Raw genomic sequence first — 56,590 nt, 5'->3', positions numbered from 1 at the left:
TCATACATCCTGTCACCGACGAATGCACCTATTTCAAGAAAATCAGAACCTGTGTCGGTCAGGTAATCGATCCTTTCCCTGGCAGTAAGTTTGCCTTTCTGGTGTTGTGCTTCGATTTTTTTCTTGCCCCCGCCGAGCTTTACCTGCTCGTATTTCTGGTTCAGGATTTCGATAAGGTGTGGTAGGCTTTCCTGGCTGGTCATGATGATGAAGAATGGTGTGAGTAATTGAAATGGGCTTATTTCAAATGTAAAAAGTCGTTTACCGGTAAGCAAACGACTTTCATATTTATTTGAAAAATGTCAGACCCTATTTGACCGTAGTGGCGGTGTCGAGCGGCGATTCGGAAGGCCCTTTGTCCTTTTTGCCAAAAACAGAAACGTGGACGTAACGCTTCGGCTGCTCACGGAAGTTGGTAAGCAGCTTGTTCATGCTGATCATCGTACGGTTGAGGTTGTTGTATAATGTCTCGTCCTTGATAAGTTTCCCGGCGGTCCCTTTGCCGGATTCAACGCTTGCGAGCAATGTATGCAGCTCTTCAATGGTTTTTCGAGCACTTGTTACTGTCTCGCCCAGGCGCAATGCATTCAGGGAATCAGCGAGGCTGCCGGTTTTGGCAAGCAATGGTTTCAGTTCCTTTTCAGTTTCTACGAGCGAGGTTGTAAGTTTATTCAGGTTTGAAGTCATGGCCAGCAGGTTTGCGCGGTTTTCGGCCAGGAGGCCTTGCAGGCTGGTACCCGTCTGGTTATAGTTTTTCAAGACCTGGTTGAGGATCAAACCGGTTTCCTGGAAGCCTCCTACTACCAGGTCGAGGTTTTTAATGAGTGAATCGGCGTGCGAAACGAGGGGCAATGCTTTTTCCTGCAAAACAGCGGAAATACCGGATTCTTTTTTCGCTATCAGGGTATCGCCGTCTTTCATCGGTGCGCCCGTACCCATCGCGAGGTGGATCACCTTGCCGCCGAGCAAGCCGCCATCGGCGAGTACCGCGCCTGTTCCCTGAGGGACTACAATGCCTTTTTGCACGTCAATGGTTACGAGCAAATGGTTTCCGCGGTTTTGGAGCAACTTGATTTCCTGCACGCGGCCGACATTCAAACCATTGAGCAAAACCGGGTTCGAGGCCGTCAGACCGTCGATATTGTCGTAAACAATATGGTATTTATATGTTCTGGAAAAAACGTCGGAGCCTTTGAGGATGTGAAAGCCGAAATACAACATGACAATGGCTAAAAGTGCCATAAATCCGACTTTTGCTTCTCTTGATATTTTCATGGACTAATTGTTTTTCCTGCATGCAGCAGAGGCAGGCTAAGCGGTGTTAACACCAAAGTATCAAAAATTGTTTTGACAAATCAAAGCAATATGTGACCGTTGAGTTAGCGGTCCATATCTTTTTTATATGCCATAAATGCCGAGTGAATACATTTGGCCACTTCCTCCTGTCCGGCTTCGGAGCTCAGGTATTCTTCTTCGTCGGGGGACGACAGGAAGCCTGTTTCGATGAGCACGCTCGGCATCGCGCAACGCCAGAGAACGAGGAATCCCGCTTGTTTTACGCCCCGACTGTCGCGCTCCGAGATGGATTGAAATTTCTTTTCTATCAGATCGGCCAGGCGTAAGCTGCTGGAAATAAATGCGCTTTGGTAGTTGGCGAGCATGATGTGCGCCAAGGGCGAATCGGGGTCGAAGCCTTTGTATTTCTGCTTATAGTTGGTCTCTTGCAAGATTACCGAGTTCTCGCGTTTCGCTACTTCGAGGTTACCTTCGGTTTTGTGCAAACCCATCACGAAGGTTTCCGTGCCTCTCACGCTCCTGGAACGCGGCGTCGCATTGCAATGGATGGAAATAAAAAGGTCGGCATTGTTGCGGTTGGCGAAGGCGGAACGTTCACCGAGTTCGATGAAAACGTCGGTAGAGCGTGTGTAGAGCACTTTTACATCCGGCGTTTCCTCTTTGATCTTCTTACCAAGCTCCAAGGCAACAGCCAGTGCTACGTCTTTCTCCTTCGTATATTTGCCCCTGGTACCCGGATCTTTGCCGCCGTGGCCGGCGTCGATTACGACTGTATTAACCTTGCTCCCCGATTTCACAGTAACCGGTTCTTGCTGGAAAACAAAGGCGACGCTCGCCAGCAAAAAACTTGCTACAATTACTAATTTAAGAAGTTTTAACATTATTTTTTAGTTGCGACCTTACGGGAAAGGGGTTTCTCTGCTAATTTTGAAATTCGTTATGCAAAAATACGCTAATTGTTAGAACTGAAAAGAAAGGCGATTATTATATCGTCGGTAGTTGCGGCGTTTCTCCTGTTCAGCACTGTGGCATGTGTGCAGCAACGCTCCAAGGGTTCCGGGAAAAATCAGGGTAAGCTTAAAAGTTCGACTTCTGCAAAGCAATCAGCGGATTCCCTTCTTACAGTGCAAAAGCAAGCAGGTGCGGATACTTCCCGCGTCGGCAAATCAGGTGCGTCCGTGCCGAGAGGTGGTGTAAATGCAGATAGTACCCTCGTTAACAGTGCATTGGCCGATTCTACGGCCGCTGATTCTCTTAAAAATCCCGATGATCTCGAAAATGCAGTCCTATATACGTCCGAGGACTCGACGATCATGGATGCGGTTTTGAAGCAGGTGCATTTGTACGGAAATGCGGAAGTGACGTACGGTACCATCAATCTGAAAGCAAACTACATCCGTCTCAACTGGGTCACAAATGAGGTCTATGCCATTGGCACTTATGACTCAACGGCCAAGAAAATGGCCGGTGAACCGATTTTTCAGGACGGCCCGGAGACTTATAATACGAAAGAAATCCGCTACAACTTCAAGTCTAAAAAGGCGCTGATCCAGGGCATCGTGACTCAGGAAGGCGATGGTAATATCCGGGGTGAAAAGGTAAAAAAGGATACGGAGGGCAATTTCTATATCCGGCATTCCATTTATACGACCTGTAACCTCACGCACCCCCATTATTACATCAATGCGCCGAAGATCAAAATGGTGAACAAGAAGCAGGTGATTTCCGGGCCTTTCAACCTGGTTATCAGCGACGTACCATTGCCGATCGCATTGCCTTTCGGTTTTTTCCCTTTTCCAAAAAAGAAAGAGAACGGTACGAGCGGCATCATCATCCCTACTTATGGCGAGGAGCCAAACGGACGGGGTTTCTACCTGCGCGACGGCGGTTATTATTTTGCCATCAGCGAGTATGTGAATGCGATCCTGACGGGTCAGATCTACTCCAATGGGAGCTGGGGACTTGGTGTTACATCAACATATATCAAACGCTACCAGTATTCGGGGAACCTGTCGTTGCGCTTCAATAAAAACAAATCCAGCGATGAACTCGACAAGTTGTTCAAGCGCGGTAATACCAACGATTTCAGCATCGTATGGTCGCATGCGCCCAAGGCGAGAGGAAATTCGACGTTTTCTGCGAACGTGAATGTCAGCAGTAACACGTATAACCAGCAGCAGGAAGCCAATGTAAATAAATATACATCTAACGTTGCGAGTTCTTCGGTACAATACAACCGCACATTCGGACAGTACATGCGTGCTGCGGGATCGTTGCGCGTGAACCAGAACTTCGGGCAGGTTGATCCGAAGCAGAACGGGAAGCGTGTAGGTGGTAAGACCAACGTTTCGACTGATTTCAGCTTCGGCGTGAACCAGATCGCCCCATTCGCATTGAAAGGCGGCCGCGGACGTTGGTATGAAAGCTTCCGTCTGGGCCTCGACTTTAATGGTAATTATGCCCTGGCCAATGCATTGACGGCGATTGACACATCATACAGCAGTCTCGGCTTTGTAATAGCCGACGCGAAGATCGATACCACCCGGCTCAACAAAACCAAAGTTGTGGCATTCAACCTGAGCAACCTGCCTGAAATGCTTAAAGATGCGCAGTTCACAGGCCGGTACAGCCTTCCAATCTCCCTGCCGAACTTCAAGGTGTTGCGTTTCGTGAATATCACGCCGAGTATGTCGCTGTCGGGTGAAGTGTTTACCAAACAATACCGCTATACCCAAACGGGCCGGGATTCGATTCGCATCGATACGCTGAGAAAGGTAGGGACGGAGTATTCGTATAATTTCGGCGCAGGAATGAACACGCGCTTTTATGGAACATTCTTCTTTGGGGGAAAGCGGCTGGAAGCGATCCGGCATACGGTAATTCCTTCGGTTTCATTTACTTATACACCTGATTTTACCGGCGATGCATTTGGTTTTTATGAAAGGATACAGGTAACAGATAAGAAGGGTAATGTGCGGGATCTTTCGCTGTCCAAGTTCCGCGGGGTAGGATCGGGCGTGGGCAACGGGCGGGCGTCGAGCGTTATTTCGTTCAGCTTGAACAACTCTTTTGAGATGAAACTCAAAAGCAAGAGCGATACCGCCGCACAACAGTTCGAGAAGGTTTCGCTGCTCGATAACCTGAGCTTAGGCGGAAGCTATAACCTGCTGGCCGATTCATTGAATTTGTCCAACATCACCATCAATGCCAACGCGCGAATCGGGCGGAATCTGAACCTGAACTTCAACATGAACCTCGATCCTTACGCTTATAAGGCTAATCCTAATATTATCGGAAACCAGATGGGGACGAAGATCAACAAGTATGCGATTACGCAAGGTCAGGGCATTGCCAATTTGCAAAGCCTTGGCTTTACGTTGGGGACGAGCTTCTCTCCGAAAAGCAGCACTTCCAACGCCAAGACCCCGCAGACAACCAATCCGAACGATCCCAATGCGGCTGCCAAGCAGGAGGCCAAGGAGTTTATCGCGCAAAACCCCGACTTGTACGTAGATTTCAATATCCCCTGGAATGTGTCCCTGAACTACAACTTTGGGCTTACGAAACCTGGCTTGTCGAAAGCGCAGATTATCCAGGCCATTCAGGCAACGGGTGATCTGAGTTTGTCCAAAAACCTGAAACTGACCCTCAGTACCGGCTTCGACTTCGTCGCATTCGAACCTACCATCACGCAGCTGGGCCTCATGCGCGACCTGCATTGCTGGGATATGAGCTTCAACTGGACACCGTTCGCAGGCAGCGCAGCGCGTGTGAGCAATTACAACTTCACATTGAAAGTGAAGTCGGCAATCCTGCAAGACCTGAAAGTGACACGCCGCCGGTCGTTCTACGACAGATCAGCTTATTAATCAGTGATTTGTGCTAAACAAAAATGGCCGTCCCACTGGAACGGCCACTGCAATGCTTGCGGATAATGCTTATTTCGAAGCAGGCTTGGCTGCCTTTGGAACCACTTCCCCGTTCAGGTAAAGGGTAATTGAACCACCCTCGGTGTTGCTGAAAACGGTTACAGGCTTGTTGAAAGAACCTGCCGCAGCAGCGTTGAAAGTAGCTTTTACTGAACCTGTTTTACCCGGAAGTACAGGATCTTTCGACCATACAGGTGTAGTACATCCACATGAAACGGTTACGTTAGAAAGAATTACGGGATCGGTACCAGTGTTGGTAAATACAAATTCGTGTGTTACAGGAGTGCCTTGTGGTACTTTACCGAATTTGTGTGTTTCTTCTTTGAATTTCAGAACACCTTTCTGTGCAAAACTTACGGTGGTCAGCCCGAGGATTAAAACCAGCGCTGAAAAGAATACTTTCATAGTTGTAACTATACTTTAAGTGGTGAAAAACTTACGGTTAAACAAGATTAACGCTTAAAAAGTTAAATATAATAATCATTAACCAATATTAACAATGGTCTAAAAGTAGGCGTTCCGATGCCGGGGTTATTATTTTCCTGCATAATTTTGGCTTGCATTCAAAAAAACGTAATTTAACTTACGGATTAAAACCCGTGATTTTTGCTTATGCTTCAAAATGATAGTTTGACCGGTTCCAGTGTTTTGAGTAAGGAAGATATTATCGGTGATTACCGCTTGGCATGCGAAAGTCGTCAGGTAAGTTTGCTGGGGAGGAAGGATACAATGGGCGGCCGTTCTAAATTCGGAATTTTTGGAGATGGTAAAGAAGTAGCGCAGATTGCACTTTCCAAAGTTTTTCAACCAGGAGATTATCGTTCCGGATATTATCGGGATCAGACCATCGAAGCGGCTGTCGGGAACCTTTCCTGGCAGCAATTTTTTGCCCAAATGTACGCCCACGCCGATCTCGAACATGAGCCAAATACTGGTGGCCGGTCTATGAACGGCCATTTCTCGACGCGTTGGCTGGACGAAAATGGCGAATGGCTTGATCAGACCAAATTGTACAATTCCGTTTGTGATATTTCCTCCACCGCCGGTCAGATCCCGCGCGCATTGGGGCTCGGATATGCTTCCAAATTATACCGCGAGAATCCCGACCTGCATGATATGACCACGTTTTCCCACGAGGGAAACGAGGTAGTATTTGCGACCATCGGTGATGCTTCCACCTCTCAGGGAATGTTTTGGGAAGCGATGAATGCGGCTGGTGTTTTGCAGGTACCCCTCATCGTTTCAGTGTGGGACGATGGCTATGGAATTTCGGTTCCTATTGAATATCAAACCACAAAAGGCAGTATTTCCAAGGCCCTGGCGGGATTGCAGCGTAATGAGGACGGCGACGGTATCGAAATCATGACCGTGAATGGCTGGGATTATCCAGCCTTGGTTGAAACGTATCAACGGGCCGCCAAGATCAGCCGTGAAAAACATGTACCGGTGCTGGTGCACGTTACTGAGCTGACTCAACCTCAGGGGCATTCCACTTCGGGCTCGCATGAGCGCTACAAGTCGAAGCAACGGTTGCTTTGGGAGCGCGAGCATGATTGTAATGTGCATTTCCGCGATTGGATCTTAAAGAACGGGTATGCGTCCGACGACGAGCTTGAAGAAATCGAGCGGGAATCGAAGGAAAGAGCCCTTAACGAACGTAATGCGGCCTGGCAGGCTTTCCGGAAAGAGCTCGATGCAGAATACCATGAAACAATCCAGCTTTTGCAGGCAGTGGCCGGCGCGAGTGCTTTTTCGGGAGAAATAAATAATGCGATCCTCGAATTGCAGAAGACCTATTTGCCGGTTCGCAGGGATATGATCGCGGCTGTGCGTAAGGTTTTGAGGATTATTGGAAGAGAAGAAAATGCTCAAAAACATACTTTACAGCAGTTTTTGCGAGATAACTTAAAGGCTAATAAGGAGCGTTTCAATACCCATTTGTACAGCGAAACGGTGTATTCGCCGATGCTGGTAGAGCCGGTCAGTCCCGTATTTTCGGACAATAGCCCGCTGGTCGACGGTCGCGAAGTAATACGGACCTATTTCGATGCGCTTTTTGAAAAAGACCCGCGCGTAGTGGCGCTAGGCGAAGACATTGGTTTTATCGGCGACGTGAACCAGGGTTTTGCCGGCTTGCAGGAGAAATATGGCGAAGTCCGCATAACCGACACCGGTATCCGCGAAACGACAATCATCGGACAGGGCATAGGAATGGCCATGCGCGGCTTACGGCCGATCGTGGAAATCCAGTATTTTGACTACATCTATTATGCATTGGCCACGCTTACCGACGACCTGGCGTCGCTCCGGTACAGGACAGCCGGCGGCCAGCGGGCCCCGCTGATCATCCGTACACGCGGACATCGTCTCGAAGGTATCTGGCATTCGGGCTCGCCGATGGGCACAATGCTCAGCAGTTTGCGTGGCTTGCACGTGATAGTTCCACGGAACTTCACCCAGGCAGCAGGTTTTTATAATACATTAATGAAAGGCGATGATCCTGCATTGATCGTAGAACCGCTGAATTCGTACCGTCAGAAAGAAATTTTGCCTGATAATGTGGGTGAATATTACATTCCACTGGGGCAGCCTGAAATTTTAAGAGAAGGAAATGACCTCACTATTGTTACTTATGGCTCAATGTGTCGTATAGTAATGGAGGCCGCTTCTCAATTGCAGCATTCAGGAATTGAAGTCGAAGTCATCGACGTGCAGACGCTCCTGCCCTTCGATGTCGACAACAGGATAGTGGAGTCCATTAAAAAGACGAACCGGGTTATTTTCGCCGACGAGGATTTGCCCGGAAGTGCATCGGGTTTTATGATGCAGCAGGTTTTGGAAAAACAGCAGGCTTACCGCTGGCTCGATTCGGCTCCGGTAACCATTGCTGCAAAAGATCACCGCCCACCTTATGGCTCCGACGGCGATTATTTCTCGAAGCCTAATATGGACGACATTTTTGAAACTGTTTACAACATCATGCGAGAAGCAGCCCCAGATAAATATCCGGAGCTCTTTAACGCATGATCTAATGTACCGTTCAAAAGGAAAAAGAATTTTAGACATTTTACTGGCGGCAATGGGGTTGATTACCTCGTTGCCGTTTTTTATTGTTCTGCCGCCGCTGTTGTGGATGCACTTCGGAGGTAATCCGTTCTTTGTACAAGAGAGGCCGGGACTCAATGAGCGGCTTTTTATGATCTTGAAATTCAGGACAATGCATGAAGGCTGCCAGCGAATTTCCTGGTTCGGGATATTGCTGCGAAAGTCTTCGCTCGACGAATTGCCGCAATTCTGGAACGTGCTGCGTGGCGAAATGAGCATTGTAGGACCGCGCCCCTTGTTGGCAGAATACCTGCCTTTGTATAATGCCCGGCAGCATTTGCGGCATAATGTAAGGCCAGGAATGACCGGCCTGGCACAGATTAATGGTCGGAACAGGCTTGGCTGGGAGGAAAAGTTCGAACATGATCTGCACTATGTGAATAACCTTTCGCTGACACTTGATCTGCGAATCATGGTCGTGACAATTGCGAACTTGCTGTTGCCTGGTAAATCTGCTGGTCCCGGTGTTGATGCTCAGCCGTTTAGAGGAAATGGAATATGCTGATATACGGAGCAGGCGGGCATGCGAAAGTGGTAGCGAGCATCCTTTCGGCATGCGAAGAGCAGGTTGTTGGCCTGTTTGACGACGATTGGCAAAACGTAACATGGCCCGGTCAATGCATTTTACACGGTTACGACCCATTGATCATGCCCATTGAAAAGCTGATTATCGCTATCGGTGGGAACCAGGTGCGCAGGCAAGTCGCAGAGAAGGTCGTCCATTCATTCGGGTTAGCGATTCACCCTACGGCACTTGTCGATCGTTCCGTACGCGTTGGCACAGGCGTTGTAATTGTCCATAATACAGTCGTGCAGGCGGGTGGTCGCATTGGCGATCATGTGATCATCAATACCGCCGCTATCGTCGATCGTGAATGCATTCTTGGCAATTTCGCACACATAGGCCCGGGCGCTACAATATGCGGCGGCGTGCGGGTAGGCGATTGCTCGCTCGTGGGTGCAGGAAGCGTGGTACTTCCGGGCGTTAGTATCGGGAAGGAATGTATAATCGGTGCAGGTTCAGTGGTGACCCGCAACGTACCCGATTATGCGAAGGTGGCGGGAAACCCTGCCAGAAACATTTATTAAAACAAAACACACTATGAAGTACAAAATCTACCTGTCGCCCCCGCATATGAGCGGGCGTGAAATGAAATACATTCAGGAGGCTTTTGACAGCAACTGGGTAGCGCCCGTCGGGCCTAATATCGATGCTTTTGAGGAAGAGCTATGCCGCTATACGGGTAGCAGACATGCACTGGCAGTATCGTCGGGAACAGCGGCGTTGCACCTTGCCTTGTTGGCATTGGGAGTTCAAGAGGGCGATATTGTCCTTTGCCAGTCACTGACATTCGTGGCCACCGCCAATCCGATTGTGTACGTGGGCGCGAAGCCGGTTTTTATAGATAGCGAGCCGGTAACCTGGAATATGTGCCCCGATGCATTAGAAGAATCGATCAAGCACTATTTAAATGCAGGTAAAAAGCCCAAAGCAGTGATAATTGTGCATTTGTACGGCATGCCTGCTATGCTTGACGAGATTTTGTATTTATGTAGAAAACATGATATTCCTTTGATTGAAGATGCGGCGGAGGCTTTGGGTTCTGAATATCGAGGCCGGAAAGCGGGTACTCTCGGGGATATCGGGATTTTGTCATTCAATGGAAACAAAATCATCACCACTTCGGGTGGCGGTGCGATGTTATCGGACAACCCTCTATACATCGAAAGAGCGCGCTTTCTGGCTACACAGTCCCGCGAGCCGGTGAGGCACTATGAGCATCACGAAGTGGGATATAATTATCGAATGAGTAATGTATGCGCGGGGATCGGACGAGGGCAATTGGAGGTTATCGATGAAAGGGTTATGCAGCGGAGAGCTAATTTTCAGTTCTACCAAACTGCTTTGAGACGAATTCCAGGCATTAGTTTTCAGAAGGAGTTCGCCGCCATAGTTTCGAACCGGTGGATAACGGCCGTAATCATTGAAGGCCACGAGGCAGGTCCTTCTCAAATACAAAATGCACTTTTGGAGCAAGGCATCGAATCGCGTCCTATCTGGAAACCGATGCATTGCCAGGGGATGTACAAAACGCTACCCCGGTTCGGAGGTAGCGTTTCGGAGATGTTGTTTGAGCACGGGATTTGTCTGCCGTCAGGTTCAAATTTGAGTGAGCCAGAAATGTGCACTATTATTGCAAAATTACTCTCTGTTATAGAGCATCGGCGCTGACCATATACTGAGTCAGCGCCGACGTTACGACAAGCCATTTCGACTATTGGGTTCTTATGAGCCGCGTGCTGGATGTTTTCAAAGTTCCGTTAAACCTGTCGTCCAAGGCTTTCGCTTCAATGTCATAACTCAAAATCTTTCCACCATCAGATATCGTTTTCGAAATTGTCCTGATGCCGCTTTCGATATAACTTCCAGTGATAGTTTCGCCTTGGTTTTCAACTAGCGGTGGGCGATGACGAACAAACGACCATGCTAATTCATAGCGCTCAGGAATTTCTTTGTCCTTCTGGAGAAGTCCATTTGCAAAATACACCAGATCAACGACCGCAGTATACCGATAAATATACCCGCCTGGGGTTGGGGTAGGGCAAATAGCACAGCCAGGAATGGAATAACCTCTGATTTCCAGAGTTGCCTCTACATACCATTTCCAGAATAGATCACCCCCTATATCATTGCCCTGCTGTGTTTTCCTTTCAATGACAACACTCTCGTCCGATGTCCTGGCGTTCGGCGCAGTTGTACTTACTATCTTCACCTCACTTGCGGTAATTCCATTGGCTCCATATTCGGCTTTGGTCTTACTATTAAGTAGAGAGGCTATTGCCGATTGAGAAGTTCCGTCAATCTTTTTAATCTCTTTATAAGTAAACTGGTAGGTGCTTCCGCCAACGATAACGAGCCCGTCTTTATTTGTGATGCGAGCGTAGTTGGAGTTCACACTGTTCAAATGCAAATAGCCACCCTCTTCATCTTTAATGAGCGACCCTCCGGGACGAAGATCACTTTCAGATAGCGTCTTTTTTTCTATTTCCCCCTGGTACTCGGTGTAGCGTGAGAAGAACTTATTATCCTTGCTCCATCTATCATAATCTTTACTGTTTAGCGCGCCGATTTTTTCGGAAGCTGAAAGAAATGTTTCCATGTCGCTGAATATAGCGATCCCCTCTTTGATTTCCATCCCGACACTGCCCGAGGGATTTGTGGCAGGTTCATTAGTTGGCTTTTCGCACGATAATGCGAAAGCGCAAATAATACACAATAAGAGTTTTTTCATAAAAATAGCGTTATGTTTAGTAAACTATCGGTTACAAACATAACGCTATTTTTATGAAACTCAAATTAATTGTATTTTAAGAAATCAAAGTAGTTCTATGGAAGTATTTCGATTTCAAATTGAAGTGGTGAATACCTTGGAATTACGCCATCAGAACTTCCAAGGTCTTTGTAGCCCAGAGGAGACGGGAATATAACGATCGCCTTTTCAGTTTTTCTCATTTTGCGAATAGCCCTGTCGAATCCTGGAATGGTTCCGCTGGTTCCGGTTGTGTGATTAAAACTTCCCTCGCCAAACTTCTTGTCATCCAGGAATTTACCAACATATTTTACCGTCACCGATTTGCCGACACCCAGTGTGTCACCGGTTACGGTGTTGGTCCGAACGATGACGAGGCCGTCGCTGGTGCGCTCAGAAACAGGGAATTGTTTGATTTTAAGAAAATCATCTATCTGTTGTTTTTCTGTTCGCGTTTTAATGAATTCCAGTTCGAGCCTAACGACAGAATAGGCCGGAATATTTACACGATCAATATTACCGAATGCAAGATAGTATGGGAGCAGAAATGTCGCCTTCTCCCCTGTTTTCAGAAGAAAAATGGCGCGTTCAAGCCCTGGCACGCCTGTGGAATACCCCAGCACAGGAAAACTAACAGAAGAATCTTTTTCAATCGACAGGACTTTTGTGCCGTTAAGAAGGTAGCCGTTCAGTTTGACCGTAGCCGCGTCGCCTGTTTTGGCATATGAACCGGAAGGATTGGATTTCCGGATGATATAGTAGAGTCCGGTACTGTCTCTTGCCGCTGAGCTGCCCTGGCTGTCAGCCTTTATAAAAGCCTCAATTTCTGCTTCATTTTCCGTAATTTTCTCTTCGTCCTTGTTGTTGTCTTTCATACAAGACGCCAAGCCGATCATCGTTGCCAATAGTATACACCATACCAGATTAATACGCTTCATTTCTTTCCTTTCTAAGTAATTAATGGGGACTGTTTTAGTTTCAGGGTAGACGCTGTGAGATAGAGATTGGTTGTAATCACGAGTGAAAAACATCGATTTTTACATTTTTTTCAAAGTATTTGCAAAATGGTGACAGCGGGCACTGGAAGCATTGCGGGTTGCGCGCGGTACATACGTAGCGTCCGTGGAGGATCAGCCAGTGATGGGCTTTGTGGATCAGATGCTTTGGAATATGGCTTACGAGCTCCTTTTCCACAGCCAATGGTGTCTTTGCCGTAAGCGGCACCAGTCCTAGTCGGCGCGATACCCTAAAAACATGTGTATCGACCGCCATTGCCGGCATACTGAAAATCACAGAAGCAATCACATTGGCTGTTTTACGACCTACGCCGGGCATTTTTTGTAACTCTTCAACCGTCGACGGCACCTCTGAGTGGAACTGCTCCACCAGCATCCTTGCCATACCTACTAAATGCTTCGCCTTATTGTTGGGGTAGGAAATGGATCTGATATAGGTAAAGACTTCCTCCGCATTGGAAGCGGCAAGCGACTCAGGATCCGGAAAACGCTCGAAAAGCTTCGGTGTGACGATGTTCACGCGCTTGTCGGTACATTGCGCCGACAGGATCACAGCCACCAGCAGCTCGTACGGGTTGGAATAATGCAGCTCGGTTTCGGGCTCCGGGAAATTCTGGGTGAAATAGTCCAGGAAATGCTTATAACGTTCTTTTTTTAACATAATACTATCATGGTTCTGCGAAGGGTTGAGTATCCGACACAGAAATCTTGCAGAACCGGCAGCCGATGGCCTGATTACCGGTCCAAATCTTTAAAGTAATGACAACTTCCAGCCACCGGACCGATAGCTGGAAACAAAAAAACCTGCCGACTCGCCCTAGTAAAGGAGTGCAGCAGATCTTTTAGAAGAGAATTGTCGCGAATATCTGAAAACTTCTGAAATCACCTTTTCGGAAGGAGTCCGTGTGATTTTATTCATCTGATTCTGGATTTCCAGGGAATCGAGATAAAAGTTCATCAAGTTGTCGTCAAGTGCGAGCGCCTCAACAATCTGTTCATTTTCATTCTCAGTTGTTTCGGCATATAAATACCTTACAACATCATCGTAGGTAAAGGTTTTTGTCATACTGTGGGGCACGTTGGTTAAATTGCTTACGCAGGTTTATCAACGCGTAACGCATTCTCCCCAATGCCGTATTAATACTCACACCCGTGGCATCTGCAATTTCCTGAAAACTCATGTCCTCATAGTGGCGCATGATCAGGACTTGCTTCTGTACGTCAGGCAACCGCTGGATCATCTCCCGCAGCTGCTCATGTGTTTCCTGACGAATCTGGATCGACTCAACGGAATCTTCCGAAAAATCCAGCGTGTTGAAAACACTGCTCCCATCTTCGAACACTACATTGGGGTAGCGTTTATCGCGTCTGAAATAATCAATGGCGAGGTTGTGTGCGATTCGTATAATCCATGGAAGGAACTTCCCTTCGTCGTTATATCTCCCACCTTTTATCGTGTCAACAGCTTTAATAAATGTATCCTGTAATAGGTCTTCGGCTACATATTGGTCCTTGACAATCAAATAAATAGTGGTGTATATTCTCGACTTATGGCGCTGAACAAGCTTCTCGAAAGCCTTCTCATTGCCCCGGATATACAATGTTACCAACTCACTGTCGCTAACTTGGACTTTCTCCATTTTACTATTCGATTTAGTTAACGTAGAGCAGTTCGTCGATATTGTTTCTCCTTTCTGGTTTGGTGAAAAATTAGATGTGACTTTTCGGCATTTCGAATTATACGAATCAAAGAAATAGATTTGGAAAATCATTTGCAAATGTTTGACTTTCTTTTTGCAGAAAAATTATTTCCCGTTAACAGATGTTAACAAGTTGTGCATGTTTTAGATGCGTTGTATTCGTTGCTACCGGCACGTATTCATATTAGAATAAATAATAGTACTTAATACATAATATACGATACGCATGTCGAAGAAGATCGATTTTAGTGTGCAGATCCCTACTTTTTTCAGTCGCGCGTCGTAATTTCACTTTTCTTATAAAAATTGAATTTTTACCAGATATGAAATACAGGCATATCTTCTTCGATTTGGACCACACACTTTGGGATTTTGAAAGAAATTCGTCCGAATCCCTGGAAGAGATTTTCCACCAGCATCAGCTTGCCCGCTACGGGATCCCGTCATTAGAGGCATTTGTGTGTTCTTTTCTTAAAATCAATACAGCATTATGGGATGCGTTCGACAGGGGGCAGTTGCACCATAGCTATATACGTGAGAACCGGTTCAGGATGGTTTTCGAAGAATTGGGGGCCGAATGCCCACCCGAACATACGGAGATCGGAGAGCTATACCTCACTTCGCTGCCGACAAAGAAGCATCTGCTGGAAGGCGCGCTCGATCTATTGAATTACGTTTCCGCGGCAGGCTACGGAATGCACATTATCACCAACGGTTTTAATGAAATCCAGGCGAGGAAAATAGCCAGTTCAGAAATCGGCCACTTTTTCGATCACGTAGTAACATTTGAAACGGCCAGTGCCAAAAAGCCCGACCGCCGCATTTTTGAATTTGCATTGGAATTGGCGCAAACAACAGCGGAGGAAAGCCTGATGGTAGGTGATAACTGGGTCGCGGATATTCTTGGTGCAAAACAGGTGGGTATGGATACGGTGTACCTCAATCCGGCCGGGTTGCAGTTTGGCGAGAAACCAACCTATAATATCAGAAGACTGGAAGAGCTTTTGCTTGTGTTGTGATGATGGCGGTCTTTACGCAGGCTCGGCCTCATAATAGCGGATATGCTTTTCCTTTAAAAACTGCTTGATCACGTCGACATGCACGCATTGCCCGACGTTCAGGAACGGGTAATTGGAAACCCTTTTTCGATGCCCGTCGATGGTTACTTCGCGGTTGACCTGGTCGAACCCAAGATGCAGGTGCCGGGTGGAGCTCTGCATTCCGTAAATAACGCCGTTCTGATCAAAGAGCGGACCGCCGCTCTGGCCACGTAGTCCCGGTGTGCTCATTTCGATACCTACTATCTCACTGTTGTCGCCGATATGGCGGGTAATGATGCCGTCGATCGGGAAACTGGGTGTCTTAATCTTCCCTTCCGTGGTCCATTCAATATCCGCAGTATGCTTGTTGTACCGGTAATTGGTGAATTCGGGGAATGGATAGCCCAGCCGGCACAAGTAGCGGCCCTGCTTCACCATTCTGGAATCTTTGAGAAATCGGGCGTGGGACTGGTATTGCTTGGATTCGTACTGCCGGAACTGTACAATCGCGAGGTCCTGCGTAGGATGCAAATGGACCGTGAGGCCCTTATAGGCCGATACGCAATTAATAAAGTTGAAAAGTATGCGGATGGGGCTATCCGGCGCGATCTTGTATTTTGTTTCCAGCAAATTCCGCTGTGTGGCGAGGCCGGGATCTTTCTCGAATTTGCGAAGCTCCCCTTTGAATTTCAGGTAGTTTTCGTAAATGCTGTTGGCATACAGTATTTGCCTCGCAACATGCCTGCACGTAACCGCGAAGCCATCTTCATTAACAAAAAACAATGTAGCTGTACCGGGAACAATGTCGCTCCCTGCGTAATATCGGACGATAAAGTGAACCGGACGGGTAAACTGATCTATTTTTTCAATAGCATCAACAAACATAAAAACTGGCCGCAGCCATATCGAACTAAGGGTGGGTAAAGGGAACGAGTGCCTCTGTCTGGTCCCAGCTCAGGACCATATCGACGCCATTGGGGATTTTTTCAAAATAAATTTGGAACACTTCCTGAACCGAAGGACGGATCCGAATCGGCACTTCAACACTCATGACATTCTTGCCATCGTTGTATTCCGTGCCCCATTGCCCGGTTTCGGAGTTGAGGATAATTTTCCAGCTGCTCTGTCCGGGCACCGAAAAAAGGGAATAAGTACCGGCCTTAACCGGTTTGCCGCCCATTATTACATCTTCCTCTAATTCGAGAATCGTTGCCTCATTGGCGCCGGTGCGCCATACTTTTCCGTAGGGTAATAGTGCTTTGTCCTGCTCCCTGCCGAAAATCATGCGGCCTTTTTTACTTGGCTGGCCATAAGAGATTTTGAGTTTGACTCCATTCAGGGTGGTTTCTGCTATTGCCTCGGGACTGAATGACTTGGTGTATTTTCTAACTCCCCAAAAGCCTGCAAACGCAACGATGATCAAGGTAAAGACTATCAGTAGAATTCTTTTCATAAATCAGGGACAGAAGATTTTGTAGAAGGTGTAGCTCACCGAAAGACGGACGTAAAAGTAGGTGTCTTTTACGGAAGGATCGCCCTGTTGAAATTTGTCCGTGGATGTGGGATCGCCCCCGAGGTTGTCGAGATAATCCGTAAAGGTTTTCCGCGTGCCGTATTCCAGCCCGATGTTCCATGGGCGGCGGATCTGATATTTGATGCCCACGCCATAAGGCAGCACAAGCCCGGAGGTTTTGTAGGAACCTGTTTGAATGTTGGGGTTAAATTTGTTGAAACCGAGCCCACCAAATACGTAAGGGCTCCAATTGACTGCAAAACGGCGATCCTGGAAATTCAGGAAGTTATATTCTGCCACGGCACTTCCTTCGAATATCGTGGTTCGAAATGACATATTCCTGACCTGCTGGAAAGGGTCGTCGCTATGTTTGTCGTCGGCGCCAATGAGTCCTCCCGCAACTTCGGCACGAAGCGACAAGGCCTGGTTCGGATTGAAACGGAAAAAGAGGCTACCAGCTGGTTTGAAAAAGCGGAAACGAAAAGTCGGCGAAATATCTCCCCGGTAATTGAAACCGCCTACACCCGCACCGATCTCGATCCGCTGCGCGCGCGCCTGTGCGACGGCCAGAAAAAAACAAATACCTGCAAGCACCATGGCCGGCAAGTATTGTTTGTTCAAATGTTTGAAAACGTATTCCAACGGGGTAAGTCAATTATTTCAGTGGAGGACATTTAATCTGCGAGGGCAGCATGTAATGGATGCTGATCATACCAAACAGGTAAGCATCCTTTTGGGTTGGGCTATTGCCGCGCTCGGAGCCTGGGGAGCCAAATCCGGTGGTGGGCAGCACTTGCAGTGGATTGGCGCCGTCAGGTAAAGAACCTGGGTAGTTGACATTAATGAATTTTCCGACACCTTCCGTTCTATCGACGCCCTTTCGCACTGCGTACTGCTCGGCCGTGCGGTTTGCCATGTGTGCGGCCAACGGATCGTCTGCAAAGAGTGCAGGGTCGGCGTAATCACCGTGCGCGTCGTCGAGGTAATCCGTGAAAGTTTTACGGTATCCTAATTCCGCCGAAATGTCGAATTTGGAATTGATTTTATAACGGACACCAATACCCACCGGAATCGCGAACTGGACCAGTGAATACGGTTTGGCATAGCCTTCATTGCCTTGCCCTTCAGTTCCCAGCGGCTGCAATTTTACCCAGTCACCTTTCAGTGAATCGAGCGCTTTCGGGTTATGCGCAGTAAGCGCAACACCTGCAAACAGGTACCATCCCAATTGCGGACGACGGTCGTAGCTGCGGTTATCGGGCGTCAGTTTGTAAATGCCCTGAACAGAGAATTCTTTAAGGTCATTGCGGAAATGCAGGTTCCGTGCGTAGTAGATGCTGGTATTGTGTTTCGAATCACGGTTCATAATGTAATCGTCACCGGCGATTCTGGCGTAAATAAAGCTTGCACGTGCGGCAAGGCGTGGTGTAAAGTGGCGTGTATAGTTTCCGCCTACGCTCCAGCGGACCATTTTAAAGGTAGAGGACAACGGGCGGCGGTATGGCGCAAGGTCGCCGTAGTAGCTCGAAGTACCAATGCCAAAACCTGCCGTAGAATAGGGAACGAAGAAACCTCTGCTCTGCGCCTTTACCTCTTTGCCAGACAGTAATAGCCCCAAAACCAAGGTTAAAGCCAACGCTCCGGATACTCTTCTCAAGTCGAAATTTCTACGCATTTTCAGATCGATTTTTTTGCAAAAATAGAATAGTTGTTGGTTTTCTTCAGGATGCAACACCATTTCAACGATTTTAACAATGTTTTATTTGTGTGGATATGATTTTTTAGAAACGCGGCAAATCTTCCTTATCATTGTGTAGTCAAATAGCGCCACAGAAAATGATTTCGAGTAACCAGCTACGGTTTTCTTATTCCGCTCAGAAAAAATTCAGCTTCCCCGACATTCATTGCAATGATAAAGAAACGCTCCTGATTCTCGGTCAGTCGGGAAAGGGGAAGACTACATTGCTGCATCTGCTCGCACTACTACTTACACCCGAATCCGGCGATGTGGCCATCGCGGGCAAATCGGTCAGAAACCTGACGCCGCAGGAAATTACTGCTACCCGGGCCAAAAACATTGGCATAATCTACCAACGGCCGCATTTTGTGAGCTCGCTTTCCGTGATGGATAACATTCTGCTGTCCAACTACCTGGCCAATCAGCAGGAAGACCGGCAAAAAGCGCGGCATTTGGCCGAACAGCTGGGGTTTGCGGATCATTTGTCCAAAAAAACGAACCAGCTTAGCCAGGGCGAACAGCAGCGCGTAAGCATTGCGCGTTCGCTGATGAACAACCCCAATATAATCCTTGCCGATGAGCCTACGTCAAGCCTGGACGACGACAACTGCCAGCGTGTGATACAGCTTTTGAAGAAACAATCCGCGCAGATTGGCGCGAGTCTGGTGGTGGTTACCCACGACCAGCGCCTCAAAGACGAGTTTTCGAACCAGGTTTTTCTGTAAATTATATGAACCTCTTCAAGATCAGCATCGCCAATCTCAGGGAAAAGAAGCTGAACAGTTTTTTGAGTGCCTTGCTACTAACCCTCGGCATTGGCATGATCTCCCTGCTTTTGCTCCTCAATAAACAGCTCGACGAGCAGTTCAAGCGCAATCTGAAAGGCATCGATATGGTGGTAGGTGCCAAAGGCAGCCCGTTGCAGGTGATCCTTTCGAGTATTTACCAGATCGACGCACCTACCGGCAACATTCCACTGGCCGAGGTGAATGCGTTGCGGAAGAATCCGTTTGTAAAAACGGTCATCCCGCTCTCGATGGGCGATAATTACCAGGGCTTCCGCATTCTGGGAACGACGCCGAAATACGTCGAGCACTTCAATGCAAAACTGAGCGAAGGACATTTATATAACGCATCCATGGAGGTGACGATCGGCAGTAAGGTCGCGCGGGATTCGAAACTGAAAATCGGCGACCAGTTTTCCGGTTCGCATGGACTGGATTCGGAAGGGGAGAAGCATGAGGACAAGAAATACAAGGTTACAGGCATATTCGAGCCGAGCGGCACGGTGATCGACCAGTTGATCATAACCCGGCTTTCGAGCGTATGGGACATTCATGAGCATTCGGACGAACCAAAACTGCCTGTTACGGCCGAGGTGGAGCATAGCCACAGCCAGACACACGTGGACCCGGAGCCGGACGAAGAAGGAAAGGACGTGACCAGCGCATTGATCCAATTCCGCAACCCGATGGGCCTGATGACCATTCCGCGTCAGATTAATGAAAACACCTCCATGCAGGCGGCATTACCAAGTATAGAAATCAATCGCCTGTTTTCATTGCTGGGCGTTGGTATCGAAACATTGCGCACCTTAGCCTTAATTATCATCTCCATTGCCGGTGTCAGCGTATTTATTTCTTTGTATAACTCGTTAAAAGACAGGAAATACGAAATGGCGCTTATGCTTTCCATGGGCGCGACGCGCACGAGGCTGTTCCTAATGCTGCTGATCGAAGGGCTATCGCTCGCCGTGATCGGATTTTTTGCGGGTATCATTGCCAGCCGGGTCGGTTTGTGGGTGTTTTCCAAATCGGCGGAGCAGGATTTTCATTATTCGCTGGGCAAATTTGCATTGCTGCCGGAGGAAATCTACCTGTTTTTCGGAGCTCTCATGATTGGCGTGGTAGCGGCAGCATTACCGTCGCTAGGCATTTACCGGCTGAATATCTCGCGGACATTGGCGGAGGAATAATAATGTGTGTAAATTTGTTAAACCGGTACAAATCATCGTAATACAAAATTGGAATACTAATGAAATCTGTCAAAATCAGCATATTGTTCTTCTGCATCGTTTCACTGCTTGCTTTCAAACCGGCGGTTGAACCGGTGAAACTGACGTGGGAAACCCTGCGGGACGTTACCTTCAAAAAGAAATGGTATGCCGAAGAGTCGATCTACATGCTGCACCCGACGTTCGGGCCAAGCGTGCAGAAGCTGAAAAACCAACAGGTTGCCATTACGGGTTATATTTTACCGGTCGACCTGGAAGCCAATTTGTACGTATTGTCTGCATTTCCGTTCAGCGCGTGCTTTTTTTGCGGCGGCGCAGGTCCGGAAACGGTCATGACCCTGAATTTCAAGAAGAAGGACGGGAAGAAATTTAAAACCGATGAACGGCTTACTTTTACAGGCACATTGAAACTCAATGCCGATGATATTTACCAGATGAACTACATTCTGGACGGGGCGGAGATCGTCAAATGATCATACCCCGATCAAACGCCAAACTCCTGAAATAAAGAACAATACAAGGCCTACGGGCGTGAGGACCTTCCAGCCCAGGTACATGAGCTGATCTACGCGCAGGCGCGGTAGCGTCCAGCGCACCCACATCTGTATCAGAATGCCGAATAATGCCTTGGACAGCAGCCAGAATATGCCCGTAACGTAGCCAAACCACGTTCCCGGTTCACCGCTTGTCCAGTCAGCCAGTTTTATCGGACCCATGTTGGGCAGTGGCGTGTTCCAGCTTCCAAGAAAAAGAATGGCGCCCAGCAGCGACACCAGCAGCATCATACCATATTCCGAAAGCATGAACAATGCCCAGCGCATCCCTGAATATTCGGTGTGAAAACCTGCTACCAGCTCCGATTCGCCTTCGGGAAGGTCGAAGGGTGCACGGTTACATTCGGCGAGTGAAGCAATGAAGAAAACAACGTAGGCGATCAGCAAGAATGGGTTGCGTACGATATTCCAGGAAAGAAATCCCCCTACGCCTGTCACATCGATACCCAGTTCCCGTATCCCGAAAAGGTAAACCGTTTCCGGGGAGAAAATGCCTTGCTGATAGCTGATAACCTGCAAATCGAGCGTCTGCGTAAGCATGATCACACACAATATGGAAAGGCCCAGCGGTATTTCGTAAGACACGATCTGCGCCACGGCGCGCATCGCGCCGTACAATGCAAACTTGTTATTGGAACCCCATCCGGCCATCAGCAGACCGATTACGTCTACGGAAACGATCGTCAGCAGGAAGAATACACCCACTGCTGCACCCGAGCCCGCCAGTTCCGGAGCAAGTGGTACTACCGCAAATCCTGCAAAAACAGATATGAAAATGATAAACGGGGCGATCAGAAACAGCCGCCGGTCGGCGGCTTTGGGTACAATATCTTCTTTTTGAAGCAGTTTGAGCAAATCAGCGAACAGCTGCAACAATCCCCATTTCCCTACTTCCATAGGCCCCAGACGATCCTGAATGAAGGCCGAAACCTTCCGTTCGAGGTATACGCCGATGACGACAAAACCGGGCACCAACAGTAGGAAAATGATGAGCGTAAAAGGCATTAAATGCTATCTGAACAATGGTTTGACGCAAAAGTAAGTAAAAAACTTACTCTTCTTCGTCCGTCTGCCCCTTATATCCCGATTCCTGCAAAATTCGGCCGGCATTGTCAATCGTCATCAATTGAGGCAGCGTAGTGTCCGGGTTCTCCGCCAAAAAACGGCTCACGATCCGCCAACCGACCCATCGGCCGATGGCGCCCGGTACCTTGTTGCCAATTTCGGTCGTAAATGGACGGTCGTCGATGAATTTTCGTTTTTTCAGATCGCTTTTTTCGTACAGGAGCTTACTGGAAATAAAATATGCCCAGATGTCGGTCTGGCTATTGTAGGTTTTGCTCAGATCTCCTTCCGAATAACCGATGATAAGGCTGTCGGGCGTTTGAGGCATTACCTCTTTTACAAATTCGTAGCCCTTGCCATAACCGATCATGTCAGAAAGCAATGTCTGGTCGCCGGCATTCATGTTATTGAACTGGTTCGATTCGAAGAAGATAATCGAGGGAACAATGTAATCGTGCTGGTAGCGGCGGAGTTGGTAATCATATACATTGGGCCGGTAACGTGCAGCCGGGCCGCCGAAATAATCGAGGCCGATGACGATCAGCGAATCGGAAATGTAGAGGTCATTGCCGGTGAAGCCCGTGACTATAAAATTGACTTCGGGAATCCTGAATTGGGGATAATGGTATTTAATTTGCTTGAATGCATCCGAAAGCGGGTTCAGAATGCGCGTCTTACGGTCGCCGATGATCGAATCCAGTTGCGAGCGAAAGCCTTGTAAATCGGGGTTTTGCAGGATCGAAAACAAATGCGCAGCCAGTTTGGCCGGTTCCACGGGTGCATCTGTAAAATAGGCTTTTGCAAGATAGGGATGACCATCGAGGAACTTTTGTACATCTTCCACCGATTTGCAGGAGAACAGTTCCTCATCGAGATTCTTGGAAACGAGTTCAAACCGGATATTGCTGGTGTCGGCTTCCCTGCGCTGGTCCGTTTTACACGAGAATTGGAAGAAAGCTGCAACAAGAATGCACAATAAGGATTTGAAATAAACCATTTGGTGGAGAGAAATTATATGTCGGAACAAGTTTCAAAAGTAGAAAAAAAACGCATAAGCATCCTGGGCTGCGGCTGGCTCGGGTTTTCATTAGCTAAACGGTTACTGAGCAGCGGTATTACATCGGTCGTAAAAGGCAGTACTACTTCGCAGCACAAGCTCGATCAATTTGCGGCTGTGGGGATCGGGGGTTACCTGCTACCACTCAACCCGGAAGCGGGACTGGACGTAGGCATTTCCGAGCCGTTTTTCGAATCGGACATTATCGTTATTTCCATTCCGCCTCGCATGTCTCAGAATGTGGCCGGAAATTACGCCGCACAAATGCGGATGGTGGCCGAAGCAATCCGAAAGTCCCCGGTGAAGGAAGTTGTCTTTGTCAGCTCAACCGGCGTTTACCGGGATTTGAGCCAGAGGGCGGTTGAATCGGATGTACAATTGCCGGAGCATTCGGCCCAACCCGAAATGGTTGCCGCCGAAAATGCCATATCCGCATTAAGACCAGAAAAGACGGTTACTGTACTGAGATTGAGCGGATTGCTGGGGTGCAACCGTATTCCGGGGAAGTATGTAAAAGGCCAAAAGGACCTGACTACCGGAGATATTCCCGTGAATTACATTCATCGCGACGATGCGGTGGGCATTATTCAAGCCATTATCCAGCAGGGTATTCACAACGAAACATTGAATATCACCGCGCCGTTTCATCCAACACGCGCTGAGGTCTATGTGGATTCCTGTTCGCAATTCGGCTGGGAAGCGCCGACGTTCAAAATACCGGAACAGCGCCCGGCATTCAAATTGATTTCAGGGGATAAATTTTCAAAAACTTATCAATACGAATTCAAATACCCCGATCCGCTGCTGTTTCATTACCAGCTGGAAGACTTGTAAAGCAAAAAATCCGCAGGATCAACTCTGCGGATTTTATTATTTATTAACCAAAAAGTGTATTACTGAGCCCCTAGCAACTCGGTTAGCTTGGTTTCAAGCGCCGCGCCGCGAAGGTTTTTTGCAATGATTTTCCCTTCTTTATCGAGCAGGAATGTAGCCGGGATCGCATTGACGCCATAACTCTGCGCTACGCCCGAATTCCATTTCTTCAATTCCGACCCATGAAGCCAGGTCAGCTTGTCGCGCTCGATAGCTGTTTTCCAGGCCTTTTCGTTGTCGTCGAGCGATACGCCGAAGATATCGAAGCCCTTATCCTTGAATTTGCCGTACATGCGCACCACATTCGGGTTCTCCATCCGGCAAGGTCCGCACCACGAGGCCCAGAAGTCGATCAGCACATATTTGCCGCGCAACGAGGACAACGCGATTTGTTTGCCTTCCGGGCTGGCAAGTGTGAAGTCGGGGGCCTGCTCACCTACCGCAAGGCCGGCCATTCTCTTAACAGAACCTATAAAACCTTTTGCTAATGTGGGCACAGGATCTACTTTGGAATAATCGTCGGCCAGCTTTTTCAGAACGTCCAGGTCGCTCTCGGGGGTCAGGAAGTTGTTCGCTGCAAAAAGCGCGATGAGCGACGTGCCCATTTCGGGGATCATCTGGCGCAATGCGGTTACCCTTTCCTTCTCTGCGGCCTGGTAGGCCTGCTGTATTTCCTGAATTTTCTTGGTATCTTTTTTCTCTTCCGCAACCGCATATGCTTCGTTCCAACTCGTCACTTTTGCAGAAAACGATTGCATCAGCTGGTCGACTTTGGCATAATATTCCATGTTTTTGGAACCGGTGATGGACACCTTTCCGCCATTGCCTTTCTCGTCGCGCGTCGTGCCGTCGGCCGTTACATTAAATGTTTCCCCGCCTTCCACGAGCAAGGGGAATTTCTGTCTGTCGGCGATATTGATGGTAAAAAAGCTGCCGCGGTCCTTCTCAACACCTTTCAGAGCGAAACTGCCGTCGGCGCCCAGTTGCGCAGAATCGAGTTTAACAGAAGATCCCGCTGCTGTGGATTGCGACAGAATGACTTTTTCGCCTTTGGAGCCGTTTTTAACCTTTCCGTTGACGGTAAAGTCTTTCGGTTCGATCTGCGCCATGACCTGGAAGCTCAGCAACGCGCCGCCCAAAATCAATGCACTCTGTTGAATAAAATGCTTCATGATCTTCTGTAACTGATTATCAAATGTGTGACCTATAACTTTTGCGCCAGCAACTGGTTCACAAGCTTGGGATCTGCGGCTCCGTTCGACTTTTTCATCACTTCGCCGACAAACAATCCCATAAGCCCTTTTTTGCCTTTTTTATAGGCCTCAACTTTGTCCGGCATGGCGCTGATTACCTCATCTACCAACGTTTCAAGCTCGTTTGTATTGCTGTTTTGCAGCCAGTTATTTGACGCGGCGATCTCCGATGGCTGGCGGTTCGGCTCGGCCAGCATGACCGGGAAAACCTTCTGTGCAGCCACCGAATGGCTCACGGCACCAGACTCGTTCAGTTCGACGAGTGCCGCCAGGTTCCCGGCGCTGATCGGGAAATGCGCGATGTCGCCGTGGTGATCGTTCAGGTACGATTTCACCGGGCCCATCAGCCAGTTCGACACGGTTTTAAAATGGGTGGTTTTGGCACAAACAGCTTCGAAATATTCGGCCAGTTCGCGGGTATCGGTTAGTACCGCGGCATCGTAAGCCGGAATACCGTATTGTTTGACAAATTTTTCGCGCAGTTCGTGCGGTAATGCGGGCATGCTCGATTTGATGCTTTCAAGCCATTCATCAGACACCACTACCGGGCTCAGATCGGGATCGGGGAAATAGCGGTAGTCGTTCATGGTTTCCTTCACGCGCATGCCGTAAGTCTGCCCGGTTTCCACGTCGAACATCCGCGTTTCCTGCTGGATCGCCTCGCCGTTTTCGAGCATGGCAGCCTGCCGTTTTTCTTCGAACGCGATGGCCCGCATCATGTTGCGGATCGAGTTCATGTTTTTGATCTCGACTTTCGTACCATACTCGGCAGCGCCCTTCTTGCGCAAGGACACGTTCACGTCCGTGCGCAGGGAACCTTCTTCCATATTGCCGTCGCTGATGCCCAGGTAGCGCACCAGGCGGCGAATCTCGGTCACAAATGCTCCGGTTTCTTCCGCAGAACGCAAATCGGGTTCCGATACCATTTCTACGAGTGGTGTTCCGGCGCGGTTGTAATCGAGCATTGTTTCGGTATGGCTGCCGTCGTGCACCGATTTCCCTGCGTCTTCTTCCAAGTGGATATGGTGGAAACGAATGGTTTTCTCAATGAATTTACCGTCGTGCTTGAAGGAAATATTGACGCCGCCCTGGTCGCAGATCGGTTTTTTGTCCTGCGAAATCTGGTAACCCTTCGGAAGATCGGGGTAAAAGTAATTTTTGCGGTCGAAAATCGTCCTTTTGCTGATCGAACATCCGCAGGCAATACCGAGGCGGATGGCGTATTCAACGGCTTTTTTATTGACTTTGGGCAAAGTTCCCGGCAAAGCGATCGTCAGCGGACCGATATTGGTGTTGGGTTCTGTGCCGAAAATGTTGAAATCTCGGGTAAACAGCTTGGATTCCGTCAGAAGCTGGCAATGTACTTCGAGGCCGATTACGGTTTCATAAGTGGCCAAAAGTTCATCGGTAACGTCAGCGGGGTGAATTGCGGTTTGACTCATATTATATTACTAATGCTTTCGCAAAGATACAAATACGGGCCGTCCATAGCATGAACGACCCGTATTTTATGGAATATAGCAGGTATTGCCGGTGATCAGAGCGAGTTGATCCAGTTGGCGATAACGACGATGTCAGCTTTTGGAACGTGAGCCAGAGGCGCCATCGGAGGATAGCCAGGCCAGTGCTCAGGTTTTGGATTGTGAACCAGTTCTACGATCTGGTCGGGCGTATATTTTTTCTTCGCTACTTCCGAATAAGCAGGACCGATCACCTTGTCGTAAGCCTGGTGGCAAGCGAAGCAGGCATGTTTGTTCAACAATGCGGAAACATCGGCAGGAACTGGTTTACGTTTTGGGGCCGCTGCGGGTGCATCGGCTGCGGGAGCGGCTTTGGCGGTGGTATCACCGGGCGCTGCTGGCGTTGCCGCGGGTGCTGCCGCTTTTTCGGCTGCTGCCGCCGTTGCTTGTTCAGCTGCTGCTTTTCTATCGCTTTGAAGCTTCACCAGGGCTGATTCCTCCCGCGCTTTGCTTCCTGAGCCGTACCATTGATCATATTTGTCACGGTCTTCTTTGGAAGAACAACCGATGAAGAAAGAGACTGCCAGGGCCATCACGGCCAAAGAAGCGCTTTTTTTGAGTGTCATTGTGTTAATTTTTAAGAATTTTCGCCAGATTAAGGTTGCGATACCAAATCAACCACGAAGAAAGCAAGTTTGCGTTAGATTTCCGTCATGCACAGGGCAGAAATTCGGACGATTCGTTCAAACTCCCGATTCTATCCTATTGTCCGACAATCGCTTATCCGGGAACAGCATTTATTAAAATCAGGAAAATTTCTTGTTTATTTGTCTGGAACTGTTGCGAGTAAAGTAAAATGTCTTTACTTTTGCACTCCTATTTGTAAAACGATGTAAAGCAATGGCTAAGAAAGGCAATAGAGTACAGGTCATATTGGAATGCACAGAACAAAAAGAAAGCGGTGTTCCAGGCATGTCACGTTACGTGACCACAAAAAATCGGAAAAATACGCCAGGCCGTATGGAATTGAAGAAATTCAACTCTTTCCTGAGACGTTATACACTCCACAAAGAAATTAAGTAAGTTCGTTTTGTTACCCGTTAACTGTCACGTGAAGCTGAACAATAACTGGGTAAGCGCGGAACAGTTAATCATTAACAATATAACTTCTAACTGATATACAGACATGGCAAAGAAAGTAGTTGCTACCCTGAAAAAAGAAGGCGGTAAAGCATTTGCGAAAGTGATCAAAGCCGTAAAATCTCCTAAAACAGGAGCTTATACCTTCAAAGAAGAAATCGTTCCCCTGGACGGTGTACAGGGTGCATTGAAAAACTAAGGTTATCCTAAGTTTTGATATTGAGTTATTAAAAAGTCCCTGTCCGGGACTTTTTTGTTTTATTTTTGAGCCATAAATGTATCATTACTATGGGTTTATTTGGCTTTTTTTCAAAGGAGAAAAAAGAAACATTAGATAAGGGCCTCGAGAAAACCAAGGATAGCTTCTTTGGCAAACTCTCGCGCGCCATCGTGGGTAAGACCACCATCGATGAGGACGTTCTGGATGAACTGGAAGATATATTGGTGAGCTCGGATGTGGGCGTGGAAACGACCGTAAAGATCATCAAGCGCATCGAAGAACGTGTAGCCAGAGATAAATATGCATCTACCGCCGAGCTCGACGGCATTTTGCGGGAGGAAATAGCTGCATTGCTCACGGAGAATAAATCGGTGGATATCCAGGACAGCTTCGAAACCGAGCATTTGCCGAAGCCGTATGTGATTATGGTTGTAGGGGTAAATGGGGTAGGTAAAACGACGACGATCGGTAAGCTGGCGCACCAGTTCCACCAACGTGGACACAAAGTGGTACTCGGCGCGGCGGATACCTTTCGCGCGGCGGCCGTAGATCAACTGAAACTCTGGGGCCAGCGGGTGAATGTGCCGGTAATAGACCATGGGATGAACACTGATCCATCGGCCGTAGCTTTCGATGCATTGAAAAAGGGCACTGAGACCGGCGCGGATGTGATCATCATCGACACCGCCGGCCGTTTACACACGAAAGTCAATCTGATGAACGAGCTTTCGAAGATCAAAAGGGTCATGCAAAAGATCATCCCCGACTCTCCGCATGAAGTTTTGCTCGTTCTCGACGGCAGTACCGGCCAGAATGCCGTGATCCAGGCGCGCGAGTTTACCAAAGTGACCGATATAACAGCATTAGCCATTACCAAACTTGACGGAACCGCGAAAGGCGGCGTTGTAATCGGTATTTCGGACGAATTCAAAATCCCGGTGAAATACATCGGCGTAGGCGAGAAAATGGACGATCTGCAGGTCTTCGACCGTGCAGAGTTCGTGGATTCGCTATTCAAGAAAATTGGATAATAGCCACTGGTCGGATATTGTAACCGTTCGGGCTGTTATTGTTTCAGCAATATTTAAAAGAGGTATCTTAGGGCAGGTTGTTCTCAGGTACCTCTTTTCTATGGAAACACTGATCATCTTTTTAGGCGTATTTGTGCCGGTTGGCTGGGGCATCTGGCGGCTGGTGCGGCACACAAGAGACACGCGTGGGTCATTCAGGAGTATTTCAAGAAAATCCCGACCGAATTTAAGCGTAAGCGATTTCCTTTTATTCCATAGTGCTTCCTGTCTGATTTTTTCCGAACTTTGCACCCCATTTGGCCGTTCATTATCAGTCACTTTGATGTGAACGCCGCTCCAAACATTTAAAGCCGATAGCTGACAGCCGATAGCCGACAGCTCATTACAATGAAAACCAAAGGAATAGTCAAGAATAAAGTCAATATCGTGACGCTGGGTTGCTCCAAAAACCTCGTGGACTCGGAAGTGCTGTACACGCAGCTCAAAGGAAACGGGTTCGCAGTGGACCACGAATCTAAAAAGGATGATTCGCAGATTGTTGTGATCAATACCTGCGGGTTTATCGACAATGCGAAGGAGGAATCTATCAACACGATTTTGCGCTACGCCGATGCCAAAGCAGCCGGAATGGTGGATAAGGTTTATGTTACAGGTTGCTTGTCGCATCGGTACAAGGACGAGCTTTCGGTTGAAATACCCACAGTGGATGCCTGGTTCGGGACCAACGAGTTGCCGCGGCTACTCAAAACGTTGAAAGCCGATTACAAACATGAACTCGTAGGCGAGCGCCTGCTCACGACGCCAGCGCATTATGCGTACTTGAAAATCGCCGAGGGCTGCGACCGCCCGTGCTCGTTTTGCGCGATCCCGCTCATGCGCGGAGGACACGTTTCACGGTCGATCGAGGACCTGGTAAAAGAAGCCAAATCGCTGGCGAAACGTGGTACCAAGGAGCTGATCCTCATTGCCCAGGACCTGACTTACTATGGCCTGGATATTTACAAAAAAAGAAACCTTTCCGACCTGCTCCGTAACCTTTCGGATGTGGAAGGCATTGACTGGATCCGTTTGCAATATGCTTATCCGGCAGGCTTCCCGATGGACGTGCTCGATGTGATGAACGAGCGCAGCAATATCGCCAGATATCTCGATATGCCGCTGCAATCGGGCTCAACGGAAATGTTGAAACTGATGCGTCGCGGCATTACCCGTGAGAAAACCGAAGCGCTCATCCATGCTATCCGCGACAAAGTGCCTGATATCGCATTGCGCACAACGCTGATCGTCGGTCATCCCGGCGAAACAGAAGCGCTTTTCGATGAAACTTACGAGTTTGTTGAAAAAATGCGTTTCGATCGCCTGGGTGCATTCCAATACTCGCATGAGGATAATACACATTCATTCACAATGCCGGACGATATCGACCCGGAAGTGAAGCAGGAGCGTGCCGACGCGATCATGGAATTGCAGCAGGGTATTTCGGCGGAGCTTAACCAGGAGAAAATCGGCAAAACTTTCAAAGTGCTCTTCGACCGTAAGGAAGGCGGCTATTTCATTGGCCGTACCGAGTACGATTCACCCGAGGTCGACAATGAGGTACTCGTTCCGGCAAGCCAGTATGTGCGGTTGGGCGACTATGCGCAGGTGAAAGTAACTTCGGCCGAGGAATTTGACCTCTATGGTGAGGTGATTTCCTGATCCTATTTCCGGCAAATGCCGTCTTTACCTAAATTTGCCGATCATTTGAAAAAGAACAACTCTTAAAAAAGCATGTTACAACGTATTCAAACTATCTTCCTGGCAATGGTCGTCATTGGAATGGGTATTTTTCTCGCATTCCCGATCTGGTCGAAAGTAGCGTTAGCGGGAGGACAAAGTGCCGAACTGACGGCCCTGAAACTGCATCATCAGATCAACGAAGTGCAGTCCAATGTTCAGCCGGTATATTATCTCGTTGCGCTGGCAATCCTGGTGGCGGGTATAGGTGCCTATTCGATCCTGCAATTCAAAAACCGCGTGCTTCAATCGGCACTTTGTGCGGTTAATTCGATATTGCTAACGGTGCTCATGGGGCTCGTTATCTATTTTACTTTCTACAAAACTGCCAAGTTGTTCGATCCGGAACTGCCAGGCAAATACGATATCGGCTTCTACGGGCTGGTAGGCGCAATGCTCGCCAATGTTTTTGCCAACCGCTTCATCCGCAAAGACGAGCGCGCAGTGCAGCAATCGAAACGCTTCAGATAGTATAGTATGTCACGCCGAGCGGAGTCGAAGCGCGGTAACAGTACCGCGCTTCGACTCCGCTCGGCGTGACAACTGGGTTATACCAACCCCTCTCTCAGCAAATCGTGCAAATGCACAAAGCCCAGCGCCTTACCCTCTTCGACCACCACCACTTGGGTAATGCTTTTAGACTGCATTACTTCCAGTGCGTTCACCGCATATTCATCAGGAGAAACCGTAATCGGTGATTTTGTCATGATATCGCTGGCATGGAGATCCAGCAAGCCGGCTGCGCCATAAGTTTTTAGCATTCTGCGAAGATCGCCGTCGGTGATGATACCAGCCATATCGCCGTTTTCCGCGACGACTGCCGTTGCACCCAGCCGTTTCGAGGTCATTTCGAGAATCACCTCCTGCAATGTGGCCTGCTCGGTCACAGTTGGTAATGCATTATGCGGGTAAATGTCGCAGACTTTAAGGTAAAGCCGCTTGCCGAGCGAGCCGCCGGGGTGGTACCGCGCGAAATCGTCGTGTGTAAAGCCGCGTGCTTCGAGCAGGCATATCGCGAGCGCATCGCCCAGGGCCATTGTCACCGAAGTGCTGGTTGTGGGTGCGAGGTTGAGGGGGTCCGCTTCCGCCGGAGCGTATGCATGAAGCGTAAGAATGCAGTTTTTGGCCAGGTAAGAGTCCTTGTTGCTTACCATCGCGATCATTTGCACACCGGTCCGTTTTAACAGGGGTACAAGCACTTTGATCTCGGGCGTATCGCCGCTTTTGGAGATGACGATCACCACGTCGTTGTCCTGAATCATACCCAGATCGCCGTGGATTGCGTCGGCCGCGTGCATAAATAATGCCGGCGTTCCGGTGGAGTTCAGCGTCGCTACAATCTTCTGTCCTACAATGGCGCTTTTACCCACACCAGAGACAACAACGCGTCCTCCGGAATGTAAAATGGCATATACGCATTTTTCAAATTCATCATCGATCAATTCAATCAGATTACGCAGCGCTTCTGCCTCCTGACGTAATACTTCTTTTGCGGTTGACTGAATATTTTTTATTAATTTCAAATCTGAAAGACAGTTTAAAGAGACAAAAAGTCATTATTTATTTCAAAGCGCAAAGATAGGGAAGTTTGGAATAACCATTTTGTGAACAGAGTATGGTACAGCAGGTTGATAAAGTCGTAACAGACACGTTAAAAGGGAAGCTTAAAGAAATATTTGGATACAGTCAGTTCCGCGGAGATCAGGAAGTTATCATACAAAATATCCTTTTAGGTAAAAATACATTTGTGATCATGCCCACGGGCGCAGGCAAGTCACTCTGCTACCAGCTTCCTGCCCTCGTCAGCGACGGACTGACGATCGTGATCTCGCCACTGATCGCCCTGATGAAAAACCAGGTCGACCAGCTTACTGCGTTCGGTATCAACGCTCAATTCCTGAATTCCACGCTTACCAAAGCTGAAATGACACGCGTCAAGACCGATGCGCTCGACGGAAGTCTCAAACTGCTTTACATTGCCCCTGAATCGCTTACGAAAGAAGATAATCTCGATTTTCTCAAAAGAGTACAAATCTCGTTCGTGGCTATCGACGAAGCCCACTGTATTTCGGAATGGGGCCACGATTTTCGTCCTGAATATCGCCGGATTTACGGAATTATAGAGAATATCGGCAAGCTACCGATTATTGCGCTCACGGCCACCGCTACGCCGAAAGTGCAGCAGGATATTCGTAAAAACCTGCAAATGGAAGAGGCTGAGACGTTTAAATCTTCTTTTAATCGGAAAAACCTCTACTACGAAATTCGTCCGAAAAAGGATGTCAAAAAGCAGCTGATCCGCTATATCCGTAACAACAAAGGGAAGTCGGGCATCGTGTATTGCCTGAGCCGGAAGACAGTAGAGGAAGTAGCGGAGCTTTTGAATGTCAACGACGTACGTGCATTACCGTATCATGCGGGCCTCGATGCCAATACACGGATGAGCAACCAGGACGCGTTCTTGAACGAGGAGTGCGACGTGATCGTGGCTACAATTGCATTCGGAATGGGGATCGACAAGCCTGACGTGCGTTTTGTGATCCATTATGATGTACCCAAGTCGCTGGAAGGCTATTATCAGGAAACAGGGCGTGCGGGCCGTGATGGGCTGGAAGGGAATTGTCTGATGTTTTACAGCTACGACGATATCCAGAAGCTCGAAAAATTCAATAAGGATAAAACCGTTACCGAACGCGACAATGCGCGCCATTTGCTGAATGAAATGGTAGCCTATTCGACCCTGGGCATTTGCCGTCGCCGGCAGCTATTGAGCTATTTCGGGGAATACCTCGAAAAAGATTGCGGCTTCTGCGACAATTGTAACAAGCCGACCGAGAAGCTGAAAGTGCAGGACGATGTGATCCTGATCCTTAAAGCGGTATCGCTGACAGAACAGCGCTTCGACGCCGACCATATTGCCGATCTGCTGACCGCCACCGACAATCAGTATGTGAAAAGCTACGAACACGATCAGCTGGAAGTTTCTGGTAAAGGTTTGGAACTGAATGAATCGCGTGATTACTGGGTGTCCGCGATACGCCAGCTGGTGATCCTGAATTACCTCGAAAAGGACATCGAGAATTACGGAGTGATCAGACTGGGTGAAAAAGGGGCCAAATACCTGAACGATCCTTACCCGGTTACGTTGCAAAAAGATCACAACTTCGACGAGGAGGAAGTGAAGCCGGAGGACGACGATAAGGAATCCGTGAATGGAAGCGGCAGTGCGCATGCTTACGACGAGGCGTTGCTCGGAATGCTGAAAGCGTTGCGTAAAAAGGTAGCGAAGGAGAAAAACCTGCCCCCATACGTAATCTTCCAGGACCCTTCGATGGAAGAAATGGCCACAACCTACCCTACCACCCAGCAGGAAATGGCGCAGATCAACGGCGTGGGAATGGGGAAGGTGCAGAAGTTCGGCCGGCCGTTTATCGAGCTCATTTCGCGTTATGTGGAGGAGAACGAGATTGAAACGGCGAAGGACGTGGTGATCAAATCCACGGTTAACAAATCTAAAATCAAGATTTTTATCATCCAGCAGGTCGACAGGAAGGTAAGTCTCGACGAGATTGCCGAAGTGAAGGACCTTGCCCTGGCTGACGTGATCGAAGAAGTGGAACACATTTGCTACTCCGGTACGAAGCTCAATCTGGATTATTATATCAACCAGGTGATCGACCGCGAGCGCCAGCAGGATATTTACGATTATTTTATGACCGCCGAGACCGACAACATCGGCACTGCGCTGAATGAATTTGAAGGCGAGGAAGTCAGTGAAGAAGAATTGCGGCTGATGCGGATCAAGTTTTTGTCGGAACTAGCCAACTAGCACCCCCGGAATACTTGCCGGACAATCAGTATTTTTGAATTTTTAAAACCTGTTATGAACATACTCATCTTGGGCTCGGGCGGAAGAGAACACGCTTTTGCCTGGAAAATAGCCCAAAGCCCTCTTTGCGACACCTTGTTTATGGCTCCCGGAAACGCCGGGACAGCGGGCGTGGCAACGAACCTATCCATTTCTTACAACGATTTTGACTCGATTGCCAACGCGGTAATTGAAAATAATGTCGAACTTGTGATCGTAGGCCCCGAAGAACCGCTGGTGAACGGAGTAGTCGATTATTTTAATGCCCGGGAAGATTTATCCAAAGTACGCATCATCGGCCCCGACAAGGCAGGTGCACAGCTGGAAGGCAGCAAAGACTTCTCCAAGCAATTCATGCAGAAATACGGCATTCCAACCGCTGCATCTCGTACATTCACGGCCGAAGAGCTGGAAGTAGGTTTGGAATACCTGGAAAACCAGTCGCTGCCGATCGTATTGAAAGCCGATGGCCTGGCCGCCGGCAAAGGGGTGATCATCGCCGAGAAGCATTCGGACGCCACGGAAGCGCTTCGCGAAATGCTGCTGGACGGCAAATTTGGCAAGGCGGGTAACAAAGTTGTCGTTGAACAATTCCTTAAAGGGATAGAATTGTCGGTATTCGTGCTTACTGATGGAGAGCACTACAAAATCCTGCCCGAAGCGAAGGATTACAAGCGTATCGGAGAGAACGATACAGGCCTCAACACGGGTGGAATGGGCGCCGTTTCGCCAGTGGTGTTCGCGGATACGAATTTTATCCGGAAAGTGGAAGAAAAGGTCGTTAAACCAACACTATACGGCCTTCAAACCGAGGGTATCAAATACGTGGGCTTTATTTTCATCGGTTTGATGAACATTAAAGGCGAGCCTTATGTGATTGAATACAACGTCCGGATGGGCGATCCCGAAACCGAAGTAGTAATCCCGCGTATCCAGTCGGATTTTGCAATGCTGATGGCATCGACTGCCAAAGGTACCCTGCAAGATTTCGATTTGCAGATCTCACCGCAAGTGGCCGTGACCACCGTAGTAGTGTCGGGCGGTTATCCTGAGGATTATGAAAAAGGAAAAGTGATTTCGGGAACAGAAAAAGTGGATGATGTGCATGTATTCCATGCGGGTACCACTTTTAATGCAAACGCCGAAGTCGTGACAAACGGAGGACGGGTTATGGCATTGACCGGCCTGGCCAATTCCCTCGAAAACGCGGTGCATAAATCACAGCGGGCTGCGCAGGCAGTGCAATATGAAGGGAAATATTTCCGGCACGATATTGGCGTGGATTTAATTCGTTATAACGATTGATGAAGCGGAGAAATTATGGGATGTGGATCATGTTCATCCGGGGGAGGCTGCGGTACTAATGGTACGGCCGTCGCCGGATGTGGAAGTAGTGGAAGCTGCGGAACAGGCGGATGCAATAAAATGAATGTTTTCGATTGGCTCAGTCATATGGACGTGCCGTCGGGACAGCGTTTTGATGTAGTCGAAGTCAAGTTCAAAGGAGGCAGAAAGGAATATTTCCGGAATATAAATCAGCTGGAATTCGTCACAGGCGACTATGTGGTTTGTGAAATGGCTTCCGGCCAGCATATTGGAACGGTATCGTTGCAGGGAGAACTCGTGCGTTTGCAAATGAAGCGCAAGGCTGTCCAGATGAACGACGACCTGCATGTGATCTATCGTATCGCGACGGAGAAGGATCTCGACAAGTCCACACAGGCGATGGCGCGTGAAATGCCTACGCTCTACCGCACGCGTGAGATTATCCGGGATATGAAGCTCAACATGAAGCTTTCGGATGTGGAATACCAGTCGGACAATACCAAAACGACATTCTACTATTCTTCCGAAGAGCGTGTGGACTTCCGGGAACTCATCAAAATGCTCGCTTCGGAGTTCAAAGTGCGTATCGAAATGCGGCAGATCAGTCTGCGGCAGGAAGCGAGCCGTTTGGGTGGATTAGGCTCTTGCGGCCGCGAACTTTGCTGCTCGACCTGGCTCACCGATTTTAAGAATATTTCAACTGCTGCGGCGCGTTATCAGAACCTATCGCTAAACCCGGCGAAGCTTTCGGGGCAATGCGGGAGGCTGAAATGCTGCCTGAACTATGAGCTGGAAACGTACATCGACGCATTGCGGGATATCCCTGCGGTGGAGGCACCCCTGAAAACAAAAAAGGGCGTTGCTACATTGCAGAAGACGGATATTTTCAAGAAGATCATGTGGTTTGGGTTTGATAAGGATACGAACTGGTATCCTGTGCCCATCAACAAGGTCCTGGAAATTATTGAGTTGAATAAAAAGGATATTATCCCTGAATCACTCGAAATCCTGACGCCCGAGGCCGAAAAAGGTGCAGATAGAGTCCCCGGCAAACTGAACAGTGACCTGGAAAATCTGGACAAAAAGTACAGCGACGAGCAGAGGAAAAAGAAAAAGAAGAAGAGCCGTTCAGGTAAAAACCGTGGAAACGGCGGGCCTGAGAACAGCGTTGCTGAGAACCCGGGGAATGAGCCGGGAAATGGTAATCCCGGAAATAATGCCGGTAATGCGCCTTCAAACAAAGGTAACAACCAAAATCAGGGGCAACGGAACCGGGGCAATAACTCCGGAGAAGAGCCCAGAAGCAAAGGCAATAACGGCGGAGAGGAACCTCGCAATAAAGGCAATAATTCGGGAGAAGAACCGCGTAACAAAGGCAATAACCCCAACGAAGGCCAGCGGAATAAGGGGAATCAGGGCGGCGAGCCGAGAAATAAAGGGAACAACAACCCAAGTGGAGAGCCCCGGAATAAGGGCAACAACAACGAGGGAAACAGGAATAGTAACGAAGGAAACAGGAATAATAGGAACAACCGGAACAGGGGGCAACAGAAACCTTCCGGCGCTCCGTCGGGAGCCGGACCAAAACCTGGTGGAGCGCCTCCCGGAGGCGAAAACAACGGGTAATACTGTTTCCCAGAAATCCAATCGGGCCAGCTCATTCAAAGGCTGGCCCGTTTTTTAGCAATACCGCTTGTGAAAGAACACGTTGAAAAGCTGTACGCGCTGAGCCGCAAGCCCTCGCGCAGGATCATCGGGCTCATGTCCGGCACCTCGCTCGACGGGCTGGATGTGGCGCTTTGCCACGTCGTGGGGAGCGGCCCGGAAACGCGGCTGAAGGTGGAACACTTCAAGACTGTTCCTTATGAGGATGGTTTCAGGAACGCCGTGCGCGAGATTTTTGCTAAAAGGCAGATCGATTTTCAACAGCTTTGCTTGCTGAACCCCTTCATTGGTTTGCAACACGCACAAATGATCCTCGAATGCCTCTCAGAATGGGGGATTCCTACTTCGGAAGTCGATTTAATCGCGAGTCACGGGCAAACCGTTTTCCACGCCCCGCAAAAGCAGCACGGAATTGCAGGCTTTCCCAATGCAACATTACAAATCGGAGACGGTGACCATATTGCCGTCAAAACCGGTATCATTACCCTTAGCGATTTCAGGCAAAAACACATCGCAGCAGGCGGGGAAGGAGCACCGCTGGCCGTGTATGGCGATTATTTTCTGTTTTCTCAAAAGGGGGAGAGCAGGATATTGCTGAACATGGGCGGTATTGCCAACTTTACTTTCCTGCCCGGTAACCTCGACACCTCGGCCGTTTTTACCACCGACACCGGCCCCGGAAATACATTGATCGACGCATTTATACGCCTGCATTTCGGGAAGCCTTATGATGAAAATGGCAGCATTGCATCCAGCGGTGCCATCGATGAAGCGTTGCTGAAAGCACTTAAAGATTCACCGTTTTTCGAACAGCCCTTTCCGAAAACCACCGGTCCGGAGGTGTTCAGCGTGGATTACGTGAAAAATGCAATGCAGGTCTCGGGTCGTGGTGGGATTGCTCCCAACCACCTAATTGCTACTTTGACGCAATTCAGTGCGGAAGCGATCTCGGAAGCAATACGCGACGCGATGCCCGCAGGCGAAGCATTTGAAATGTACGCCAGCGGCGGCGGCGCGCATAACCCGGTGCTGATGAGCGCGATTGGTGAGTTACTTGGCCGCCATATTCGCCTGATCGATGAGCTGGGGGTGTCAGGTGACGCAAAGGAAGCGGTGTTGTTTGCGGTCCTGGCGAATGAGGCAGTTGCAGGGGAGGCCTTGTATTTCGGCGAAAAGAAAGGTGTCCCGGGCGTTTCAATGGGGAAAATATCCTTCCCCGGTTAAGTGAGAAAAAAGTATTTGAATATATGTACGACATTACCATTATAGGCGGCGGGATCGTAGGCCTTGCAACAGCGCTGAGGATCAAAGAGCAGAAACCTGCATTGAAGGTGCTTCTGCTCGAAAAGGAAAATGAGGTAGCCAAACACCAGACCGGCCATAACAGTGGTGTGATCCACTCAGGGCTTTATTATAAACCCGGCAGCCTGAAAGCGACCAATTGCATCCGCGGCTACCAGATGCTCATCGATTTCTGCGAGAAGGAAGGTGTCGCATATGATTTGTGTGGAAAAATAGTGGTAGCGACCACCGAAGCGCAGCGCCCGTTGCTGCGAAACCTGTTTGAGCGCGGAAATCAGAATGGATTGGTAAACAACCGTATGATCTCCGAAGGGGAAATGAAAGAAATCGAGCCGCATGTGAAAGGGCTTGAAGGCATTTGGGTGCCTTATACCGGCATAATCGATTACAAAACGGTGTGCGAAAAGTATGCGGAAAAATTTCGGCTACTCGATGGCGAAGTCGTTTTTGGCGAGAAGGTAACCAACGTAAAAAACCGCAATTCACATTCGGAAGTGGTTACGGCTAGCGGTAAGATCTTTGAAACAAAACTCGTCGTGAACTGCGCGGGTTTGTATTCCGACAAAGTGGCCCAGCTTACGCAGCCGGAGAATATCAACGTCCGCATTATCCCTTTCCGAGGGGAGTATTACAAGATCCGTCCAGAGAAGCATTACCTGGTCAAAAATCTCATTTACCCGGTTCCTGATCCCAACTTTCCATTCCTGGGCGTGCATTTTACGCGAATGATCGAGGGCGGGATTGAAGCGGGGCCGAATGCGGTTTTCGCGTTCAAAAGAGAGGGTTATGGCAAGCTGGACATTGATGTAACGGAGATGCTGGAATCGCTTTCGTGGCCGGGCTTCCAGAAGGTGGCGATGAAATACTGGCGTACCGGGTTAGGCGAATATTACCGCTCGTTTTCAAAAGCGGCATTCACCAAAGCCTTACAAGGCCTGATCCCCGAGATCCAGAGCGAAGACCTCATTCCCGGCGGCTCGGGCGTACGCGCCCAAGCATGCGACTACGACGGTGGTTTGCTGGATGATTTTTCCATTATCGAAAATAAAACGGCTATCAACGTGTGCAATGCACCATCCCCCGCGGCAACATCGTCGCTCTCCATCGGGCAGACGGTCTCTGAGAAAGTGTTGTCCAGATTTTAGGATTGATTTGCCCATAAAAGAAAAGAGGCCATTCCAATGCGGAATGGCCTCTTTTCTTTTATGTTTTAAGGATTACGCTGCTTTCTTCGTTTGCGCCACACCGAACATCACAAGGTGAATCAGGGCGAAAACCATGGAGAAGTAGTAAATACCCGTATCAGCACCTTCGGTTTGCAGGTGGTGGAAATAGGCGATAACGGCCAGCATAACAGCCAGTACGATACCCACCAGCGCCACCGTTTTGCTACCCGCTGCAATAGAGGCTGGTAACCTGTTCGACAGGAAGCTGTTTTTGATTCCATAATACAAATACACATCGAAACCGATGATCATCCACACGAACAGACGGATCCAGGTATCGAGCGGCAGGAACGCCATCATAAAGAAACAGGTGGCAACACCGAGTATCGGAACCAATGGCACGAGCGGTGTTTTGAATGCACGCGGCGCGTCCGGCATTTGCTTACGCATCACGATGATGCCGATACAAACAAGGATAAATGCGAACAATGTGCCGATACTGGTCATTTCTCCTACTACCCGCGCAGGTACGAATGCCGCGAAAAGGCTTACGAATACCAGGAACATGGTATTGTTTTTGACGGGTGTCTGGAATTTAGGGTGTACCGCCGAGAATACGCGTGGCAGCAAACCGTCTTTGCTCATGCTGAAAAACACGCGGCTCTGTCCCAAAAGCATTACCAGGATCACAGATGCGTAACCTGCAAGGATCGCCACGATAATCGCGCGGTTCAGCCAGGGGTAATCCGGGTGAATGGCGCCGCTGGCGTCAGGCGTGCCCATGGATTCGATCGCCACCGCAACCGGTGCGATACCGTCCTGGCCTTTGAATGAGGTGTATGGGGTTACACCGGTCATCACATGCGCAAAAAGAATATAAAGAACAGTACAGATTACTAGCGATCCTAGGATACCGATCGGCATGTCTTTTCTTGGATTTTTGGCCTCCTGCGCCGCGGTACTTACGGCGTCGAAACCAATGTAGGCGAAAAACACGATCGCGGCGGCTCGTATGATCCCGCTGAAACCATATTCACCAAATTTGCCCGTATTGTCGGGGATATAAGGTACGTAGTTCGACTCGTTGATGTATTTCCAGCCCAGGATGATGAAGATGATCACGACGGCTACTTTCAGACCTACGATGACACCATTCACGGTTGCACTTTCCTGCGTTCCTTTCATCAGCAGCAAGCTCATCAGGATGACGATGAAGATAGCAGGCAGGTTGATGATCCCACCATCCCACGGACCCACGGTGAGTGCCGTGGGTAAATGCACATCGAAACCCTCGCAAAACTTGACTAAATACCGGCTCCAGCTGATACTGACCGTGGCCGCACCCACCGCATATTCCAATACAAGGTCCCAGCCGATGATCCACGCGATAAACTCGCCCATGGTGGCGTAGGAGTAGGTGTAGGCGCTACCCGCAACCGGGATCATGGATGCGAATTCGGCATAGCACAGACCGGCGAATGCGCAGCCCAGTGCCGCTACGATAAAGGAGATGGTGATGGCAGGGCCAGCCTGGTTCGCGGCTGCTCCCCCCGTGATGGAAAATAGACCTGCGCCGATGATAGCACCAATCCCGAGCGCAACCAGGCTTCCGGGCCCTAGCGTGCGTTTGAGCTGGTTCCCCTCACCGGAGGACTCCTGCATTAGTTTTTCAAGTGGTTTCTTAATCCAGAGTTGACTTGCCATATATTAAGTTCGTTGTTGTAGAAATGATGGTCTGATAAAGCTAAAAGAAAATTTGCTAACTACGTATAGACACCAAAGAAAAAGAGGGTAAGTGCAAAACTTACCCTCTTTTATTCTTTTATATTAAGCCTTAACTTTTTTCGTTGCCGCCGCCGCAGCGTCAGTCGCTACCGCCGGTGCCGGCTCATTCTTCTGTGAACGTTGCAGCAAGTCAACCACGATCGGTGCTGCTACGAAGAGTGAAGAGTAAGTACCCACGATTACCCCAAGCAGCATACAGAAGGTAAAACCACGGATCACGGCTCCACCAAAGATCATCAGAACGATCAATACGAGGATTACCGAGATACCGGTTACAGCCGTACGGCTCAAAGTACTGTTCAACGCGTTGTTGATAACGGTCGACAGGTTTTGCCCGCGCGACTTTTCGTCGGCCAGGTAATCACGGATACGGTCGTAAATTACGACGGTATCGTTCATCGAATAACCGATCATAGTCAGGATCGCGCCAATGAATGCCTGGTCGATATCCAGTGACCATGGTAACCAGCCGTTGAACAACGAGAAGATCGCAAGGATGATCACCACGTCGTGCGCGAGGGACATTACCGCACCGTACGAGAATGCTACACGTTTGAAACGGATGAGGATGTACACGAAGTTGGCTGCCAATGCAAGCAATACCGCGTAAACTGCGCTCCACAATGTGTCTTTCGCCATGGTAGGACCTACTTTGTTCGAGCTAACGATCTTGGCAGGGTTGTTGGCGATTTTCTTGGTTGCTTCAATGATTTTCGTTTCCGCTTTCTGGTCAGCTTCCGGGGTCGTATCCTCGATAAGGTAAGGTGTAGTGATTTTCACCTGATCCTGTCCTCCGAAAGTTTTTACTTCCGTAGTCGAGCCAAGTACCTCATCCATGTTGGCACGGAGTGCATCCGCATCCACATTGTTTTCAAAACGCACCACATAAGAACGGCCACCTTTGAAGTCGATACCCAAACCGAAACCTTTGAATATAAATGAACCTACACCGATTGCGATGATGATCGCGGAAATGATGTAGAAACGGCGGCGTTGCGAAACGAAGTCGAAATGATTGTCCTGAAACCAGCCTTTAGTCAGTGTATTCGTGAATGCGAAAGTTTTGCCGTTTTTAAGCTTTTGTTCGAGCAGCAGTCGCGTAATGAAGATCGCGCTGAACAAAGATGTCAAAAGACCCAATACCAGGGTTGTTGCAAAACCCAATACCAGACCGGTACCGAATGTGTAAAGGATGATACCTGTTAAAAGCGTGGTAACGTTGGAGTCGATGATAGCAGTCAATGAATGCTTGAAGCCGTCACGGATCGATTGCGCAAATGGTTTTCCTTCCGCCAGTTCAGTCTTGATACTTTCGTAGATCAGTACGTTGGCATCCACCGCCATACCGATTGAAAGCACGATACCCGCGATACCCGAGAGCGTCAATACGGCTCCGAGAGAAGCCATTACGCCCAAAAGGAAGAACAAGTTGATCAAAAGGGCAATGTCGGCGATCCATCCGGCCTGGTTGTAATAGGCCACCATGAAGACGAGAACGATCAGAAGACCTACCGCAGAAGACCACAAACCGTCGTTAATCGCCTCGGCACCCAGTGAAGAACCTACAACGGCTTCTTCCACAATGTGCGTTGGAGCTGGCAGTTTACCGGCTTTCAACACGTTCGACATATCCTTGGTTTCTTCCACAGTGAAGCTACCGGTGATGGACGAGTTACCGTTAGGGATCTCTCCTTGTACGGTTGGAGCAGTGTAAACGAGGTTATCGATGATGATTGCTACCGGGCGGCCAACGCTGCGGGCAGTAAGTGAACGCCATTTGCGTGCACCTTCGCCGTTCATACGCATGGTTACTTCCGGACGGCCACGGTCGTCGTAGTCGTGCGTTGCATCCACGATCACGTCACCTTCCATGGCAGCTTCTCCATTGCTTTTCTTGATGAAATACAAAGGCAGGATCAACTGGTTGCCACCTGCTTCGGTGCCTTTGCGGTCCCACATGAATACAAGGTCCGCAGGGAAAAGCGAGCGTACTTCGGGGCGGCGTAGGATTTCGCTGGCGCGCGCGGTGTCTTTCAGGTAAACGCCAAGGCCCTGTGGCATCGGTACGAAAAGGCTCGTCAATGCAGCGCTTTGAGCGGCCAATGCAGCCGAATCGGTGGCAGTAGAATCCGCCTTCTTCTCCAACTGGGCAGCCAGGCCGCCGTCTGTTGGTTTTTTGGTTGTATCGGTAGAAACGGCAGCGGCAGGTGCGCTCGTTTTCTTAGCAGCTTTTTCGATTTCGGCTTGCTGTGTCAGATATCGGCCAAGGCCTTCGAGGCCGGCACCGAGTTCGTTGGTCAGGTATACTTCGGCAAATTCCAGTTTTGCAGCACCTGAAAGCAGGCGGCGAACACGCTCGGGGTTATCCACGCCCGGAAGCTCCACCAAAACGCGGTTCTGGCCGGGCAGACGCTGGATGTTCGGGTTCGTTACACCGAATTTGTCGATACGTGCCTGTGTGATCTGGAATGCGCGGTCAATAGAACCGTCGATCTCCGTTTTCAGCATTTTGATCACGTCCGAATCCGGCGAGTTGCTGTTGATCTTGCCGCGGTTGGCGCTGGTAGCGAATACCGAAGCGAGGCTGGTGTTTGGAGCAGCTTCTTTATAAGCGCTTACAAAACGGTTGATAAATGTGCTGTTGTTGGCGGATTTATCTTCCCCGGCTTTTTTCAACGCATTCTGGAAAGCTACGCTGCGTGCGTTACCGCCGGCCATTCCTTTCAGGATGTCCGCGGGTGCCACTTCCAATACCACGTGCATACCTCCCTGCAAATCGAGGCCGAGGTTCAGTTCGCGCTCCGTTACTTCTTGCAAAGTATGGCCGAGGTACACCTCTTCACGCCACAGGGAGTCGATATAATGCTGTTTTTTGGTCACATCTACCTCACCTTTCGCATCGGTTGCATAGGCCACCGCCTTGCTTTTGAAATTGCGCGACACAAAAGTGAAGGATAGATTATAGACGCTAATAAGGGCGATGACGATCGTCAACGCGATTATCCCGTTCTTGTTGGTCATTTTGAAATGAAAAATTTAATTGAAATGCTTGAATACAACTGGAAACCGCCCGGCCGGAATTGGTGAAATGGCACAGGCATGCGTACGTACGGGCCTGTTAGCCCGCGGTTACGCTACGGGGCGTTGGTGACGATAAATCTGCCGAAGACCCGCTCGAAACAGGAGACCAGGAACACCGGTTCGCTGAATGCGGTACGGACAACGAGTTGCTTGGCAACGAAATGCCAGACGGGTTGTGGTAAAAAATGCAGGTATTGATAAAAATCGAAAGAAATAGCGGGTGTTATGACCGCATTCAGACTGAGCGCACTCACCTCCGGCTGTTCCGACCGGTCCGATTGGGCATTGGCCTTTTTAGCAAGATCCTTGGTAATGGCCTCTGTTTTGGCACCGTGGCAGGCTCCCCGATCCGTGTGATCCGACCATGACCGCGCTCCCGCTACCGTCAGCAACATGACGGCTAGCATTAAGCTGATGGCCTGGTTAAACAATCGTACGGTCTTCACTTTCAGATTCGGGATTTCAATGAAACCGCAAATTTGATTCTAAAAAATTAGAATCGCAAGATAAATTTCCTGGTAGCCGATATTACTATTTTGTTAATAACTTGTGTTTTACTTGCCTTTTGGTTAAAAACGACCTTTTCGGTTACTATTCCGTAAGCGAATGAGAATCAATAAAATAAAAGCATCAGTAGGAATTCTGACGGGAATACTAGCCTGCTGCCAATGTGGCGTAGCCCAACGGAACTGAAAAGCCGTCGTCGGAAGCGAGGGCGAAAGCGGATACTCCGGCGGGCAATTTTAGTGAAACAGCGAAATCGTATTCCACCGGGATAAACCAGCCCAGCAGCCAGTTTACCAACATGTCGAAATTTTTGTTGTGCAGGTATTTGTCAAGATCGGCGGGACTCGGAATTTCTATCCCGACATTGATTTGTGGCAAATAGGTGTCCAGCTCGCCCCCGAGCGACGTATCAGCACCGAGCAAGGCATCGCCCATACTTGCGCTGGACTCAAAATAGTATTTTAAGCCGAAGATGGTCTGGAAATCAACGGGTAACCGCAATACAGCGGACATGACTTCCGTGGCTTTGTCGAGATTACCGCGATTCTGGGCAACGAGAGGAAGAAAGGGGAGCAATTGCACGAACACACTTTCGTCGAGCGATGCGGGTGCCTGCCAGAATGTTTTTAGTTCTTCGAGTAACCCCGAATCCGCGCCAAGCTCCCAGGCGCATTGTTCGAGGCGCGCAAGGCTCACCCGGTTGAGAAAAAACTCCTGTTCCAAAGGGAGGAAGAACAGCCGTGATTTCTGCTCCTTCTCGCGTTGCAGGCGTATTTCATCGACTTTCTTTTTGACCGTATTCAAACTGGGCGACGATGGCAAATGAAAGAGCTGCTCCGGTAAATGGTCGTAAATTCCGCTTCGGTTGGACTCTATTACCTGCCCTTTGAAGTTCCCCAGTTCGAGCTCGCGCGTGTTTTCGATGTCGTGGTGGCTGCGCCTTTTGAAATCGCCCAGCGGCCGGAAAAGGATTTGCCCGGGCGGAATGGCATTTTCGAGCCAGGCGCTTGCGATAAATTCGGCTTTCAGGTCGGGACGGAGTTCCATTTGGGGCTGGTTTGTAGTCGGAAGTTCTCGGTTATAGTCGGGTGTTGTTAGGTATTGCCGGGGATTGTGATGACCTGGATGGGATACATGCCGGTCGAGAGGCGGGTTACTTTAAGTTGCAGCACTTCGCATTCGCGGGCCCACTCATCGCTTGTGCGTGCATTTGAAGCTGGCGTGAGGCCGATCTGTAAACAACGTACAAAGCCCTGCCCGGGCATTTTGCCTGGCATGAAATGCGGCTTTACCTGCACCTTCCGCAGCCGATTGCCCAGCTCCGCGGCGCAGAACGCGCGTACATCTTCCAGCGTTACGAGCCGGTTGCGGGTGACGATGTTCTTCCTGAGCTGGTTCACATAATCCGTTTCGTCCGGCCTGGCTTTTCCATCCGACGACCGCGTGAGCATGACAATTTCCGCTCCGCTCACGCCCGAGGCGGCGTATGATTGCAGCCGGGTACCCGCAGGAATTCCGTTGGCCTGTTCGGCCAATGTACTCCAGTAGGAAATGAAAAGTACATCGGGGCTCTTATCGCCCCGGATCACCAAAAACGGCTGTGCTGTGGTTTCACTAGCTTTTTTGACACCTAGCTTCTGCTCGATCCGAGCCATATTCTGCGCAACTTCGCGGAGAATGGACGCGAGGAAGTCCTCGCCAATGGCATTGAAAGCGGTCACTTCGTCGCGCAAAAGTTCCAGGAGCTGGTACAGCACGGCACGTGCGTCACGTTTGTCAAACCGGCCGATGCCCTGCCTGCGGAGCGTGTAAATGCGGAGCTGGGCCTCTTCGTCGGTATAGAGGTTTTTTTCAGAGGCGGTATAGACCTGATTTTTCTGGTTAATAACATTTTGAATACCCATAAAGGCATCGCCGGTGGGTAGTGCGATGCCATTAAGGCCGGTTTGCAGGCGGTAGGTGATCTTGTTAAGTTGTTTGTTCTGAACCGGAAATGCGTTCAATGCAACATTCATTTGTTCAAATCCTGCCGTTGGAAATATGGCCGGCCAGGTTACCTGGATCCATACCAGAGGCTTTTTCAACATTTGCAATGTGCGTGTGTCGAACATTCCTTCAAATGCCTCGGGATAAGGTTCAGCGTTTGATTTCCCCTTTTCCCAGGAATCGTCGCTACTAATACGCATGAAACTATCATTATATATAAGGATAGCATCGTCAATCGCTCCGTCTTGCAAGCCATTCAGCATTGGTAGCTGCTTGCCATTTCCCGACCATCTTGTTGCTTTCAAAAACTCGCGGTACTGATATTCCGCCGGATCGCCGGCTGCCACATCACCCGCCCAATTGAAATAGAAGCGGAAACCTTCCCACGACGTAATACCGGGATCAATTTCCAGCCCAAGCCAGATGCTTTGCTCGCCTCCGGGTAGTGGCAACGTTTTGGAAACCAATGTTTTTGCCCCCTTTTCCAGAGAAAAAAGTCCTTGTGGCGCTGCATATTGTACAATGGTCGCATTCACCAGCGGGTAACGGCCGGCGGGTGCGAAATGCGCTTCGGCCGTTTCACCCTTCCGTACATTCACGCGCTTGCCCGTCAGCTGGTTTTCAGGTTCGATCCAGCCCGTGGGTTCCTGCGGGCGCGCCTGCACGATTGCCGTGGCGGGTTGCGGGCCGTTATGGGTTTCGGGGGAAAGGATTTCGGCGAGCCGTATCATCAGACGAAGCTCGGTCTGCTCGATTTCCTGTCCAACTTTTTCAAATTCCACCGAACATGCCTCCACCAGCAGTCTCACCAGCGGGTCGAAGTGATCGGCCTGGGCGTCGTCGATGCCCCAGAGCTCGGCACAGCGCTTAATCAGCCTGCGCGAGATGTTTTCCTTGGTATAGTTGCGTGTTTCAGGCATGTCATTCAAGGGATAGGGGAGATATGAAAATGCGTTCAAAGAATACGAATGGCTCGTTGGTCCGCCGGATCACCGCTTTGATCTCGATGCCTACCCGCTTGCGGACATAGTTGTTCGTTTTGGTCAATACCTCGAATTCCTCCATTTCAACCCTTATTTTTACATTTGTCAGTCGTAGTTCGTAGGCGCCCACCGCCTCTTCGAGCGATTCGCGGATAAGATCTTTCCATTTAATTTGAGATAAAACCGAAAAATCATGCTCCCAGAGCGCACAGCCGTAGCGGCTATCGAAACGGTTTTCGTCGAAATGGGTAACCATCAAAAGGTACAAATGCTGATGGATCGCCTCTCTGTCGGGGCATTTCGGATGCAGCAAGCCGCCCACGATGCGGTCGAGGGAGAGCGGCAGAGCATAGTTTTGATCTTCCATCAGGCGTTTAATAATTTGTGGTTGTATTAATGAAAGTCTGGCTTATTTTTGTCTGTTCACCAACTTCCGACCTCCCCGATGAACCTTCCGTTTGTTAAAACTGTCACGCAGCGTCTTCAACTATTGTATGCAGTCGTTCTGATAGCCGTGCTGACATTGGTAGGAGCCTTGGGTTTCTGGGTGATCGATTACCGGGATGCCTACCCGATGGCCATGGGCTGTTTCCTGGTATTCGGTATTCTGCATGTTTACCTGCTTTCGCAATGGTTTGACAGCCTTTTTGAGAACCGTTCCGCCAGGGCAATCGGTTTTACATTACTGATTACATTACTGACAGCGCTCCTGGTGATTTTTCTTTACCATAAACTAGTCCAGGAGCTTTCCAAGGGATTAGGGATGGCCACTGCGCTGGTCGGGTTTCTATTCCCGGTTTTCGTCGCGAGAGTTTATCAGAATTACCTTGAAATACCACTTAGGGACTACAAAAAGTGGTATTACCCCGTTGGTCAGCCGCTGCCGGATATGGACTTGCTCGATCTCTCCCGCGTGCTGGTGATCCAGTTCGAGTTTACCAAAAAGGCCGATGAACCCGCATTTACGAACTTCCGCGCCAAAGCACCCCATTCTATGCTTTTCGGTGAGCTGTTCTTTATCTTCCTGAACGACTACAACGACCGCAACCCCGCCAGCCAGGTCGAATACCTCGGACCCGACGGCACTTCTTACGGATGGCTGTTTTACAAAAAACAACCCTGGTACAAGCGCCGCGTTTACATGGATCCTGACCTTACGTTTCAGGCCAATCACATTGTTGATAACGAGACGATCGTGGCCATCAGAGGCTAGTCCGGGAAAGGATCAGAAATTATACAGCTCTTCCAATACGGTAAGGAAAGATTTTACTTCCCAGAAATAAATGATACGAGGTGCATTGTCGGTGTCGACATCCAACCAAAGGACGTTTTCGAGATAGAGCCCCGTACCGCCGGACTGAAAATTACGGCCGTTCCAAAGATCGATATGACGCCCTCCGAAAGCGATCACGCCTTTTCTTCCACCGATTTTCTGGGCAAGGTTCCGGGCACTTCCCATTCCCGAATAAATTTCAGGCGGGAAATAACTTCTGGTCAGATATAATCTCATATCGGGAACGCTAAGGAGATATTCCATCCCATGGTCGTCCGTCATGACGCGATTACCTGGCAAAATCCCCGCATTTTGTATCATGGGTCCGGTTTTATTAAATGCGTAACTCATTTGTACGCAGCAAGTTTCGTATTTATAATTCCCTTTTGCGTCCTTGGTTTCAAAAAATCGGCCCACCTCGCCGCTCAGTACTCCCTGGTTATGAATCTGTTTATTATTCAGATGGTTGCGCTCCAAAATTTCATATTCCGAACATATTACCATGACGTTAGAAATTTACGGTATAACTGGCACGAATCAATTTGGGCAAGAGGCCGTCGGCGGGGTATGCGATCACACACCGCCAACGGCATAGTTCTCGGCTTACCAGCGGTTGGTATGCGGAGTACCGAACAACTTCACTTCTCTGGCCGACAATGTCAGGCTGGTGGTCATCGGCATCGAACCTGTTTCGATGAAACTTTCGCTATACTGTACGCAGTAGACATCGGTAAGTTCCAGTTCTTTTTGAGTTTGCTCTTCGTCTACATTCTTGAATGTAATTTTCGCTGAGGATTTTTTGCCGTCCGGGTCTATCATCCATTCCCAAAGACCCTGACTGTCGGAAGCGCTGGATGAATCTACCTGAATGAACACCGTTCCTCCGTATACTTTGGAAGAAACACGGCCCTTATCGTCTATGGATTGTGACAAAGAATAGTTGCATGAGATCACTGCAATCCCGTCGCCCGACGGGCCGCCATCCCAGGTGAAATAGGCGTCAAAACTTGAAGCTGGCATAGTTGTAAGTGTTTAAAAGTGAATGGATTGATTATGGATATATTGACTTAATTAAGTGTAATGAGCGAACCCTGCACGACCGTGGTGCCACTGCTTTTCAGTTCGGCAAGTGCGTCACCTTCGAGGCTGAGTTGCGCCCCTTTCATTTTAGCACTGGCGGTACCTTCGGTGTCCAATTCGGTGCCCGCCTTGATTTTGGTGTCGGTGCCGCTTTCTATTTTGATACTCTGATCGGCCTTGATAGAGATTTCGCCGGCATGCAAATCAAATTTTCCGCCTGCACTGACCGTAATGTCCTCGGTCGCCTCGATGGTAATTTCTTTGGTTTTGACTTCCAGAAGCCCGTTTTCTACGTGCAAGCTGATTTTCCCGTCGTCTTTGAATGCGAATTCCAGGAATGTGTCCACCTTCTCGCGGTTACCGATCTGAATTTTGGCATCGCCATCCTCGTCGATGAAGATGACCATATTGCCCGAACGCGTCGCGATCACTTTAATGTCGTTGTTATCAGAGGTGTAGTTGATGTCCTCTTCCGGTTTTGGATAAAGACAGGTCATCACGAACGGATTTTCGGCCAGATTGCCTTCATAACCCACCATTACCATCGCCCCGACTTCCGGAACGAAGTTGACGCCGCGGCCGGTCGAATTGTGAATCGTCCCTACCCGCATCCATATCGACTCCTGGTCCTGTTGCCTGCCCTGGCTCCAAAAAAACTTCACACGTACGCGCCCGAGGCTTTCGCTGTCGTCGTTGGCGATCACTTCCGCCTGCTCCGTTTCGCCCAGCGGGTTGCGTACGTTAGGATTATTGGGCGGATGCCGGGCCGACTCGGGCACCGCATTGAATGTATTCTGATAGCTCCCGGCTGTATTGACCTCATGCCGGATATGCACGACCCGGTACTTTCCAAAATTTTCTTCGTATTCCTCGCCGCGCTCGTTCAACCGCTGTCCTTTCACCGCGAGCACAGTGCCGACACTCATGGTAGGCGCTTCGCCCGAGCCCTTGAAATCGACCATCGACGTAACCCTTGCCGACCGTTCCATTTTGGTAAGCTCGTCGACCTCTCCCTGGCCGCCCACGATCTCGGGGGACGGCAGGAGGGAGGTTTGGGCAAAAAGACTATCCGACTGTTCCAATGCAAACTCGCTGAGGGACGTCAGCCCGTCGACATTCTGCTGCGACGATTGCCCGGTAAATGCCTCGGGAATAGTATAATTGTATCCTTCAAAGCTGAATGCCGCCGGTTGCAGTTTTAATGCTACATCAAAATTTTGCAAACCATCCACCAGGAAATCAACCTCTTCCGAGCTGTTATTGCCGAGCACAAGTTCCCGGCCATTGTAGTAAAACCACTCGCAACAGCGGTCGGCAACGCGGCAGAGGAATTTGTAATTACTTTCATTGTACTGGGTAAATGGGACCTGCCTGCCTCCATTTTCGGGATTAAGCTGTTTTCTGAGCAAATTTTGCGGATAGGGTTGCAGCACCGTGTTGAAAATATCCTGAACCGTGCCACGCAGGAACGACCGCCGCTGCACGGAATCTTCCAGTACAATAGTGGGGCTGTATCCTTTCAGCACAAATGCACTGCTCATGTCGCTCAGGCTTCTCAGGCGGATTTCTGTCACAATGCCTTGAAATACGAAATCGAATGAAGCGGAACCGAGGCGGGGGCTGAAAGAAAAAGTGATTTTTTTGCCCATTACCGCACGGTGCGAACGATTGAAAAAGTGCTCGCCCTCGTCTTCCAGCTGATCAAACGGGACCAGTAGCTCAAACCAGTGATGCGCAAACAAATCCTGCTCGATCACCAGCCCGAGGTGCCGGGTAATCTCTACGCCGCCTTCGATTTCAATGCTCGTGTTAACCTGTCGTGCCATTTAGCTGCTTATTTCAACCTGTCCGATTTTGATTTTCTGAGGTAAAATCACCAGCTCGTAAACCAATGCGAGACTGCTGTCGCGTAGGAAATAGTCCTTGCCCCGGTGCTGAGGCAAATAGCCTTTGGTGTCTGGCACATGCGCGAGCTGATGTCCGCGGATCGTCGACCGCTTCGCCCGGAACGATTCCCGGAAACCCACACAATAGGCTTCTTCAAACTCCATTTTTCGCAGGACCTGCGAGTCGTTGTCGTATTTGAACTCCACCTGCCCGCTGAGCTGCCGGTCGTTTTTGAATGCCCAGTCGTAGAGCAATGCGAAATCGTCGTTCTGCGTCGGGGTGATCGTCATGCGTATCAGCCGCGCCTTGGGCGAATCCGTCGGGCTCCCGCGCTCGTCGGCATTGCGGTTGCAGCCGTATGCGATCTTTCTGACCGTAAATTCCTTCCCATCGAGGGTAAGGTGCGCTTCGACCCCGATGCTGGCGTCCTGGTCGGCCATGTGCTAAAAGTTTTCGAGTTTTGCTTCATTGATTTCCACGTTGCCGGCCGTCACGGTAATGCAGGTGATAAAATTCTGCAACCGGTTGGCAAGCGCCTTATCGAGGTCATCGGTCCCGTCGTCAAACATTTCCACAAATTCAATACAAACCGCCTCCTTGAAACTGAGCGTTTTAAATGAGCCGACCTCGCCAAACTGTTCCACCGTGAGATCGTATTTCTGCGATGGCTTGTTGGCCCATTCAATCAGAAAATCGTCGAGCACCATTTCCAGCTCCATGTATAAATGCGCCCACTGGATCGGCGAGGTAATGGACATCGCGTCGTCCACCGTCTGATGCAACTCGAATTGCATAAACATGACGCTGTACTCGTGGTCGCCGTCGATTTTTACGTTGGTGCTGAAAGGCATGGTCGGTTACTGTTGCGCATATTCCGCCGCCCAGGCCGCAGCGTCCAAGTCATCTCCTTTTTGTCCGGTCAGCGCGATCATGAAGTTTTTCGCAGGGAAATAGGGTACCATGTGGATGTCGAGGTAAACTTTGTCCTTTTGGTCCTTATCCTGCTCGAAACGCATCACGCTGAACTTCTCGATGAGTTTGCCGGGGCCGGTAACGCTGTCGAGAAACTTGATGATCTGCTTTTTCAGGTCATTCTTGGTATTATAGTCGAAGTTTTCGAACGCCCGGCGGTTCAGGAAGTCGATCAGCACTTTGGTGATGTAGTCGAAAACGCGGACTACCGAGTATGTCTGCAAACCTACGTTGTCGCCGTTGAAGAGTGTCTTCGCCGAGAAAGCCATTACTTTGCTGTACTCATTCACCATCGGGATCAGCCCCATTTTTTCCAGATCAGCGATTTCCGACTTTTTGAGCGGGAAACGCACGCCGTCCACTTCGCTGAGCGTGCCATGTTTTTTACCGGCAGCCACTTGCGACATCAGGGTTTTATACACATTACCAGCCAACGCGGTCGAAGGCGGAATGTACAAATCGTCCTCTTCGCCCAGGTCGTCGTGTTTTGCACGACCGACCAGCCAGTTGCAGGTCATCATTACGTTCGACAAGTGGGCCGCGCCGCCGGTCAGGTTAGCCGATTCAAAAAGCTCCATGACATCTTCCGGCGCATCCAGGTGCATGAAATCGGTTAAGAGCATCGTCTTGTTCTTGTATGCCAGTTTCGCCCATTTATCCACCACTTTTCCAGAACCCAGGTAACCCGGCACATTCAGGATCGAATAGTTTTCGCGCAGATCGAGACGGTCGTATTTCGAAGCAAGCTCCTCGCCAACGGCGTCGATGAATGTGGTGACATCAAGATCTTGTAACTGATCGGCGGCGGCATTCAGGAATGTGACATTTTTGACCTTGTCCTGTTCTGTATTTTTGAAAAACATCGCCACCGAGCGGTACGATTGTTCCAGGGGTCGGATCTGCTCAACAGCTTTACCAAGGTTTTCTTTCAGCAATGCAAATGCGGAATCCGCCTGTTTCTGGCCGGCTTCTATCATTTCCGGTACGTTTTCCGAGCTGCTCAGCAGCTCAGACCACAGTTCCAGCCGCTTTTTAAGTTGCTGGCGTTCTTTCTTCTTGTCGGCTTCGGTGAGAAATATCTTTTTCCTGGCCTTTTTTTCCGGGTTAATGTTCGCCGCACCCTCAATAATCGTTTCCACGAGGTCGTAGCTGCCATATTTGGCGAGAAGCGGCAGGCCTGTTTCCAGCGGAACGGCTACACGTTCTTTGAGCGCTTCCCGCACCGGTGCAGTTTCATCAGATGTTTTTGTATCGTTTGCCATGATCGAATTTTGAATGACTGAATGATTGAATGACTGAATGTGTTACCCCGCCTCCTCCAACTCGTTAATCAGCGTCTGGAAAACGCCCAGCAAAGCTGCCTTCGCTTCGGGTTTTTCCAAGGCGGCTTTTAGGATTTTGTTTACTTTCAAATGCCTGACTACCTGCTGGTAGGCTTCATTTCGTGCGTCGAGGTCTTGCAGGAATGCGCTTTGGGCTATAATTCCTTTTTTACCAAAATCTCCGAGATTCCTGAACCGCAGGTTTTCGTTGATAAAACTACCGTCGGACGTGATGAACTCTACTTCCGCTTCCGGTTGATAATGCGCGAAAACTTCTTCGATGGTTTTCAGGTCGTAGACCATCTCCGGCCGGGGCGCGGGGTCGCCGGTCAGCTGTGTGGCGAAAAGGGTGCGGTTTTGAGGAATATCAGCAATCCCTTCACTGGATTGGTCAATCTTGCGTTCATTACCGCCTATTCCGTAGTTGAACATAGTTGTATGGGATTAAGTAAATACTGTTGTTACTAACCGATTAAAACTGTGGGACAACCCACCACAATACTTCCGCCGTGGGCGGTAGTGTCGCCGAGGCGCGCTGCCGGTTTCCCGCCGATCAGCACGGACGTAGAGCCCATTACGATCGAGTCGGGAGGGCCGGTACAGACACACATATCGCCAACACAAGCGGCCGGCTGCCCGCCTATGAGCACAGTGGGGGTGCCTGGGGGCAGCACGGGTCCGCCTACATGGGGCACCGGAGGCGTTCCGGGAGTAACCATCGGGCATACGTGCATATCGCCTATTCTTGCTGCTGGCTGGGGCATAATTTTTAGATTTTCGGCGGTCCGTGGTCAGCCGTCCGTCTGATGAATGTTACAAATCTGTTGGACGCACCCGCGTCACTGCGATAGCTGCTTCGCGCGTTTGAAATCGAAGAGCGACGTAAGCGATACGCCGATCCCGACCGCCGCTGCGCCTACCGAGACGTAAATGCCCGGTTTTGCGTAGCTTGTGAGGCCTTCCGGATTATCGATCCGCTTTTTGTAGTCCTTGTAATCTTTATTGAGCATGCTGTAAGTGACGGCGCCAAATGCGAGGGCTGCTACCCCGGCACCTAGCTTGATAGCCCCCCATTTGCGTGCATTTGCGGCGGCGGCCTGATCGGGTTTGTTAAGTTCTTTGAAAACCCGTTCGCCCTCCTTCGCGTCCTCGGGCTTCGCAACCGGCTTGCGGTCGGAGGCCTGGCTTACCACCGGTTCTTTTTTGCGTTGCAGTGAATCATAAGTGGCGGAAGGTTTGGGGGTTACCGGCACCGATTTTGCGATGTCCGCCGAATTGAATGCGACGCGCGTCAGG

The 56,590-nt window shown here is 49.5% G+C and carries 55 protein-coding genes (2 of these 55 running past the window's edge); 21 read left to right on the top strand and 34 right to left on the bottom strand.

What is annotated here, in order from left to right; translation table 11 throughout:
• The 3 genes from ACTJJJ_RS27515 to ACTJJJ_RS27505 form a co-directional block, all read right to left on the bottom strand.
• On the bottom strand, positions 1-203 hold the start of the coding sequence (locus ACTJJJ_RS27515) for an acyl-CoA carboxylase subunit beta (RefSeq protein ID WP_440703628.1). It extends 1,411 nt beyond the left edge of the window; only the first 203 of its 1,614 coding nucleotides appear in the window; its start codon is at positions 201-203; the stop codon falls past the left edge of the window.
• A gap of 106 nt (positions 204-309) precedes the next feature.
• Positions 310-1,275, bottom strand: coding sequence for an MlaD family protein (locus ACTJJJ_RS27510; RefSeq protein WP_188938673.1), 966 nt, complete (start codon positions 1,273-1,275; stop codon positions 310-312).
• 104 nt (positions 1,276-1,379) lie between these two features.
• Complete coding sequence (locus ACTJJJ_RS27505) at positions 1,380-2,177, bottom strand: N-acetylmuramoyl-L-alanine amidase family protein (RefSeq protein ID WP_188938672.1); 798 nt, start codon at positions 2,175-2,177, stop codon at positions 1,380-1,382.
• Positions 2,178-2,252: 75 nt separating this feature from the next.
• On the opposite strand from ACTJJJ_RS27505, the gene ACTJJJ_RS27500 reads away from it, so the two are divergent.
• Positions 2,253-5,165, top strand: coding sequence for a putative LPS assembly protein LptD (locus tag ACTJJJ_RS27500; RefSeq protein ID WP_440703627.1), 2,913 nt, complete (start codon positions 2,253-2,255; stop codon positions 5,163-5,165).
• Between the two features lie 69 nt (positions 5,166-5,234).
• Here ACTJJJ_RS27500 and ACTJJJ_RS27495 read toward each other — a convergent pair whose 3' ends face one another.
• The gene (locus ACTJJJ_RS27495) at positions 5,235-5,630 is read right to left on the bottom strand and encodes a DUF1573 domain-containing protein (RefSeq protein WP_188938670.1); all 396 of its coding nucleotides are present in this window, start codon (positions 5,628-5,630) and stop codon (positions 5,235-5,237) included.
• Positions 5,631-5,837: 207 nt separating this feature from the next.
• On the opposite strand from ACTJJJ_RS27495, the gene ACTJJJ_RS27490 reads away from it, so the two are divergent.
• Genes ACTJJJ_RS27490 through ACTJJJ_RS27475 form a run of 4 tightly spaced genes read left to right on the top strand, consistent with a single transcriptional unit; the run spans position 5,838 to position 10,563 of the window.
• Positions 5,838-8,252, top strand: coding sequence for an alpha-ketoacid dehydrogenase subunit alpha/beta (locus ACTJJJ_RS27490; protein WP_188938669.1), 2,415 nt, complete (start codon positions 5,838-5,840; stop codon positions 8,250-8,252).
• Between the two features lie 4 nt (positions 8,253-8,256).
• A complete protein-coding gene (locus tag ACTJJJ_RS27485; RefSeq protein WP_440703626.1) occupies positions 8,257-8,835 on the top strand; it encodes a sugar transferase in 579 nt (192 codons plus the stop codon).
• On the top strand, positions 8,829-9,419 hold the full coding sequence (locus tag ACTJJJ_RS27480) for an acetyltransferase (RefSeq protein WP_440703625.1): 591 nt from the start codon (positions 8,829-8,831) through the stop codon (positions 9,417-9,419). Before ACTJJJ_RS27485 ends, ACTJJJ_RS27480 begins: the two co-directional genes overlap by 7 nt.
• Before the next feature lie 13 nt (positions 9,420-9,432).
• The gene (locus tag ACTJJJ_RS27475) at positions 9,433-10,563 is read left to right on the top strand and encodes an aminotransferase class I/II-fold pyridoxal phosphate-dependent enzyme (protein WP_440703624.1); all 1,131 of its coding nucleotides are present in this window, start codon (positions 9,433-9,435) and stop codon (positions 10,561-10,563) included.
• A 43-nt stretch (positions 10,564-10,606) separates the two neighbouring features.
• On the opposite strand, the gene ACTJJJ_RS27470 is transcribed toward ACTJJJ_RS27475, so the two are convergent.
• From ACTJJJ_RS27470 to ACTJJJ_RS27450, 5 genes are all read right to left on the bottom strand, one after another.
• Positions 10,607-11,623, bottom strand: a complete 1,017-nt coding sequence (locus ACTJJJ_RS27470; RefSeq protein ID WP_440703623.1) for a hypothetical protein — start codon at positions 11,621-11,623, stop codon at positions 10,607-10,609.
• 95 nt (positions 11,624-11,718) lie between these two features.
• Positions 11,719-12,579, bottom strand: coding sequence for an FKBP-type peptidyl-prolyl cis-trans isomerase (locus tag ACTJJJ_RS27465; RefSeq protein ID WP_229223313.1), 861 nt, complete (start codon positions 12,577-12,579; stop codon positions 11,719-11,721).
• A 76-nt stretch (positions 12,580-12,655) separates the two neighbouring features.
• The gene (nth, locus tag ACTJJJ_RS27460; protein ID WP_188938664.1) at positions 12,656-13,318 is read right to left on the bottom strand and encodes an endonuclease III; all 663 of its coding nucleotides are present in this window, start codon (positions 13,316-13,318) and stop codon (positions 12,656-12,658) included.
• Positions 13,319-13,474: 156 nt separating this feature from the next.
• Positions 13,475-13,723: a hypothetical protein gene (locus ACTJJJ_RS27455; protein ID WP_188938663.1), complete on the bottom strand. Its 249-nt coding sequence runs from the start codon at positions 13,721-13,723 to the stop codon at positions 13,475-13,477.
• Positions 13,698-14,297 carry an RNA polymerase sigma factor gene (locus ACTJJJ_RS27450; RefSeq protein ID WP_015813074.1) on the bottom strand — a complete coding sequence of 200 codons (600 nt, stop codon included), beginning with the start codon at positions 14,295-14,297 and terminating at the stop codon, positions 13,698-13,700. Before ACTJJJ_RS27450 ends, ACTJJJ_RS27455 begins: the two co-directional genes overlap by 26 nt.
• Positions 14,298-14,680: 383 nt before the next feature.
• On the opposite strand from ACTJJJ_RS27450, the gene ACTJJJ_RS27445 reads away from it, so the two are divergent.
• Entirely contained in the window at positions 14,681-15,376 is a 696-nt protein-coding gene (locus ACTJJJ_RS27445) for a YjjG family noncanonical pyrimidine nucleotidase (protein WP_440703622.1), read from the top strand.
• Between the two features lie 12 nt (positions 15,377-15,388).
• Here ACTJJJ_RS27445 and ACTJJJ_RS27440 read toward each other — a convergent pair whose 3' ends face one another.
• From ACTJJJ_RS27440 to ACTJJJ_RS27425, 4 genes are read right to left on the bottom strand one after another with little or no spacing between them, the layout of a single operon-like run.
• A complete protein-coding gene (locus tag ACTJJJ_RS27440) occupies positions 15,389-16,282 on the bottom strand; it encodes a S1 family peptidase (RefSeq protein ID WP_440703621.1) in 894 nt (297 codons plus the stop codon).
• Positions 16,283-16,307: 25 nt separating this feature from the next.
• Positions 16,308-16,850 (bottom strand): DUF2911 domain-containing protein, encoded by a 543-nt coding sequence (locus tag ACTJJJ_RS27435; protein WP_426292331.1) that lies wholly within the window; start codon positions 16,848-16,850, stop codon positions 16,308-16,310.
• 3 nt (positions 16,851-16,853) lie between these two features.
• The gene (locus ACTJJJ_RS27430) at positions 16,854-17,531 is read right to left on the bottom strand and encodes a DUF6089 family protein (RefSeq protein WP_229223312.1); all 678 of its coding nucleotides are present in this window, start codon (positions 17,529-17,531) and stop codon (positions 16,854-16,856) included.
• A gap of 34 nt (positions 17,532-17,565) precedes the next feature.
• Positions 17,566-18,585, bottom strand: coding sequence for a DUF6089 family protein (locus ACTJJJ_RS27425; RefSeq protein WP_426292329.1), 1,020 nt, complete (start codon positions 18,583-18,585; stop codon positions 17,566-17,568).
• A 161-nt stretch (positions 18,586-18,746) separates the two neighbouring features.
• Between ACTJJJ_RS27425 and ACTJJJ_RS27420 the strand changes: the two genes are divergently transcribed.
• The 3 genes from ACTJJJ_RS27420 to ACTJJJ_RS27410 are packed head-to-tail and all read left to right on the top strand — an operon-like array spanning position 18,747 to position 21,135.
• The gene (locus ACTJJJ_RS27420; protein WP_188938658.1) at positions 18,747-19,373 is read left to right on the top strand and encodes an ABC transporter ATP-binding protein; all 627 of its coding nucleotides are present in this window, start codon (positions 18,747-18,749) and stop codon (positions 19,371-19,373) included.
• A 5-nt stretch (positions 19,374-19,378) separates the two neighbouring features.
• Positions 19,379-20,623: an ABC transporter permease gene (locus tag ACTJJJ_RS27415; RefSeq protein WP_426292328.1), complete on the top strand. Its 1,245-nt coding sequence runs from the start codon at positions 19,379-19,381 to the stop codon at positions 20,621-20,623.
• 59 nt (positions 20,624-20,682) lie between these two features.
• Positions 20,683-21,135, top strand: a complete 453-nt coding sequence (locus tag ACTJJJ_RS27410) for a DUF3299 domain-containing protein (protein WP_188938656.1) — start codon at positions 20,683-20,685, stop codon at positions 21,133-21,135.
• On the opposite strand, the gene ACTJJJ_RS27405 is transcribed toward ACTJJJ_RS27410, so the two are convergent.
• Positions 21,136-22,221: a complex I subunit 1/NuoH family protein gene (locus ACTJJJ_RS27405; RefSeq protein ID WP_440703620.1), complete on the bottom strand. Its 1,086-nt coding sequence runs from the start codon at positions 22,219-22,221 to the stop codon at positions 21,136-21,138. It lies immediately after the preceding gene.
• 46 nt (positions 22,222-22,267) lie between these two features.
• A complete protein-coding gene (locus ACTJJJ_RS27400) occupies positions 22,268-23,278 on the bottom strand; it encodes a gliding motility protein (RefSeq protein WP_440703619.1) in 1,011 nt (336 codons plus the stop codon).
• An 18-nt stretch (positions 23,279-23,296) separates the two neighbouring features.
• On the opposite strand from ACTJJJ_RS27400, the gene ACTJJJ_RS27395 reads away from it, so the two are divergent.
• Positions 23,297-24,172, top strand: coding sequence for an NAD(P)-binding domain-containing protein (locus tag ACTJJJ_RS27395; RefSeq protein WP_440703618.1), 876 nt, complete (start codon positions 23,297-23,299; stop codon positions 24,170-24,172).
• 59 nt (positions 24,173-24,231) lie between these two features.
• Here ACTJJJ_RS27395 and ACTJJJ_RS27390 read toward each other — a convergent pair whose 3' ends face one another.
• From ACTJJJ_RS27390 to ACTJJJ_RS27380, 3 genes are all read right to left on the bottom strand, one after another.
• Positions 24,232-25,383: a TlpA disulfide reductase family protein gene (locus ACTJJJ_RS27390; RefSeq protein WP_229223309.1), complete on the bottom strand. Its 1,152-nt coding sequence runs from the start codon at positions 25,381-25,383 to the stop codon at positions 24,232-24,234.
• Between the two features lie 32 nt (positions 25,384-25,415).
• Positions 25,416-26,906 carry an Asp-tRNA(Asn)/Glu-tRNA(Gln) amidotransferase subunit GatB gene (gene gatB, locus ACTJJJ_RS27385; protein ID WP_440703617.1) on the bottom strand — a complete coding sequence of 497 codons (1,491 nt, stop codon included), beginning with the start codon at positions 26,904-26,906 and terminating at the stop codon, positions 25,416-25,418.
• Between the two features lie 95 nt (positions 26,907-27,001).
• The gene (locus ACTJJJ_RS27380) at positions 27,002-27,550 is read right to left on the bottom strand and encodes a c-type cytochrome (protein WP_188938651.1); all 549 of its coding nucleotides are present in this window, start codon (positions 27,548-27,550) and stop codon (positions 27,002-27,004) included.
• A 274-nt stretch (positions 27,551-27,824) separates the two neighbouring features.
• On the opposite strand from ACTJJJ_RS27380, the gene rpmG reads away from it, so the two are divergent.
• From rpmG to ACTJJJ_RS27355, 5 genes are all read left to right on the top strand, one after another.
• Positions 27,825-28,007, top strand: a complete 183-nt coding sequence (rpmG, locus tag ACTJJJ_RS27375; RefSeq protein ID WP_015813060.1) for a 50S ribosomal protein L33 — start codon at positions 27,825-27,827, stop codon at positions 28,005-28,007.
• Between the two features lie 103 nt (positions 28,008-28,110).
• Complete coding sequence (locus ACTJJJ_RS27370) at positions 28,111-28,263, top strand: DUF4295 domain-containing protein (protein WP_015813059.1); 153 nt, start codon at positions 28,111-28,113, stop codon at positions 28,261-28,263.
• An 89-nt stretch (positions 28,264-28,352) separates the two neighbouring features.
• Positions 28,353-29,315: a signal recognition particle-docking protein FtsY gene (ftsY, locus tag ACTJJJ_RS27365; protein ID WP_188938650.1), complete on the top strand. Its 963-nt coding sequence runs from the start codon at positions 28,353-28,355 to the stop codon at positions 29,313-29,315.
• A 387-nt stretch (positions 29,316-29,702) separates the two neighbouring features.
• Complete coding sequence (gene rimO, locus ACTJJJ_RS27360; RefSeq protein ID WP_188938648.1) at positions 29,703-31,013, top strand: 30S ribosomal protein S12 methylthiotransferase RimO; 1,311 nt, start codon at positions 29,703-29,705, stop codon at positions 31,011-31,013.
• 72 nt (positions 31,014-31,085) lie between these two features.
• Positions 31,086-31,562 (top strand): DUF4293 domain-containing protein, encoded by a 477-nt coding sequence (locus tag ACTJJJ_RS27355; RefSeq protein ID WP_188938647.1) that lies wholly within the window; start codon positions 31,086-31,088, stop codon positions 31,560-31,562.
• Between the two features lie 77 nt (positions 31,563-31,639).
• Here the strand turns inward: ACTJJJ_RS27355 and ACTJJJ_RS27350 are convergent, their stop codons facing one another.
• Positions 31,640-32,614, bottom strand: coding sequence for a KpsF/GutQ family sugar-phosphate isomerase (locus tag ACTJJJ_RS27350; protein ID WP_440703616.1), 975 nt, complete (start codon positions 32,612-32,614; stop codon positions 31,640-31,642).
• Between the two features lie 92 nt (positions 32,615-32,706).
• Between ACTJJJ_RS27350 and recQ the strand changes: the two genes are divergently transcribed.
• The 5 genes from recQ (at position 32,707) to lhgO (ending at position 40,397) form a co-directional block, all read left to right on the top strand.
• Complete coding sequence (gene recQ, locus ACTJJJ_RS27345; protein WP_188938645.1) at positions 32,707-34,920, top strand: DNA helicase RecQ; 2,214 nt, start codon at positions 32,707-32,709, stop codon at positions 34,918-34,920.
• A gap of 54 nt (positions 34,921-34,974) precedes the next feature.
• The gene (gene purD / locus ACTJJJ_RS27340; RefSeq protein WP_440703615.1) at positions 34,975-36,264 is read left to right on the top strand and encodes a phosphoribosylamine--glycine ligase; all 1,290 of its coding nucleotides are present in this window, start codon (positions 34,975-34,977) and stop codon (positions 36,262-36,264) included.
• Between the two features lie 120 nt (positions 36,265-36,384).
• Positions 36,385-37,911: a regulatory iron-sulfur-containing complex subunit RicT gene (gene ricT / locus ACTJJJ_RS27335; protein ID WP_440703614.1), complete on the top strand. Its 1,527-nt coding sequence runs from the start codon at positions 36,385-36,387 to the stop codon at positions 37,909-37,911.
• Positions 37,912-37,980: 69 nt separating this feature from the next.
• Positions 37,981-39,174 carry an anhydro-N-acetylmuramic acid kinase gene (locus tag ACTJJJ_RS27330; RefSeq protein ID WP_440703613.1) on the top strand — a complete coding sequence of 398 codons (1,194 nt, stop codon included), beginning with the start codon at positions 37,981-37,983 and terminating at the stop codon, positions 39,172-39,174.
• Between the two features lie 23 nt (positions 39,175-39,197).
• Positions 39,198-40,397: an L-2-hydroxyglutarate oxidase gene (lhgO, locus tag ACTJJJ_RS27325; RefSeq protein ID WP_440703612.1), complete on the top strand. Its 1,200-nt coding sequence runs from the start codon at positions 39,198-39,200 to the stop codon at positions 40,395-40,397.
• A gap of 72 nt (positions 40,398-40,469) precedes the next feature.
• Here the strand turns inward: lhgO and ACTJJJ_RS27320 are convergent, their stop codons facing one another.
• The 6 genes from ACTJJJ_RS27320 to ACTJJJ_RS27295 form a co-directional block, all read right to left on the bottom strand.
• On the bottom strand, positions 40,470-42,122 hold the full coding sequence (locus ACTJJJ_RS27320; protein ID WP_188938641.1) for an amino acid permease: 1,653 nt from the start codon (positions 42,120-42,122) through the stop codon (positions 40,470-40,472).
• 123 nt (positions 42,123-42,245) lie between these two features.
• On the bottom strand, positions 42,246-45,224 hold the full coding sequence (gene secDF / locus ACTJJJ_RS27315) for a protein translocase subunit SecDF (RefSeq protein WP_440703611.1): 2,979 nt from the start codon (positions 45,222-45,224) through the stop codon (positions 42,246-42,248).
• 113 nt (positions 45,225-45,337) lie between these two features.
• Complete coding sequence (locus ACTJJJ_RS27310) at positions 45,338-45,691, bottom strand: hypothetical protein (protein ID WP_188938827.1); 354 nt, start codon at positions 45,689-45,691, stop codon at positions 45,338-45,340.
• Positions 45,692-45,938: 247 nt separating this feature from the next.
• Positions 45,939-46,838, bottom strand: coding sequence for a hypothetical protein (locus ACTJJJ_RS27305; RefSeq protein ID WP_440703610.1), 900 nt, complete (start codon positions 46,836-46,838; stop codon positions 45,939-45,941).
• A 47-nt stretch (positions 46,839-46,885) separates the two neighbouring features.
• On the bottom strand, positions 46,886-48,697 hold the full coding sequence (locus tag ACTJJJ_RS27300) for a type VI secretion system baseplate subunit TssF (RefSeq protein ID WP_440703609.1): 1,812 nt from the start codon (positions 48,695-48,697) through the stop codon (positions 46,886-46,888).
• 1 nt (position 48,698) lies between these two features.
• Positions 48,699-49,127: a GPW/gp25 family protein gene (locus tag ACTJJJ_RS27295; protein WP_188938637.1), complete on the bottom strand. Its 429-nt coding sequence runs from the start codon at positions 49,125-49,127 to the stop codon at positions 48,699-48,701.
• A gap of 78 nt (positions 49,128-49,205) precedes the next feature.
• Here ACTJJJ_RS27295 and ACTJJJ_RS27290 point away from each other — a divergent pair, with 78 nt between their 5' ends.
• The gene (locus ACTJJJ_RS27290) at positions 49,206-49,973 is read left to right on the top strand and encodes a TssN family type VI secretion system protein (RefSeq protein ID WP_188938636.1); all 768 of its coding nucleotides are present in this window, start codon (positions 49,206-49,208) and stop codon (positions 49,971-49,973) included.
• A 12-nt stretch (positions 49,974-49,985) separates the two neighbouring features.
• Here the strand turns inward: ACTJJJ_RS27290 and ACTJJJ_RS27285 are convergent, their stop codons facing one another.
• The 9 genes from ACTJJJ_RS27285 to ACTJJJ_RS27245 all read right to left on the bottom strand — a co-directional run.
• Entirely contained in the window at positions 49,986-50,537 is a 552-nt protein-coding gene (locus ACTJJJ_RS27285) for a T6SS effector amidase Tae4 family protein (RefSeq protein WP_440703608.1), read from the bottom strand.
• Between the two features lie 99 nt (positions 50,538-50,636).
• On the bottom strand, positions 50,637-51,053 hold the full coding sequence (tssD, locus tag ACTJJJ_RS27280) for a type VI secretion system tube protein TssD (protein ID WP_188938634.1): 417 nt from the start codon (positions 51,051-51,053) through the stop codon (positions 50,637-50,639).
• 47 nt (positions 51,054-51,100) lie between these two features.
• Positions 51,101-52,939: a type VI secretion system Vgr family protein gene (locus tag ACTJJJ_RS27275; RefSeq protein ID WP_440703607.1), complete on the bottom strand. Its 1,839-nt coding sequence runs from the start codon at positions 52,937-52,939 to the stop codon at positions 51,101-51,103.
• Entirely contained in the window at positions 52,940-53,440 is a 501-nt protein-coding gene (gene tssD, locus ACTJJJ_RS27270) for a type VI secretion system tube protein TssD (protein ID WP_188938632.1), read from the bottom strand.
• A gap of 3 nt (positions 53,441-53,443) precedes the next feature.
• Positions 53,444-53,851: a type VI secretion system tube protein TssD gene (gene tssD / locus ACTJJJ_RS27265; RefSeq protein ID WP_188938631.1), complete on the bottom strand. Its 408-nt coding sequence runs from the start codon at positions 53,849-53,851 to the stop codon at positions 53,444-53,446.
• Positions 53,852-53,857: 6 nt separating this feature from the next.
• A complete protein-coding gene (locus ACTJJJ_RS27260) occupies positions 53,858-55,234 on the bottom strand; it encodes a DUF5458 family protein (protein WP_440703606.1) in 1,377 nt (458 codons plus the stop codon).
• Positions 55,235-55,276: 42 nt separating this feature from the next.
• The gene (locus tag ACTJJJ_RS27255; RefSeq protein ID WP_188938629.1) at positions 55,277-55,726 is read right to left on the bottom strand and encodes a hypothetical protein; all 450 of its coding nucleotides are present in this window, start codon (positions 55,724-55,726) and stop codon (positions 55,277-55,279) included.
• A 32-nt stretch (positions 55,727-55,758) separates the two neighbouring features.
• Entirely contained in the window at positions 55,759-56,058 is a 300-nt protein-coding gene (locus tag ACTJJJ_RS27250) for a PAAR domain-containing protein (protein WP_188938628.1), read from the bottom strand.
• 75 nt (positions 56,059-56,133) lie between these two features.
• Positions 56,134-56,590, bottom strand: partial view of a hypothetical protein gene (locus tag ACTJJJ_RS27245; protein ID WP_440703605.1) — the final stretch only. Its footprint extends 554 nt past the window's final position; only the last 457 of its 1,011 coding nucleotides appear in the window; its start codon lies off the right edge, out of view — the gene reads right to left on this strand; its stop codon occupies positions 56,134-56,136.

The organism is Dyadobacter sp. 22481 (assembly GCF_052044875.1).
GTDB classification, from domain to species: Bacteria; Bacteroidota; Bacteroidia; order Cytophagales; family Spirosomataceae; genus Dyadobacter; species Dyadobacter endophyticus.
The sequence above is the reverse complement of the archived record's forward strand: the minus strand, read 5'-3'. Positions and strand labels throughout refer to the sequence as shown.

Excerpts from the sequence above, each read along its gene's own strand:
- ACTJJJ_RS27510 (WP_188938673.1), bottom strand. The coding sequence starts at position 1,275 with ATGAAAATATCAAGAGAAGCAAAAGTCGGATTTATGGCACTTTTAGCC.
- ACTJJJ_RS27505 (WP_188938672.1), bottom strand. The coding sequence starts at position 2,177 with ATGTTAAAACTTCTTAAATTAGTAATTGTAGCAAGTTTTTTGCTGGCG.
- ACTJJJ_RS27495 (WP_188938670.1), bottom strand. The coding sequence starts at position 5,630 with ATGAAAGTATTCTTTTCAGCGCTGGTTTTAATCCTCGGGCTGACCACC.
- ACTJJJ_RS27490 (WP_188938669.1), top strand. The coding sequence starts at position 5,838 with ATGCTTCAAAATGATAGTTTGACCGGTTCCAGTGTTTTGAGTAAGGAA.
- ACTJJJ_RS27485 (WP_440703626.1), top strand. The coding sequence starts at position 8,257 with ATGTACCGTTCAAAAGGAAAAAGAATTTTAGACATTTTACTGGCGGCA.
- ACTJJJ_RS27480 (WP_440703625.1), top strand. The coding sequence starts at position 8,829 with ATGCTGATATACGGAGCAGGCGGGCATGCGAAAGTGGTAGCGAGCATC.
- ACTJJJ_RS27475 (WP_440703624.1), top strand. The coding sequence starts at position 9,433 with ATGAAGTACAAAATCTACCTGTCGCCCCCGCATATGAGCGGGCGTGAA.
- ACTJJJ_RS27470 (WP_440703623.1), bottom strand. The coding sequence starts at position 11,623 with ATGAAAAAACTCTTATTGTGTATTATTTGCGCTTTCGCATTATCGTGC.
- ACTJJJ_RS27465 (WP_229223313.1), bottom strand. The coding sequence starts at position 12,579 with ATGAAGCGTATTAATCTGGTATGGTGTATACTATTGGCAACGATGATC.
- nth (WP_188938664.1), bottom strand. The coding sequence starts at position 13,318 with ATGTTAAAAAAAGAACGTTATAAGCATTTCCTGGACTATTTCACCCAG.
- ACTJJJ_RS27455 (WP_188938663.1), bottom strand. The coding sequence starts at position 13,723 with ATGACAAAAACCTTTACCTACGATGATGTTGTAAGGTATTTATATGCC.
- ACTJJJ_RS27450 (WP_015813074.1), bottom strand. The coding sequence starts at position 14,297 with ATGGAGAAAGTCCAAGTTAGCGACAGTGAGTTGGTAACATTGTATATC.
- ACTJJJ_RS27445 (WP_440703622.1), top strand. The coding sequence starts at position 14,681 with ATGAAATACAGGCATATCTTCTTCGATTTGGACCACACACTTTGGGAT.
- ACTJJJ_RS27440 (WP_440703621.1), bottom strand. The coding sequence starts at position 16,282 with ATGTTTGTTGATGCTATTGAAAAAATAGATCAGTTTACCCGTCCGGTT.
- ACTJJJ_RS27435 (WP_426292331.1), bottom strand. The coding sequence starts at position 16,850 with ATGAAAAGAATTCTACTGATAGTCTTTACCTTGATCATCGTTGCGTTT.
- ACTJJJ_RS27425 (WP_426292329.1), bottom strand. The coding sequence starts at position 18,585 with ATGCGTAGAAATTTCGACTTGAGAAGAGTATCCGGAGCGTTGGCTTTA.
- ACTJJJ_RS27420 (WP_188938658.1), top strand. The coding sequence starts at position 18,747 with ATGATTTCGAGTAACCAGCTACGGTTTTCTTATTCCGCTCAGAAAAAA.
- ACTJJJ_RS27415 (WP_426292328.1), top strand. The coding sequence starts at position 19,379 with ATGAACCTCTTCAAGATCAGCATCGCCAATCTCAGGGAAAAGAAGCTG.
- ACTJJJ_RS27410 (WP_188938656.1), top strand. The coding sequence starts at position 20,683 with ATGAAATCTGTCAAAATCAGCATATTGTTCTTCTGCATCGTTTCACTG.
- ACTJJJ_RS27405 (WP_440703620.1), bottom strand. The coding sequence starts at position 22,221 with ATGCCTTTTACGCTCATCATTTTCCTACTGTTGGTGCCCGGTTTTGTC.
- ACTJJJ_RS27400 (WP_440703619.1), bottom strand. The coding sequence starts at position 23,278 with ATGGTTTATTTCAAATCCTTATTGTGCATTCTTGTTGCAGCTTTCTTC.
- ACTJJJ_RS27395 (WP_440703618.1), top strand. The coding sequence starts at position 23,297 with ATGTCGGAACAAGTTTCAAAAGTAGAAAAAAAACGCATAAGCATCCTG.
- ACTJJJ_RS27390 (WP_229223309.1), bottom strand. The coding sequence starts at position 25,383 with ATGAAGCATTTTATTCAACAGAGTGCATTGATTTTGGGCGGCGCGTTG.
- gatB (WP_440703617.1), bottom strand. The coding sequence starts at position 26,906 with ATGAGTCAAACCGCAATTCACCCCGCTGACGTTACCGATGAACTTTTG.
- ACTJJJ_RS27380 (WP_188938651.1), bottom strand. The coding sequence starts at position 27,550 with ATGACACTCAAAAAAAGCGCTTCTTTGGCCGTGATGGCCCTGGCAGTC.
- rpmG (WP_015813060.1), top strand. The coding sequence starts at position 27,825 with ATGGCTAAGAAAGGCAATAGAGTACAGGTCATATTGGAATGCACAGAA.
- ACTJJJ_RS27370 (WP_015813059.1), top strand. The coding sequence starts at position 28,111 with ATGGCAAAGAAAGTAGTTGCTACCCTGAAAAAAGAAGGCGGTAAAGCA.
- ftsY (WP_188938650.1), top strand. The coding sequence starts at position 28,353 with ATGGGTTTATTTGGCTTTTTTTCAAAGGAGAAAAAAGAAACATTAGAT.
- rimO (WP_188938648.1), top strand. The coding sequence starts at position 29,703 with ATGAAAACCAAAGGAATAGTCAAGAATAAAGTCAATATCGTGACGCTG.
- ACTJJJ_RS27355 (WP_188938647.1), top strand. The coding sequence starts at position 31,086 with ATGTTACAACGTATTCAAACTATCTTCCTGGCAATGGTCGTCATTGGA.
- recQ (WP_188938645.1), top strand. The coding sequence starts at position 32,707 with ATGGTACAGCAGGTTGATAAAGTCGTAACAGACACGTTAAAAGGGAAG.
- purD (WP_440703615.1), top strand. The coding sequence starts at position 34,975 with ATGAACATACTCATCTTGGGCTCGGGCGGAAGAGAACACGCTTTTGCC.
- ricT (WP_440703614.1), top strand. The coding sequence starts at position 36,385 with ATGAATGTTTTCGATTGGCTCAGTCATATGGACGTGCCGTCGGGACAG.
- lhgO (WP_440703612.1), top strand. The coding sequence starts at position 39,198 with ATGTACGACATTACCATTATAGGCGGCGGGATCGTAGGCCTTGCAACA.
- ACTJJJ_RS27320 (WP_188938641.1), bottom strand. The coding sequence starts at position 42,122 with ATGGCAAGTCAACTCTGGATTAAGAAACCACTTGAAAAACTAATGCAG.
- secDF (WP_440703611.1), bottom strand. The coding sequence starts at position 45,224 with ATGACCAACAAGAACGGGATAATCGCGTTGACGATCGTCATCGCCCTT.
- ACTJJJ_RS27310 (WP_188938827.1), bottom strand. The coding sequence starts at position 45,691 with ATGCTAGCCGTCATGTTGCTGACGGTAGCGGGAGCGCGGTCATGGTCG.
- ACTJJJ_RS27305 (WP_440703610.1), bottom strand. The coding sequence starts at position 46,838 with ATGGAACTCCGTCCCGACCTGAAAGCCGAATTTATCGCAAGCGCCTGG.
- ACTJJJ_RS27300 (WP_440703609.1), bottom strand. The coding sequence starts at position 48,697 with ATGCCTGAAACACGCAACTATACCAAGGAAAACATCTCGCGCAGGCTG.
- ACTJJJ_RS27295 (WP_188938637.1), bottom strand. The coding sequence starts at position 49,127 with ATGGAAGATCAAAACTATGCTCTGCCGCTCTCCCTCGACCGCATCGTG.
- ACTJJJ_RS27290 (WP_188938636.1), top strand. The coding sequence starts at position 49,206 with ATGAACCTTCCGTTTGTTAAAACTGTCACGCAGCGTCTTCAACTATTG.
- ACTJJJ_RS27285 (WP_440703608.1), bottom strand. The coding sequence starts at position 50,537 with ATGGTAATATGTTCGGAATATGAAATTTTGGAGCGCAACCATCTGAAT.
- tssD (WP_188938634.1), bottom strand. The coding sequence starts at position 51,053 with ATGCCAGCTTCAAGTTTTGACGCCTATTTCACCTGGGATGGCGGCCCG.
- ACTJJJ_RS27275 (WP_440703607.1), bottom strand. The coding sequence starts at position 52,939 with ATGGCACGACAGGTTAACACGAGCATTGAAATCGAAGGCGGCGTAGAG.
- tssD (WP_188938632.1), bottom strand. The coding sequence starts at position 53,440 with ATGGCCGACCAGGACGCCAGCATCGGGGTCGAAGCGCACCTTACCCTC.
- tssD (WP_188938631.1), bottom strand. The coding sequence starts at position 53,851 with ATGCCTTTCAGCACCAACGTAAAAATCGACGGCGACCACGAGTACAGC.
- ACTJJJ_RS27260 (WP_440703606.1), bottom strand. The coding sequence starts at position 55,234 with ATGGCAAACGATACAAAAACATCTGATGAAACTGCACCGGTGCGGGAA.
- ACTJJJ_RS27255 (WP_188938629.1), bottom strand. The coding sequence starts at position 55,726 with ATGTTCAACTACGGAATAGGCGGTAATGAACGCAAGATTGACCAATCC.
- ACTJJJ_RS27250 (WP_188938628.1), bottom strand. The coding sequence starts at position 56,058 with ATGCCCCAGCCAGCAGCAAGAATAGGCGATATGCACGTATGCCCGATG.